The sequence below is a fragment of the Nonomuraea sp. MTCD27 genome (assembly GCF_041950495.1).
In the GTDB taxonomy this organism is placed as follows: Bacteria; Actinomycetota; Actinomycetes; order Streptosporangiales; family Streptosporangiaceae; genus Nonomuraea.
The window spans coordinates 1-56507 of record NZ_JBGNUW010000003.1; the positions used below are offsets into that span (position 1 = coordinate 1).

A 56507-nucleotide genomic window follows, 5' to 3' on the forward strand; every position below is an offset into this window, starting at 1 on the left:
ACCCGCCTCCCCCTGACCCCGCCCCGGACCCACCCGCCCCCGCCCCTGACCCCGCCGCGCTGACCCGCCGCGCGCTGACCCGCCGCGCGCTGAGCCGCCGCCCCTCGAGCCGCCGCCCTGGCCATGGCGTCTGATCCGCCCCGCCCTGGTGGCGAGGGTGGGGTGGGTCGTAGGGTGCGAAGGGTGGGAACGTATGACGTGGTGGTGGCCGGAGGCGGGCACAACGGGCTGGTCGCGGCGGCGTACCTGGCCGGGGCCGGACGGCGGGTGCTGGTGCTGGAGCGGTACGCCCACGTGGGCGGCCTGGCGATCTCCGCCCGGGCGTTCCCCGGCGTCGACGTGCGCCTTTCGCGCTACTCCTACCTCGTCAGCCTCCTCCCCACCAGGATCGTCCGCGACCTGGGCCTCGACCTGGAGCTGCGCCGCCGCCGCTACGCCTCCTACACCCCCAAGGGCGACACCGGCCTGCTCGTCGACAACGAGGACGACCTGCGTACGGCGGCCTCGTTCCGGAGCGTGACGGGCGGCGAGGCCGACCGCGAGGCGTGGCGGCGCTTCTACGCCATGACCGCCGAGGTGGCGCAGGCCCTGGCCCCCACCCTCCTCCAACCCCTTCCCACCCAGGCCGAGGTCGAGCGGCTGGTCGGTCCGCAGGCGTGGCGCGACCTGTTCGCGCAGCCGATCGGCGAGACGGTGGCCGAGCGGTTCCGCGACGACCTCGTGCGCGGGGTCGTGCTCACCGACGCGCTGATCGGCACGTTCGCCGACCCGGCCACCGACCTGCTGGCCAACCGGTGCTTCCTCTACCACGTGATCGGCGACGGCACCGGCGAGTGGAACGTCCCCGTTGGCGGCATGGGCGCGGTCTCGGGCGCGCTGGAGGCGGCGGCCAGGCGGGCGGGCGCCGAGATCAGGACCGGCGCCGAGATCGTCGGCATCGCGCCGTCCGGTGAGGTCACGTACGTGGCGGAGGACGGCGAGCACACGGTGAACGGCCGCCACGTGCTGGTCAACCTGCCGCCCGCCGTGCTCGACCGGCTGCTGGGCCGGCCCGTGGCGACGCCGGAGGGCGCGCAGCTCAAGGTCAACATGGTGCTCACGCGGCTGCCCCGGCTGAAGGACACGTCCGTGGACCCGAGGGCGGCCTTCAGCGGTACGTTCCACATCAACGAGGGGCGCGACCAGCTCGCCACCGCGTACGCGCAGGCAGACCGGGGGGAAATTCCGGAATTGCCGCCCGCCGAGGTCTATTGCCATTCACTGACCGACCCGTCCATTCTCGGCCCCGAGCTGAGGGGCCGGGCCGAGACGATGACGCTGTTCGGCCTGCACATGCCCGCCCGACTTTTCCGGAAAAACCAAGAGAAAGCCCGGAAAATGGCGCTGGACGCCACCTTCGCCTCCATCAACGCGGTCCTGGCCGAACCCATCGAGGAATGCCTCCTCGCCGCCCCCGACGGCACCCCGTGCGTCGAGGCCAAAACCCCGGTCGACCTCGAACGGGACGCCGGCCTCCCCGGCGGCCACATCTTCCACACCGACTTGAGCTGGCCGTACGCGGAAAAAGGCGGCTGGGGCGTGGAAACCGAGCACGAACGCATCCTCATGTGCGGCGCGGGCGCCCGCAGGGGCGGCGGCGTCAGCGGAATCGGCGGCCACAATGCCGCGATGGCCGTGCTCGGCCGTTAATCGTCCGCTATGAGCTTGGTGGCCACCTCCATCGCCACCTCGGCCCGCTCCGCGTCGCCCAGTTCCAGGTCGAAAAGGAGCGGCATGCTCCCGAGTATCACCGCGAGCACGGCCAGCCTGGCCTCGAACTGCTTGACCGCGTCCGCCCCCGGCACGCTCAGCAGCGACAACATGCTGAGCATCCCGCTCTGCAGCCGTTCGCCGGCCGGGTTCTCCCGCATGGCCCCCTGGTTCACCTGCGCGAACCTGAACAGCGGCCGCCACTGATCCGCCAGCAGCCCCGAGATCCGCCGCAGGATCTCGAGCCGGGCCTCCGCCGTCTTCGGCTGCTCCCTGGCCCACGCCACCAGCTCGTCGATCGACTCGCCCAGCCGCTCGACCACGCTGGCGAGGATCGCCTCCTTCGTCCGGAAGTGGTAGTAGAGCGCCGGCCTGGTGATCTCCAGCCGCTCCGCCACCTCCTGCAGCGTGGTCTTGTCGTATCCCCGCTCGGCGAACAGCTCCAGCGCCACCTGCTGGATCCGCTCTCGTGTGTCCGTCCGCCGCCCGGCCATTCCACTCCTTCACTTGACGACCGGCCTCTCCATTGCTTACTTTCACGTAAGTAAGCAATGCGATCCGGCTTGTAGGGAGCAGACTATGGCTCAGACCTTCCCTGTCCAGCGCACGTGCCCGTTCGCGCCGCCGCCCGAGTACGAGCGGATGCGCGAGCAGGCCCCGCTCGTACGGGCCTCGCTCCCCGGCGGCGACGTGTGGCTCGTCACCCGCCACGCCGAGGCCAAGCAGGTCCTGGCCGGCGCGGGCATCAGCACGAGCCCGGCCACCCCCGGCCATCCGAACGCCGCCTTCAGCCCCGACCCCCCGACGCCCGAGGAGGCCGCCGCGTACGAGCAGTTCGCGATCGGCCACTTCATCGACCTCGACCCGCCCGAGCACGGCAGGTTCCGCCGGCTGCTCATCCCCGAGTTCACGGTCAGGCGCGTCAGGGACCTGCGTCCGGGGATCCAGCGGCTCGCGGACCGGCTCATCGATGACATGCTGGCCCAGGGCCGGGAGGCGGACCTGGTGGCGGCGTACGGGCTGGCCCTGCCCTCGCTGGTCATCTGCCAGCTCCTCGGGGTCCCGTACGCCGACCGCGAGTTCTTCCAGTCGCGTACCCGTACGATGATCGACCCCGCGTCGGACCCGCAGGCGCGGCACGCCGCCATGTTCGAGATCAGGAGCTTCCTCGACGACCTGGTCACCACGGCCACGGCCGCCCCCGGCGACGACCTGCTGGGCCGCCTGATCGCCGGCGGGCAGCTCACCCGCGACGAGCTCGTCGGGGTGATGTTCCTGCTGCTCGTCGCCGGTCACGAGACGACCGCCAACATGATCCCGCTGGCCGCGCTCACCCTCCTGCGCCACCCGGACCAGCTCGCCGCCCTGCGCGCGAACCCCGGCGGCTGGCCGGCGGCGGTCGAGGAGCTGCTGCGCTACCACTCGGTGGTGGACTGGGTGGCGTTCGACCGCGTGGCCACCGAGGACCAGGAGATCGGCGGGCAGCTCGTCAGGAAGGGCGAGGGCATCTTCGTGCTCGGCGCCTCCGCCAACAGGGACGAGCGCGCGTTCGAGCGGCCCGACGCGTTCGACGTCGAGCGCGGCGCTCGCCACCACGTCGCCTTCGGGTACGGCGTCCACCAGTGCCTGGGCCAGAACCTGGCGCGGGCGGAGCTGGAGATCGCGCTGCGCACGCTGTTCGAGCGGGTCCCCGGCCTGCGGGTCACGATGGCCGACGAGGAGCTGCCGGCCAAGTACGATGGGGCCATCTTCGGGCTCAAAGCGATGCCCGTCATGTGGTGATCCTCACGAAACCCGAGTGAGGTCCCTCATCACGTTTTCATGATGAAGCCCTAGCGTTTGTAAGCATGAGTGAGCCCGCACGGTTGCTGGTGGTTGACGACGAGCCCGCGTTGCGCGAGGCGCTGCAGTCGAGCCTGGAGTTCGAGGGCTACAAGGTCGTCACGGCCGACGACGGGCAGGAGGCGCTGGCCGCCGTGGCGGCGGAGCCCTACGACGCCGTGCTGCTCGACGTCATGATGCCGCGGCTCGACGGGCTGACCGCCTGCCGCAGGCTGCGCGCGTCGGGCAACCACGTCCCCGTCCTCATGCTCACCGCCCGCGACGCGGTCGGGGACCGGGTGTCGGGGCTCGACGCCGGGGCCGACGACTACCTGGTCAAGCCGTTCGAGCTGGACGAGCTGCTGGCCAGGGTGCGGGCCCTGCTGCGGCGGGGCGCGCTCAGCGCGGGCACCCCCGAGGGCGACTCGCTCTCGTACGGTGACCTGCGCATGGACCCGGCCACCAGGGAGGTCACGCGCGGCGAGCGCCGGCTCGACCTGACCAGGACCGAATACCTGCTGATGGAGCTGTTCCTCGCGCACCCGCGCCAGGTCTTGACCAGGGACCAGATCCTGAGCGAGGTGTGGGGCTTCGACTTCGAGCCGACATCCAACTCGCTCGACGTCTACGTGATGTACCTGCGGCGCAAGACCGAGGCCGGGGGCGAGCCGCGAGTGATCCACACCGTGCGCGGGGTGGGTTATGTGCTCCGGGCCACGCAGTGAGCGGCGGCGCCTGGCGGGCTCGCCTCACGGCCCTGGCCAGACGCGGCAGCCTGCGGACGCGGCTGACGCTCCTGGTCACGGTGGCCGTGGCGGTGGCCATCGCGACGTGTGCCGGCGCGTCCTACTTCATCCTGCAGGACCGGCTCCGGGGCAACTTCGACCAGAGCATCCTGGAGTCCCTGAAGCAGGGCGACAAGGAGTTCCTGGAGCGCAACTGCACGCCGGAGGGCACGCGGGGCCCGTTCGCCGACGGCCTGGCGACGTTGTTGTTCGCCGACGGGACCACCTGCTCGCTCGGCCACTCTCCGATCGTGCCCGACTACCACCAGGACGCGCAGGCCTTCGAGCCCTGTGAACCGGTCTACCGCTACGGCACCACGCGTGACGGCAAGTACGTCCGCGTGGTGACGATCAACTTCAGACCCGGCGTCGCGGTCATGGAAGCCAGGCCCTTCGGGTACATCCAGCGCACGATGCGGATCGCCGGCCTCACGCTGGTGGGCATCACCGTGCTCGGTGTCCTCGGCGCGGCCATGGCCGGGCTCGCCATCTCCCGCTCCGCCCTGCGCCCCGTCGGCGACCTGACCAGGGCGGTCGAGCACATCGCGCAGACCGAGGACCTCGACACGCGCATCCCCGTCACGGGGACCGACGAGATCGCCCGCCTGTCCTCCTCCTTCAACGCCATGACCGCCGCCCTGGCCGGCTCGCGCGAGCGCCAGCAGCAGCTCGTCGCCGACGCCGGACACGAGCTGCGCACCCCGCTCACGACCCTGCGCACCAACATCGACCTGCTGCTGCGCAGCGAGCAGACCGGCCGCAGCCTCGACCCGGGCGCCAAGGAGCGCCTGCTGGTCAACGTGAAGGCCCAGTTCGCCGAGCTGTCCACGCTCGTCGCCGACCTGCTCCAGCTGGCCCGGGGCGACGCCGACCACGAGCCGCACGTCGAGCTGGCCTTCCACGAGGTGGTCACCGCCGCCGTCGAGCGGGCCAGGTTGCGCGGCGCCGAGGTCACCATCGACCTCACGCCCTGGTACGTCGTGGGCAGCGCCACCTCGCTCGAACGCGCCGTGCTCAACCTCATCGACAACGCCGCCAAGTTCAGCCCCGGCGGCCAGGTGGAGGTGCGGCTGAGCGACGGCCGCCTGACGGTCCGCGACCACGGTCCCGGGTTGCCCGAGGAGGAGCTGCCGCACGTCTTCGAGCGGTTCTGGCGCTCGCCGTCGGCCCGTGGCCTGCCGGGTTCCGGTCTGGGGCTGGCGATCGTGGCGCAGGCCGTCGCGGAGGCCGGCGGTACGGTGCGGCTGGCCAACGCCCCAGGTGGTGGCGCCATCGCGACCATGGAGCTGCCGGGAACTCTCATCCGTAGCTCAGAAACGGATAAGTCACCTTAAAGACCCAAAAAGTGTCCTTACTGCATGGAGACAACAGCAGTGCGGACACGCCTGGTCGAGGTGGTCGTCCCGGTCCACAACGAGCAGCGGGCGCTGAGGGCCGGCGTCACCCGGCTGCAGACGTACCTCACCGGGAACTTCCCCTACGGCTTCCGCATCACGATCGCCGACAACGCCAGCACCGACAACACCTGGCAGCTGGCCACCGAGCTGGCCAGGGAGCTGCCCCACGTACGGGCCGTGCGCCTCGACGAGAAGGGGCGCGGGCGGGCACTGCGCCGGGTCTGGTCGCGCAGCGAGGCCGACGTCGTCAGCTACATGGACGTGGACCTGTCGACCGACCTGGACGCGTTCCTGCCGCTGGTGGCGCCGCTGCTGTCGGGCCACAGCGATCTGGCCATCGGCACCCGGCTGGCCAGGGCGTCGCGGGTGGAGCGGGGCCCCAAGCGCGAGTTCATCTCCCGCTCGTACAACCTGCTGCTCCGCCTCGGCATGGGCGCCGGGTTCTCGGACGCGCAGTGCGGCTTCAAGGCCGTCCGTACGGAGATCGCCCAGGCCCTGCTGCCCGGTGTCGAGGACGAGCAGTGGTTCTTCGACACCGAGCTGCTGCTCCTGGCCGAGCGCCACGGGCTGCGCATCCACGAGGTGCCCGTCGACTGGGTGGACGATCCGGACAGCCGGGTGGACATCGTGCGGACCGCGCTGGACGACCTGCGCGGCCTGGCGAGGGTGGGGCGCAGGACGCTGGCCGGCGCGGCGCGCATCCCCGTCCCCGCCCGGGTCTCGCGGGCCGAGCTGCCGAAGGGGATGGCGCGGCAGCTGCCCCGGTTCGCGATCGTGGGGGTGATCAGCACGCTGGCGTACCTGCTGCTGTACTCCCTGCTGCGCCAGGTCGTCCCGGCGCTGGCGGCCAACGCGGTCGCGCTGCTGGTCACGGCCGTGGCCAACACCGCCGCGAACCGCCGCTTCACCTTCGGCGTCAGGGGCCCGGGCGGGGCGATGCGGCACCAGTTCGAGGGGCTGATCGCGTTCCTGGTCGGGCTCGTGCTGACCTCCGGGAGCCTGTCGCTGCTGCCCGCCGGGGTCTCGCACGGGGTGGAGCTGGTCGCGGTCATCGTCGCGAACGCGGCCGCCACGCTCGTACGGTTCCTGCTGCTGCGCGTCTGGGTCTTCAACCCCAAGAGGAAGGCCGTCGTCAACCCCAACAGGAAGGCCACCCGATGACCGTCACCGCGACGCGGGCCGGCCACCGAGCCACCGCCACGCGCGGCCTGGCCGCCCGCGTGTTCCTGGGCGCCGCGTCCGACCCGCGCTGGTCGCGCCCCGCCCTGTGGGGGGTGCTGGCGGCGGCGTTCGTCCTGTACGCGTGGGGGCTGAGCGGCGACGCCAACGAGTACTACGCGGCCGCCGTCCTGTCCGGGACGCAGAGCTGGAAGGCGTTCTTCTTCGGCGCCATCGACGCCGGGTCCTTCATCACCGTGGACAAGCCGCCGCTGGCGCTGTGGGTGATGGGGCTGTCGGCGCGGATCTTCGGGTACGGGACGTGGAGCATGCTGCTGCCGCAGGCCCTGGCGGGGGTGGCTGCGGTGGGGCTGGTCCACTCGGCGGTCCGCCGGTCCTTCTCCGCCGCACGTACGGCTGACCCCTCAGCCACCTCCACCACCTCCACCACCTCCACCACCGCCACTTCGGCCACCTTCGCCACTTCGGGCACCTTCGCCACTTCGGGCACCCCTGAAGGCCCGGTAGCGGCTGGAAGCCGGGTGGCGGCCGGAGGACACATGGCCCACATTGGAGCCCTCATCGCGGCCGTCGTCATGACCCTCACCCCGATCACCGTGGCCATCAACCGGGACAACAACCCCGACACCGTCCTCGTCCTCCTCCTGGCACTGGCGGCCTGGTTCTGCCTGGAGGCGCTGCGGACCGGGCGGCTGCGGTCGCTGCTGCTGGCGGCCTTCTTCGTGGGGCTGGGGTTCAACGCCAAGATGTTGCAGGCGTACCTGGTGGTGCCGGCGTTCGCGCTCGCGTACCTGGTGTGCGCCCGGGGGACGTGGCCGCGGCGGGTGGGGCGCCTGCTGGCGGCCGGGGTCGTGCTGGTGGTGTCGAGCGCCTGGTGGATGGTCATCGCCGACCTGTGGCCCGAGGACTCCCGGCCGTACATCGGCGGGTCCACCGACAACACCGTCCGGGACCTGGTGATCGGCTACAACGGGCTCGGTCGCATCTTCGGCCAGAGCCGGGGCAACGGCGGCTTCGGGGGAGGTGGAGGCGGCGGCTTCGGCGGCTTCGGCGGTGAGTCGGGGGCCGGGCGGCTGTTCAACGACATCCTGGCCGGGCAGATCTCGTGGCTGCTGCCGTTCTGCGTGGTGGCGCTGGCCTTCGCGGTCCTCGTCCGGCTGCGGCGGCTGCCCTTCAGCGGGCCCTCCGGGGCGGCCTGGCTGGTGTGGGGCGGCTGGCTGGTCGTCCACTACGCGGTATTCAGCTTCTCCAGCGGAACCTTCCACCCGTACTACACCACGGCCATGGCTCCGGCGGTGGCGGCGTTGTGCGGGATGGGGGCGGTGGTGATGTGGCGGGCGTACCGGGGGTCTCGGGCTTGGGGCTGGGTGCTGCCGCCGGCGGTGGCCGTGACGGGGGTGTGGTCGTTCGTGGTGCTGCGCCGTACGCCGGAGTGGGTGCCGTGGCTGGCCTGGGTCGTGCTCGGGGCGACCCTGGTGGCCGTGGTGGTGCTCGTACTGGCTCGGTTGCGGGCACAGGTGACGCTGCGGGTGGCGGCGATCGCACTGGCCGCCGCCGTGGTCGCCTGCCTCGCCGGGCCGGCGGCGTACGCGGTGACGCCGCTGCAGTCGCAGATCAACGGCTCCAACCCGACCGCCGGCCCCTCGACGGGCGGCGGAACGGGCTTCGGGCGCCCAGGGGGAATGCCCGGCGGCGCCCAGCTCCCTGGCGACCGGAGCCCCCAGCCGAACGACACCGCCCAGCCGAACGGCACGACACAGCCGAACGGCACGACACAGCCGAACGGCACGACACAGCCGAACGGCACCGCCCAGCCGAACGGCACGATCCAACCCGGCGACTCGGGCGCCGCGGAACAACGTGGCAACAGCCAGAACGGACAGCCGAGCACCGCGCAACAACCAGGCGGCGGCCGGTCCGGCTTCACGGGCCGCGGCGGCCCCGGCGGCGGCGTCAGCGACGCGACGGCCAAATATCTGGTGGCCAACCAGGGCAACGCCACGTGGCTGGTCGCGGTGAACAGCGCTCAGCAGGCGTCCGGGCTGATCCTGTCCACCCACGAGCCCGTCATCGCCATGGGCGGCTTCACCGGCAGCGACCCCGCCATGACCGTGGTCCGACTGCGGTCCCTGGTCTCCTCGGGCCAGCTGCGGTTCGTCATGTCGGACATCAGCGGCAGCGGCGGCGGCCCGGGGCGGGGCAATACCGAGGTGACGAGCTGGGTCCAGGAGAACTGCACGGCGGTGGACGGTCAGGATGGGCTCTACGACTGCGCAAAATAGGCGAGGACGGGGCGCCATGACGGTGCCCCGCCCATCGTTGTTGAAGAGTGGATACTGTCGGGTATAACAGCGAAAATTCTTCGCCTATTTATAGGGAGATTCGTCCGAATTTATGATCCTAAATAGCCCCTGACCAGGGGAATCTTTTTTCGATCAGGGTCGCCTGCCAATGTCTGGAGGCGTATTCTCTAGGCAAAGAAGCGGGACCGGAGATTCTCACCATCCCCGGTCCCTTACCCTCACGGTAAGGGAGATCATCTTGAGCTTCAAGGAAATCGGCCTCCAGGTTTGCACGGCGGTGGAAAACGAGTTCGTCCGGCTCCGCGCAGACCAGATCGCCATGGGCGAGCAGCTCAACGGACGGATCGACAGCGTGGCCACCCAGCTCAACGCGCGAATCGACGGGGTGGCCGCCCAGCTCAACGCGCGAATCGACGGGGTGGCCGCCCAGCTCAACGAGCGGATCGACGGGGTGGCCGCCCAGCTCAACGAGCGGATCGACGGGGTGGCCACCCAGCTCAACGAGCGGATCGACGGGGTGGCCGAGCAGGTCAAGCTCCTCGACGGCAGGGTCGGCGTTCTGGAGACCAAGGTCGACAACCTCGAGGTCAAAGTCGACAGGCTGGACGCCAAGGTCGATGGGCTGCAAGAGGGTCACACGGAGATGATGCACATCCTCATCGCCATCCAGCGCAAGCTCGACGTCAACTGACCAGACCCCTTCAGTTAGGGCGGGCCCGCACATCAGGCGGACCCGCCCTTCCGTTTCTCGCGGGACTTCCGGTCCGTGGTGCGAATCCGCGTGGCGCGAAGACAGTTGGTGGCCGGTTTGGGTTGACAACGATGTCAGGGCGTTTCTTGATGGTCGTATGGCCGGACCGTTGATCGACGCCCGCGGGATCGTGAAGAGCTACGGCCAGGTCGAGGCGCTCCGCGGGGCGGACTTCAGCCTGGGCGTGGGCGAGGTCGTCGCGTTGATCGGGGACAACGGGGCCGGCAAGTCGACGCTGGCGAAGATCCTGTCCGGGGTGGAGCGGCCGGATGGCGGGACGATCGAGTTCGATGGCGAGGCCGTGGTGTTCAGGGCGGTGGAGGATGCCCGGAGGATCGGGATCGAGACCGTTTATCAGGATCTGGCGTTGTGCGCTGATCTCAGTCCGGCGGCCAATTTCTTTCTGGGGAGGGAGCGGCTCAAGCCGGGGCTGCTCGGGTGGTTCGGGGTGCTGGACAACGCGGGGATGCGGCGGGAGACGCGGGAGGCGTGTGAGCGGCTCGGTGTGCGGTTGGCGTCTCAGGGGGCGCCGGTGTCCACCTTGTCGGGTGGGCAGCGGCAGGGGGTCGCCGTGGCGCGGGCCGTGACGTGGGCGCGGCGGGTGGTGTTCATGGACGAGCCGACGGCGGCGCTGGGCGTGGTGCAGACGCGGCGGGTGCTCGATCTCATCCGCGGTGTGCGGGACGCGGGTGTGTCGGTGGTGCTGATCAGTCACAACATGCCGGATGTGATGGCGGTGTCCGATCGGGTGGAGGTGCTGCGGCTGGGGCGGCGGGTGGCCCGGTTCGAGACCGCGCGGGTGTCGATGGAGGAACTGGTCGGGGCGATGACCGGGGCGGTCGAGCAGCAGGCCGGTGATGAGCGGCAGGAAGGGCTCGGCTCGACGCGGCAGGATGGGCCCGCCGTCCCGGGGCAGGGTGGGCTCGGCTCGACGGGGCAGGACGGGCTCGGCTCCACGGGGCTGGAGGGGCGGGCGTGAGGCGGGCGGTGGGGGTTCGGGGGCAGGTGGCCGGTGGGGCGGGCGTGCGGCGGTTGGGGGAGTTGCAGGTCGTGTGGATCGGGCTGGTGCTGGTCGCGCTGGTCGTCGCGTTCTCCGTGCTGGCGCCGCGGTCGTTCCCCACCTCGTTCAATCTGCTCAACCTGGCGAGTGACGCTGCCATCCTGCTGTTGCTGGCCACCGGGATGACGTTCGTGATCATTACGGCGGGGATCGATCTGTCGGTGGGCGGTGTGCTGGTGTTCTCCGCCGTGGTGGCGGTGAAGGTGGTCGAGGGGACGGGGTCGCTGCTGCTGGGGGCTCTGGGGGCGCTGGCGGCCGGGCTGGGGTGGGGGGTGGTGAACGGGGTGCTCGTCGCGCTGGGGCGGATTCCGGCGCTGATCGTGACGCTGGGGACTCTGGGGATGTCGCTGGGCGGGGCGCTGCTGCTGACCGGGGGAGTGGATCTGCGGGCGCCGGGTGAGCTCAATCTGGGGCTGGGGCTGGCGCGGTGGCTCGGGGTGCCGCTGATCGTGTGGATCTGCGCGGCGATCACCGCCGTCCTCGCCCTGGCGCTCGCGTACACCAGGTTCGGGCGCCACACGTACGCCATCGGCTCCAACGCCGAGGCCGCCCGGCGCGGCGGCGTGGCCGTGCGGCGGCATCTGATCAAGGTGTACGGCCTGGCCGGGCTGCTGGCCGGGCTGGCGGGGCACCTGTCGCTGGCCAAGTACGGCATCACCGGCGTGTCCGCGCACTCCACCGACAACCTCCAGGCCATCGCGGCGGTGGTGATCGGCGGCACCTCCCTGTTCGGCGGGGTCGGCACGGTGGCCGGTACGGTCATCGGCGTGTTCATCCCCGTCGTGCTCCAGAACGGCTTCCAGATCCTCGGTGTACGGCCGTTCTGGCAGCAGGTGGTGGTGGGCGCCGTGCTCGTCGCCGCCGTCTACGTGGACCAGTGGAGGCGCAGGGCCCGCGACCAGTAGGAATCAAGGAGGCACCACCATGCGCAAGGCCATGGCCGTTCTCGGAGGAGCGCTGTTGATGATCACCGCGTGCGGCGGTGACGGGGGCGGTGGTGGTTCCGGCCAGGTCAGGGTGGCGCTCGTGCAGGGGCTGGCGGGGGAGGAGTTCTACGAGACCATGGCGTGCGGGGCGCGGGCCAAGGCCAAGGAGCTGGGCGTGGCGCTGGACGTGCAGGGGCCGCAGAAGTTCGACCCCACGTTGCAGACGCCGATCGTGAACTCGGTCGTGGCGGGGCGCCCGGACGCCCTGCTCATCGCGCCGACCGACGTCAAGGCCATGATCGCGCCGCTGACCCAGGCCAAGCAGCAGAACATCAAGATCATCCTGGTGGACACGGTGGTCGAGGACCAGAGCATCGGCCTGTCGAGGATCAGCACCGACAACCTCAAGGGCGGCGCGGCGGCGGCCAAGGCGCTGTCGGAGCAGATCGGGGGCAAGGGAAAGGTGCTGGTGATCTCCACCGATCCGGGGGTCAGCACCGTGGACGCGCGGATCAAGGGGTTCGAGGACGAGATCAAGGCGAGCCATCCAGGCATGTCCTCCCTTGGCGTCCAGTACTCGCACAACGACGTCGGTGAGGCGTCCAGGATCGTGAACGCGGCCCTGGCCAAGGATCCCGACCTGGCCGGCATCTTCGCCGCGAACCTCAACTCGGCCACCGGGGCGGGCTCGGCGCTCCAGCAGGCCGGCAAGCTCGGGCAGGTCAAGATGGTGGGCTTCGACGCGGGGCCGGCGCAGGTCAAGCAGCTCAAGGACGGCGTCGTGCAGGCCCTGATCGCGCAGCTCCCCGGGGACATCGGGGCCAAGGGGGTCGAGCAGGCGGTCGCGGCGGTGCGGGGGCAGCAGGTGACGCCGTCGATCCCGACCGAGGCCACGATCGTCACCGCGGACAACGTGGATCAGCCCGAGGTGCAGAAGGTGCTCTACAAGGCGGGCTGCTAGCGACGGCGCCCGTGGCCACCGGGTGAGGGGGAACGCCGGTAATCTACGGCGGCATGGGGACGGGGCATGATCTCACTACGGACCAGGGTGCACCACTCAAGGGAGGAGCGGCGGCACCCGCCCCTCCCTGGCGGGCGCCCACCGAGATCGAACACCGTCTGTACGACGCCAAGACGCACGGCGACTGGGCCGCGTACTTCGACGTCCTCGCCACCGCGAACCTCTATCACGCGATGACGCGCGCCCAGGCCGACGCGAAGCCCGGCTGGATCCGTTTCAACGCCGCCCACTGGGGCCTCCGGCACGGCGCCAGGTGCCTCGCGTTCTTCACCGACGGGATGCTCCCGGCGCCCGTGCCCGACCCGGTCTTCTTCCTGACCGATCTGGCGCAACTCGTGCAGGATTGGCCGCAGGACGACGAGTGGCTGGCGATCAACCCCGGCACCCCCTGTGAGGCGTTCTTCCCCGCGACCGCCGCCCATCGGCAGGCCTGGCGCCGGCACGCCGAGCGGGCGACGTATCCCCGCCGCAACCAGCTGCGGACCCTCTGGTCCGGAGGCCCGCTCCACGGCCCGGTGGCTCACGGGCTCGCCTGCGGAGCGCTCCTGTGCGTCAGCAACGGCTCCCTCTGGAACGCGATGGGCTGGCACGGCACCGGCTACGTCCGGGAGCGGAGGCGTCTGCGGGAGTGGTGGGACATCACCGGCCGGGAAGGGTGGCAGAGCGCGCAGGAGGCCCTTCTCGGCGGCCGGATGAGCAGCCCGGTCTGGGAGTTCGTGCTGGGCGTCCGCCAGACCCTGGCCCGCGACTTCGGCGGCGTGGTCGAGGTGGACCACTGGCGGAACGTGACCTCCCGCGTCCTTAGGAGTCGCCTGAGCGAGGACGCTGCCGGGTTCGGCCCCCTCGGCGACGCCGAGGCGGAGGCCCAGGTCGCCGGGGCGCAACGGCTCATCGGACGCATCACCCGATATGAGGCGCGGTTCCGTGCGGACGGGCTGCTCGCCGAGGGCAGGTTCGTCCAGTCGGTGGAGGCGTGGGACTACGGGCGGGCCTCGAAGATGGCCCGCTGGGGACTCGGCGCCCGCTACTGCAGCCTGGAGGAGGCCGAGCGGGCCGTGCTGCACGCCGGACGGGTCAGCCGGATCAACTACCGGTCCTGGGAGGACTTCTCGGCCGCCTACATCCTGGGGCGCTGCCTCCACTTCGACGAGGAGGAGTTCGGTGACTGGTACGGCGAGATGCTCGACGCCCATCGGATCCTGACGACCGACCCGAACAGCCCCTGGCTCAACATCCCCTTCAGGACACCGTGACGCCACCCGCTCAGGCGGGCAGCGCGGCCAGGAGGAAGGCGAGGCGGGCGGCGGCGGACTCGACGTCCTCCGTGGTGCCCAGGCGGTAGCCCCACGACGTGATGAAGGCGCCCTCGTCGGAGCAGGTCACGGTCTCCGCGAGGGTGGCCGAGAAGCGATTGCGGACCGACACGTAGGCGGGGTCGCTCGACAGCGCGAGGCGATGGACCGACAGGTCGGCGTGCCGACCCGCGTGCCACGCGAACCGCTCGAGGCAGAGCGCGGTATCAAGCATCATGCGTCACCTCCGCAACGTCTCGCACAGAATTGCACGATCTTGCGGTGGGAGGCAAGCAATTGCTGCGGTTAATGTGGAGTTTGTTTCCGGTATTCGTGAAGAATGTCGATGATGACCTCCCGCCCGGTTTCCTCGAACTCGGCCACCTTGGCGTAATCGTCGAAGGCCCGCACGTAGAAGGCGATGTCATCGGGGTCGCGCAGGATCAGGTCCTTCGTCATCGTGGCGACGGCCACCATGGCCTCGTTGTAGATCCAGAACCCGTTGATCGGGTTGGCCGGCAGCTCGGTGCCGAACGGGATCACCCCGAACTCCACGTTCGGCAGCGTGCTCACCGCGAGCAGGCGGTCGAGCTGGCCGCGCATCACCTCGGGCGGAGCCAGGGACGTGCGCAACGCCGCCTCGGTCACCACGAACCTGAACGTCCGCGTCCGGTCGTACAGGATCTCCTGGCGCTGCATCCGCACCCGCACCGCCGCGTCGATCTGGTCGGCGGCGCTGTAGAGCCGCTTGACCTTGCGGAACACGTGCCGGGCGTATTCGGAGGTCTGCAGCAGGCCCACGATGATGCCCGGCTCGAAGACGCGGAAGAGCTTCGTGCGCGCCTCCAGGTCGCGCACGTCCTCCTGGATCGCCGCCAGGCCGCTGCGGTGGCGCTGTTTCCAGTCGTCGTGCCGCTCCAGCAGCGCGATCGACTGCCTGATCAGTTCGTCGGTCGTGTCGGGCGAGGCGCCGACGGCCTGCGCCCACACGACCACGTCATCCTCGGTAGCGGTCTGCCGGGCGTTCTCCAGGCGCGAGACCTTGGACGGCTGCCAGCGCAGCCGCTCGGCCAGCTCCTTGCCCGACAGATGGGCGGCCTCGCGCAGCTGACGTAGCTGGCTGCCGAGGTCGATGCGCGCCTGCTGAAAGGACGTCACGCCGCAAGAGGCTAGACCTGCGGGAGCCGATCATGCCAGGGCCCGCCGCAATTGTGATCAACTGGTAGCCGTCGGTGTTCCTCCGCCGGTCGGGTAAGCGTTTGCCGCGCCCTCGGGAAGGACGCGGCGGGCGATTTCGGTGATGAGCTCGCGGGGCACCTCGACCGCGGTCTCGCCGTCGAGCACGTCGCGCAGGTCCGCGAGGGCCTCCGCGTCGGTGACTTGCAGACCTTGGACGACGATGGTGCCGCGGTCGGTCTCGTACAAGGTGGGGCAGGCGCCCGCCTCCGAGGTGGAGCCGAGGAACCGCATACGCATGACGATCCTTCCCCGAGAACAGATGCAATTGCGCGCAATTGTACGTCCCGGGGATAACGGTGAGATCGTTTTTCCGGAAATCGTGATGGGAGGCGGTCAGCCGAGTGAACCGTCCATGAACTCCCGCGCCCGCTCGAACAATCCCAACGTCGTCGCGTGCAGAAGATCCCCGATGTCCCGCGGTGCCTTTCCGGCGAACGCCCGCGCGTGGGTGCCCTCGAGCACGATGCCGAGCTTGAAGCAGGCCATGACCGCGTACCAGTCGATCGCCGACAGGTCCCGCTCCGACAGCGCCGCGTAGTACGAGACGATCTCCTGCGGCGCCGGCAGCCCCGGCACGTGGGTGTTGTTGATGGTCCAGGTGGCCAGCAGCCAGCCGAGGTCGAGCAGCGGGTCGCCGACCGTGCACATCTCCCAGTCCACGATCGCGGCCACGCGCGGGCCGTCGCACGCGAACATGAGGTTGGAGAAGTGGTAGTCGCCGTGCATGACGCCCGGGGTGAACGTGCGGGGCAGGTGGCGGGCGAGCCAGTCGGCCGTCTCGGGCAGCCCGGGGATGTCGGGGCCGGGATAGCCGTCGAACTGCGCGTACGAGTCGAGCTCTTTCAGCCAGCGCGGCACCTGCCGCTCCAGGAACCCCTCGGGCCGGCCGAACCCCGGCAGCAGCCCCGGATCGACCCGCCCCAGCTCGGCCAGCGCCGCCGCGGCCTCCAGCCCCATCCGGTGCCTGATCGCCGGGTCGGAGGCGTGCGGCTCCGGCAGCCCCGTCGAGGGGTTGAACCCGGCCACCGGCTCCATCAGGTAGAACACCGGCTCCCGCGCGGTCTGCGCGGCCACCAGCCGGGGCGCGGCGACGGGCGTGTCGCGCAGCACCGCGAGCACCCGCGCCTCGCGGCGCAGCACCTCGTTGCTCTTCTGCCGGGTGTGCATGGGGGGCCGGCGCAGGATGTACGGGCGGCCGGCGCGCTCGAAGCGGACCATGACGTTCTGCGTGCCGCCCAGGACCGGCGCGGTGCCGCTGATCGGGCCCCCGGGCAGCCCCTGGTCGTCCATCCACGCGCCCAGCGCGTCGAAGTCGATGGCGCCGACGTCGATGTGGGTGGAGGTCATGTACCGCCCTTCGACAGAACGATATTCTGGTAGCCGACCCTACGAGAGCGCCGCGCGCACGGTCAACCCAGCGCCTGCATGTACGGCAGGAACTGGCAGGAGCGGTCGCCGGGCAGCTCGCCGCCGCGCACCATCATCGAGACCTCCCACGGGCTCCCGATGCCGTGCTCGCCCGCCCACCCGACCAGGCCGGCCTTGGCCAGGTCGAGATCCATGCGCACCTCGCCGCCCGCGTGCAGCGCCAGGTCGCCGATCAGGGCGCGGGCGGTCTCCTCGTCCCTGGCCACGACCGGGCCGATGACCGTGTTGTCGTCGTTGCGCCAGCACTGGCCGAAGCCGCCCTCGGCGATGCGCACCTGCTCCCCGAAGCCGAACATCCGCCGCAGCGCCGCCGACCGGTCCGTGCCGAACAGCTCGGCGTCGAGCTCCAGGATCCGGCCGAGGTCCGCCTCCGTCGCCGGGCGGGTCCGGCCCGACGGCTCGCCTTTGAAGACGCCGGTGTGCTTGGCCGCCCGGCCGACGACACGGAAGCCGAGCCGCTCGTACAGGGGGCGGCCGTGCTCGGTGGCGTACAGCGAGACCGTGCGCCCGCCCGCCTGCTCCAGCACGTGCTCCATGAGCCGCCGGGCCAGGCCCTGCCTGCCGAACCTGGAGGCGGTCAGGACCATGCTGATCACCGCGTGGTCGTCGCCGTAGCGGGTCAGGATGTTCGTGGCGGCCAGGCCGTCGCCGTCGGGGGCGTCCATTCCGTACACCTCGCCGATCTCGAACAGCAGGCGCCACTTGTGCCGCTCCGGCAGCCAGCCGCGGTCCTTGGCCAGGCGGGAGCAGTCGTCGAGGTCGTCGAGGGTGAGTCGGCGTACGGTCATGCGTGTCCTTCTGCGTGCCGAGGGCTCGTGCGGGTGGAGGATATCCGGATGGATTACGTGGCCGCGATTGATTTGGGCGGCACCACCATGAAAGGCGGATATATCGCCCGCGATGGGACAATCCTGGATTTTGACCGGCGGCCCACACCCCGGGCCGAAGGCCCGGATCGGGTGATCGCCGCGGTCTCCGCCTTCGTCGCCGACCTCGCCCGGCCGCGCGGCGGCGCCCGGCCGCTGGCCGTGGGGCTGGCGGTGCCGGGGCTGGTCACGCCGACGCACGCCGTCTTCTCCGCCGCGTTCGGGTGGCACGACGTGCCCGCCGCCGCGTTCACGGACGTGGACCTGCCGGTCGCGCTGGGACATGACGTGCGGTCCGCGGGAGAGGCTGAGCTGGCGTACGGGGCGGGCGGGAAGGACGTGCTGTACCTGCCCATCGGCACGGGGATCGCGGGCGCCGTGGTGCTGTCCGGGGCGCTGTACGGGGGTGCGGGCGGCTGGGCCGGGCAGATCGGGCACGTGCCGGTGCGGCCGGACGGGCTGCCCTGCGGGTGCGGGCAGCGGGGGTGCCTGGCGGCGTACGCGTCCGGCTCGGCCGTCGCGGCGCGCTGCGGGGTGGGCTCGGCCGAGGAGGTGGTGCGGCTGGCCGCCTCGGGGGATCCCCGGGCCGTGGAGGTGTGGGGGGAGGCGGTGGAGGCGCTCGCCCTGGCGCTGGCGACGTACACGCTGGTGCTGGACCCCGCCGCCATCGTGGTGGGCGGCGGGGTGTCGCTGGCGGGGGACGCGCTGGTCGGGCCGCTGCGGGAGCGGCTGGCGGCGCGGCTCGGGTTCCGGCCGGCGCCCGAGGTGCGGGTGTCGGAGCTGGGGGTGCTCGCCGGGCTGCGGGGGGCCGGGCTGCTGGGGTGGCGGGCCGTGTCAGGGGAGGAGGGCCGCCGGGAGGTCGACGGGCCGGGCGCGTAGCTCCTCGCCCAGGGCCTTCGCCTGGGGGTCCATGCGCGGGCTGGCCGCCACGCCCCTGCCCAGGAGGCCGTGCACGACGAAGTTGAGCGCCTTGAGGTTGGGCAGGTCGTGGCGGTCGATGTGGTGGTCCTTCAGGGCCGGGAGGAGCTGTTTGAGGGCGTCCGAGGTGAGGTGGGCGGCCAGCCAGTCGTAGCGGGCCCGGGTGTCGGTCCACACGCCGAGGTTGGCGGTGCCGCCCTTGTCGCCCGAGCGGGCCCCGGCGATGCGGCCCAGAGGGACGCGCACGACATCGCCCGCCGGGGAGGGAACAGCCTCCGGGGCGCCGGGGTCGGCCGCCCGGTCAGGGGGTGCGGGGGCGCCGGGTACGGGCGCGCCGGTGGTGGCGGGGCCGGTGCCGGGGAGCTCGCGGCCGTTCAGGAACACCCGGGGGCGGACCTCTGAGGCGGGCACCAGGACCGGCCAGTACACCCCGTACGGCGAGGCGTCGCCCGGCGGCGTGAGGCCGTAGAAGCCCGGGTAGCTGGCCAGGCCCGTCTCCACCACGGCCGAGGAGAAGGCGCGGCCGGCCCGGCGCGGGTCGGCGTCCATGACCGTGATCCGCAGCAGGCCCGACTCCGTGAGCGTCACGTCCACCTGGTCGAACGACTCGCGGGGGATCCGCGCCCAGATCGCCTCCTCCGCCACCCGCGCCTTCTCCGCCACGTCCAGGCCGGTCAGCACGAGCGTCATCGTGTTCCGGTAGCCGCCCAGGTAGTTGACGGCCACCTTGAGCGTGTCGGGCGGCGGCTCGCCCCGCACGCCCGAGATCAGCACCCGGTCGGGCCCGTCGTCCGACAGCGTGATCGTGTCGAACCTGGCCACCACGTCGGGGCCCAGGTAGCGCGGGCCGCCCAGCTCGTACACGAGCTGAGCCGTGACCGTGCCGACCGAGACCAGGCCGCCCGTGCCGGGATGCTTGGTGATCACCGCCGAGCCGTCCGCGCGCAGCTCGGCGAGGGGGAAGCCGCAGTGCGCGAGGTCCGGTACGTCCTGGAAGAACGCGTAGTTGCCGCCCGTGGCCTGGCAGCCGCACTCGATGACGTGGCCGGCCACCACCGAGCCCGCCAGCGGGTCGAGGTCGTCCGGCCCCCAGCCGTACCGCCAGATGCCGGGACCCGTCACCAGGGCCGCGTCCGTCACGCGGCCGGTCACCACCACGTCCGCGCCCGCCGACAGCGCGGCCGCGATCGGGCGGCCCCCGAGGTAGGCGTTCGCGGTCAGGGGCGTGGCCGTGAGGCGCTCGCCCGTGTCGGCGTTGACCAGGTCGAGCGGGCGGCCGGTGAGGTCGTCGCCGGTGACGTGGGCGACGGCGGGGGACAGGCCCAGGCGGGCGGCCAGCTCGTGCACGGCCTCCGCGCAGCCCTCCGGGTCCAGGCCGCCGGCATTGGTCACGATCTTGATGCCTTTGTCGAGGCAGGGGCCCAGGACGTCCTCCAGCTGGCGCAGGAACGTCGGGGCGTAGCCGGGGCGGCCCTTGAGGCGGTTCCCCGCCAGGATGAGCATCGTCAGCTCGGCCAGCCAGTCCCCGGTCAGCACGTCGATCGGCCCGCCCTCGACCATCTCCTTGGCGGCGGAGAGGCGGTCACCGTAGAAGCCGCTGCAGTTCGCGACGCGCAGGACCATGATCAGACCTGCGGCGGGACCCACTTGGGCGGCCGCTTCTCCATGTAGGCCGCGATGCCCTCCTGGCCCTCCTCCGAGGTGAAGCGCTCGGCCGACAGCTCGGTCATCCGCCGCAGCCCCTCCTGGAACGACACCCCGGGAACCTCCCTGACCAGCCGCTTCGTGATCGCCAGGGCCTCCGGCCCGCCCTTCATCAGCATCCCGGCGTAGCGGGCGACGGTAGCGTCCAGCTCGTCCTCCGGCACGGCCTTCGACAGCAGCCCGATCTCCGCCGCCCGCGCGGCGTCGAACACCTCGCCGGTCAGGAAGTATTCGGCCGCCGCGCGCGCGCCCAGCCTCCTGAGCACCGGCACGGAGATCATGGCGGGCGCGACCCCGAGGCGTACTTCCGTGAACGCGAACGACGCCGTCAGCGGCGCGATCGCGAAGTCGCACGCGGCCACCAGCCCCAGCCCGCCCGCCCGCGCGGTGCCGTTGAGGCGGCAGATGACCGGCTTCGGGCTCTCCCAGAGCAGCTCCAGGATCTCCGGGAACGACGCCGTCACCGGCGCCCCCGGCCGGCCCTCCGAGGCGCGCTGCTCCTTGATGTCGGCCCCGGAGCAGAACACCGTGCCCGTGGCGGTCAGCACGATCACCCTGGCCTCCGGCTCGGCCAGCGCCCAGCCGAGCCGGTCGGCCAGCTCGCCGAGCAGGCGTACGGACAGCGCGTTGCGGTTGGGCGGCGAGTCGAGCGTGATCGTCGCGACGCCTCCCGCGAGGTCCTGGTGCACCAGGCTTGTCATAGGTCCCCCTCCTGGATGATCGCCAGCACGGCTCCCGCGTCGACCTGCTGGCCCTTCTCCACGTGTACGCCGGACACCACGCCGTCGGCCGGGGCGGTGATCCGGTGCTCCATCTTCATCGCCTCGAGGACGAGGACCGCCTGGCCCTTGGTCACCCGGTCGCCGGGCTCCACCTCGACCCGCAGCACGCTACCCGGCATGGGGGCGAGGAGGGAGCCGGGGGCGAGGTGTTCGGCGGGTTCGGGCAGGCGGGGGAGCGGGGTGAGCTCCGCGCGGCCCTCGGCGTGGTCGACGTGGACCTTTCCGTCCGGGTAGGAGGCCACCTCGAACGTACGCCGGACGCCGCCGCGCTCCAGGACCACCGCGTACGGTTCCGCGCTGACGACCGAGACCCCCTCCGGGAGCGGGTCGTAGACCACCTCGGCCTCCACGAAGCGGGCGACGCGGGGCTGGGAGCGCACGTTGCGCCAGCCGGCGGGCAGGCCGGACAGGACCTGCGCGCGGCGGCGGTTGGCGGCGGCGGTGGCGAGCGCGGCCGCCAGCACGGCGAGCTCGTCGGGGGCTTCGGGGCCGGTTTCGTGGGCGTCGCGGACGGGGCCGCCGCGGACGGGGCCGCCGGGGTCGAGGAAGCCGGTGTGCGTGTCGCCCGCCATGAAATCCCGATTTGTCAGGATTTTTAGCAGTAAGTCGCGGTTTGTCGTGAGGCCGTGGAGCTTCGCCCGCCGCAGCGCCATGACCAGCTTCCGCACCGCCTCCGCCCGCGTCGAGCCGTGCGCCACGATCTTGGCCAGCATCGCGTCGTAGTGCGGCGACACGACCGACCCGGACTCCACCCCCGAATCCACGCGTACGTCACCCGGGATCTCGAACCGCCGCAACACCCCCGTCTGCGGCAGATGCTCCCCGTCCTCCGCGTACAGCCGCGCCTCGACCGCCCACCCGGCGGGCGCGGGCGGGTCCGGCGGCAGCGCCGCGCCGTCGGCCACCTCCAGCTGCAGGCGTACGAGGTCGACGCCGTGGACCAGCTCGGTGACCGGGTGCTCGACCTGGAGCCGGGTGTTCATCTCCAGGAACGCCACCCGGTCCCCCTTGACCAGGAACTCCACCGTCCCGGCCCCGACATAGCCGATCTTCCGGGCGGCCCTGACGGCGGCGTCGTACAGCACCGCCCGCGTACCGTCCGAGATCCCCGGCGAGGGGCACTCCTCGACCACCTTCTGGTGCCGCCGCTGCACGCTGCACTCGCGCTCGCCCAGCGCCCACACGGCGCCGTGCCGGTCGGCCAGCACCTGGACCTCCACGTGCCTGGCGCCCTCCAGCAGCGGCTCCGCGAACACCGTGCCGTCGCCGAAGGCCGCCTCCGCCTCCCGCCGCGCCGACTCCACCTCGCGCGCCAGCTCCCCGGGCCCGCGCACCACGCGCATCCCGCGCCCGCCCCCGCCCGCGGACGCCTTCACCAGCAGCGGGAACTCCCCGGGATCGGACAGGTCGAGCGAGGGCAGCACGGGCACCCCGGCCTCCGCCATCAGCCGCTTCGCCCCGACCTTGGCACCCATGGCGGCGATGGCCTCGGGCGGTGGCCCGACCCACACCAGGCCGGCCGCCAGCACGGCCCGGGCGAAGTCCGCGTTCTCGGACAGGAAGCCGTAGCCGGGATGCACGGCGTCCGCACCGCTCGCCCGGCAGGCCGCCAGGACGCGCTCGACGTCCAGGTAGGTGTCGGCGGGGCGGGCGCCGGGCAGGCGCACCGCCAGGTCGGCCTCGGCCACGTGCGGCGCGCCGGCGTCGGGCTCGGAGAACACGGCGACCGTCGAGATGCCGAGCGACCGGCACGTACGGAAGACACGGCGGGCGATCTCGCCCCGGTTCGCGACGAGCAGGCGGGTGATCATGGCCGGAACACCCCGAATCCCGCCGCCTCGGGAACCGGCGCGCTGTTGATCGCCGACAGGCACATGCCCAGCACCGTACGGGTGTCGCGGGGATCGATGACCCCGTCGTCGTACAGTCGGCCCGACAGGAAGAACGCCAGCGACTCGGCCTCGATCTGGGCCTCCACCATCGCCCGCATGGCCGCGTCCGCCTCCTCGTCGTACACCTGCCCCCTCGCCTGCGCCGACGCCCGCCCCACGATGGACAGCACCCCGGCGAGCTGCGCCGGCCCCATCACCGCCGACTTGGCGCTCGGCCAGCTGAACAGGAAGCGGGGGTCGTACGCGCGGCCGCACATGCCGTAGTTGCCCGCGCCGTACGAGGCCCCCATGACCACCGTCAGATGCGGCACGGTCGAGTTGGACACCGCGTTGATCATCATCGCGCCGTGCTTGATGATGCCGCCCTGCTCGTATTCCTTGCCGACCATGTAGCCGGTCGTGTTCTGCAGGAACACCAGCGGCGTGCGCGACTGGTTCGCGAGCTGGATGAACTGCGTGGCCTTCTGCGACTCCGCGCTGAACAGCACCCCGCGGGCGTTGGCCAGCACGCCCACCGGATGGCCGTGGATCCGCGCCCACCCCGTCACCAGCGAGGCCCCGTAGACCGGCTTGAACTCCTCGAACTCGCTCCCGTCCACCACCCGCGCGATCACCTCCCGCGGGTCGAACGGCACCTTGAGATCCTCCGGCACGATCCCGAGCAGCTCGTCGGCCGGATACGCCGGCTCCCGCACGTCCGGCTCCGGCGGCCGGCCCAGCTTGCGCCAGCCGAGCGAGGCGACGATCCGCCGCCCGATCCGCAGCGCGTCGTGCTCGTCCTCGGCCAGGTAGTCGGCCAGGCCGCTGACCCTGGCGTGCATCTCCGCGCCGCCCAGCGACTCGTCGTCCGACTCCTCCCCGGTCGCCATCCTGACCAGCGGCGGGCCGCCCAGGAACACCTTGGCCCGATCCCGCACCATCACCACGTAGTCGCTCATCCCGGGCACGTAGGCCCCGCCCGCCGTGGAGTTGCCGAACACCAGCGCCACCGTCGGGACCCCCGCCGCCGACAGCCTCGTCAGGTCCCGGAAGATCTGCCCGCCCGGGATGAAGATCTCCTTCTGCGTCGGCAGGTCCGCGCCGCCGCTCTCGACCAGGTTCACGTACGGGAGCCGGTTGCGCAGGGCGATGTCCGACGCCCGCAGGGACTTCCGCAACGACCACGGGTTGGAGGCGCCGCCGCGGACCGTGGGGTCGTTCGCCGTGATCACGCACTCGACGCCCTCGATCACCCCGATCCCGGACACCACGCTCGCCCCCACGGGGAAATCGCTGCCCCAGGCCGCCAGCGGCGACAGCTCCAGAAAGGGGGAGTCGGGGTCGACCAGCAGCTCGATCCGCTCCCTGGCCAGCAGCTTGCCGCGGGCGCGATGGCGCTCGACGTATTTCGCCCCGCCGCCGGCCACCGCCTTGGCGTGCTCGGCGTGCAGTTCGGCCAGCTTGGCCAGCATCGCCTCACGGCGCAGCCGGTAGTCGTCGCTCCCGGTGTCGAGCCTGCTCCTGATCACGTCAGCACGCTAGCGCAGCGCGGGGTTCCCGGCACAGAGCGAGCCGCCGCCCTTGTACGGGGCGGCGGCTCGCGTGTCCGAACGGAGCGGGGTCAGCTGCAGTGGCTCCAGCCGGACTTCCAGGTGTACGGGCCCCAGGTGCCACCCCAGATCACACATTTCTTGACGGCGGACAGGCGCACCGGGCCGGCGTACGCCGTGAAGTTGCCCAGGTTGCTTCCGCTGGAACCCCCCTTGACCTGGAGGATCGCGTTCATCTTCGCCTTGCTGGGATACACGTAGCGAGACATGGTCACCACGCAGTTCTTGCCCGCGCTGCCGTTCCACAGCAGGTAGATCGTGGCGTTGTTGCTGCCGAGCACACGCGAGTCGACGACCTTGTAACCGGAACCGCACACCCCTGTCGGCTTGTACGTGTTGAGCTTCAACGTCGGGGTCGGCTTGGACCTGCCGGTCGCGGCCACCGTCGACGTCGGGCCCTCGGACGGGCGCGACGTCGGCTCCATGTCCGGCTCGACCAGGGTGTTCGGCGTCTTCTTGGTCTTCGTCGGGGTGGGCGTGGGCTCGGGGTCGGGCCGCTTGGTGGTGGTCTGGGGCCTGGGAGCGTCCGTGGCCGGGTTGGGCACCTGGGCGACGGGCTCCTCGGTCGGCTTCTTGACCTTCTTGGTCTCTTCCGGCTCGATGTCCAGCGTCGGGACCGTGGGGGAATCCTCCGGCGTCGGCAGCACCGGGTCCGCGGTCTGTCCCGGGTCGGTGCTCACGGGGGGCTCGTCCGGCTGGTCGCCGCCCGAACCGCCGCCGTCCGTGTTGTTGGAGGAGTTGCCCACGGCGACCACCGGGACCTCCTGGCTGTTCGCCTGGACGACGACGGCACCGGCGACCACGAGCAGGGCCGCGGCGGCGGCTCCGGACAGGGCGAGCGTCAGGGTACGGCGCTGCTTGGCGGGGGCCCCGTCACCCGGTCGCGCCGCTCCGGCCGCGCCCGGCCTTCCGGGACCGCCCGGCCCGCCACCGGCCGCGCCGGGTCCTCCCTGCTGGAAGGGCCGGCCTGGAGCGCCGGAGCCCTGTGGGGGCATTCCGGACGCCGCGGCCTGGAGACCGCCGTTGGGGCCGGCCTGCATGGCGGGGCCGCCCTGGGCAGGGGAAGCCGGGCCATGGGCGGAGGGGCCGCCCTGAGCGCCTCCGGGCGGCATCTGGGCGGCCGCCTGAGGGCCGCCGGGCATCCCGGGCCCGGGCTGGGGCTGGGGCTGGGGCGCGCCGCCGGGCGGCTGGTGCGATCCAAACGGCATCCCGGCCTGCGGACCGCCATGAGGTGTACCGGCCTGAGGGCCGCCATGAGGGCTTCCGGGCTGTGGGCCGCCATGGGGCGGGGGTGTCTGCGGTGCGCCGACCTGACCGGGCCCGCTCTGACCGGGGGCGCCGTGGGGCGGGGGGCCGGCGGCGGGGGTCTGTGCGGCCGTGGCGGCGGCCGGGTGGCCGTAGTCGCCGGTCTGCGGCGGGGTGCCCACGGGGTGGGGGCCGGTCGGCTGGGTCCAGGGGCCGGGGTAGTTGTCCTGGCCCGCGGGTGTGGTCCCCGGGTTGCCGCCGGGGCCGTTCGCGGCAGCGCCGGCGGCGGCAGCCGCGGCGGCGCCCGCCTGGACGGCGTTCTGGCCCGTCACCGGCTCGACGGCCGCCTTCGGGGCCGGCTGGCCGGTGAGGTGGACGATGAGCTCGTTGGCGCTGGGCCGCTGCGCCGGGTCCTTCGACAGGCAGGCGGCCACCAGGTCGCCCAGCAGCCCCTCCATCTTCCCGAGCTCCGGCTCCTCGTTCAGGATCCGGTTCATCACCACGGGAATGGAGTCGGCGCCGAACGCGGGCTTCCCGGTCGCCGCGAACACCATCGTGACGCCCCACGCGAACACGTCGGCCGCCTCCGACACCGCGGCCCCGCTGAGCTGCTCGGGCGCCAGGTACGAGGGCGTCCCCATGGCCATCCCCGTGGCGGTCGCGCCGGGGGAGTCGAGGGCGCGGGCGATGCCGAAGTCGATCACGACGGGACCCTCGGGCCCCATCAGCACGTTGGCGGGCTTGAAGTCGCGGTGCAGGATCCCCGCCCGGTGGATGGCCGCGAGCGCGGTGGCCGTACTGATCGCCAGGCGTTCCAGGGCGGCGCCCCGCCGCGGCCCCTCGTTGATCACCATCTCGCGCAGCGAGGGGCCGGGGACGTACTCGCTGACGATGTACGGCCGGCTCCCCTCGAGGTCGGCGTGCAGCACGGGAGCGGTGCAGAACCGGGCCACCCGCTGCGCCACCGCCACCTCGCGCAGGAACCGCGTCCTGGCGTCGGCGTCCGCCACCAGGGCGTTGTGCAGCAGCTTGACCGCGACCTGTTCGCCGGAGTCGCTCTTGCCCAGATAAACAACGCCCTGGCCGCCCTCGCCGAGCCGGGCGACGATGTCATACGTCCCCAGCCGTCGCGGATCGTCCGCCGCCAACGGCTGGAACTGATTCACGTCGGACCCCCATCACAACCCAACAGATGTGGCAAAACGCTACCAGCGAGACCCTTGGGGCGTCTGCCGGACGTGTCAGAAGTTTCGCGTTTTGACGGATCAAGTCAGTGTTTCGTCGCAGGTCGTGTACATCTTGGAACCCAAGGTCACGGCTTGGTGACGGGAGATCGCCCCTTTCAGATCGCCTTGCCGGGGTTGAGGATGCCCAGGGGGTCGAAGACGGCCTTGATCCCGCGCTGGACCTCGGTCCCCACCGGCCCGGACTCCAGCGCCAGCCAGCGCTGCTTCAGCAGGCCCACGCCGTGCTCCCCGGTGAGCGTGCCGCCGAACTCCAGCGCCTTCGTGAACACCTCGTCCGCCGCGGCCCACACCTCCGGGGGCGGTTCCACGGTGCCGTGCTCGAAGATGAAGACCGGGTGCAGGTTGCCGTCCCCGGCGTGCGCCACCGTGGCGATCCGCACGCCGTGCCGCACCGCCGCCGCCTCGATCGCGGTGATCATGTCGGGCAGTACGGAACGCGGCACGCACACGTCTTCGACCAGGCACGCGCCCTGGCGCTCCTTGGCCCCGTACGCCAGCCGCCGCAGCCCGATCAGCTCCTCGGCCTCCTGCGGGCTGGAGGACACGGCCACGAAGGAGGAGCCGTTCTCGGTGCAGATCCGCTCCATGCGCTCGACCGCGGCCTGACTGTCGGCCGCGTCGGACTGCCCGATCAGCATGGCCTGCGTCGTGCTCTCCAGCCCGATGTTGCGCCAGTCGTCGATGGCCTCCAGCGTGGCCCGGTCGAGCAGCTCCATGAGCGACGGCTGGCAGCCGGCCGCCATGATCGCCGACACGGCCGCACCCGCGTCCCGCAGCGAGCCGAACTCGGCCGCGAACGTCGCCGGTGGCGCGGCCGGCGCGCGGCGCAGCCGCACCGTGGCGGCGGTGATCACGCCGAGCGTGCCCTCCGAGCCGACGAACAGGCCGGTCAGGTCGTAGCCCGTGACGCCCTTCATCGTGCGCCGGCCGGTGTTCAGGATCCGGCCGTCGGCCAGCACGACCTCCAGGCCGAGTGCCGAGTCCCGGGTCACGCCGTACTTCACGCAGCGGAGCCCGCCGGCGTTGGTGGCCAGGTTGCCGCCGATGGTGGAGATCTCGTACGAGGACGGGTCCGGCGCGTACATCAGCCCGTGCTCCCTGGCGGCCCGGTCCAGGTCGGCGGTGATGACGCCGGGCTCGACGACGGCGATCTCGTCGGCGGGGGAGAGCTCCCGGATCGCGGTCATCCGCGCCAGCGACAGGACGACCGAGCCGTCACCGGCGACGGAGGCGCCCGCCAGGCCGGTGCCGGCGCCGCGCGGCACCACCGGCACGCGGTGCTCGGTGGCCCACTTCATGGAGGTCACCACGTCGTCGCGGGAGGCCGCCAGCACCACGCCGAGCGGCTTGCCGGGTTCGAGGAACGTGCGGTCGCGGGCGTAGGAGTCGATCACGTCCGGGTCGGTCACGACCCGGGCTTCGGACAGAGAGTTCACCAAGGCATCAATCGGTCTCACGCTATGCAGATTAGGCGCTGAACTCCGCTGCCTGCGGTTTGCGCAGTGGGTTCCTTAAGGCCAGACTGCCCGGGTGGAAGTCAGGTGCCCGGTGTGTTCGGAGACCGACCAGGTTGTCGCGGTCCCCGGAGCGGTCGCCGCCGGGACCACGTACAAGATCGGGCGGGTCAGGTTACCGGGCACGCGTGAGGTCGCCGATCTGCCCACCGCGGCGTCGCTGGGCGCGTCGAAGCACGTCATGAGCCGCACGCAGCTCGCGGTCTGGCTGTCGTTCCCCAGCCGCCACTACACGGCGTGGACCAGGAACCAGGGCTACGTCCTGCTCCTGGTGGCGGCCCTGGTGCACCTGGTCGTGTCGCTGGTGATCGCGATGGGGCAGGAGCCGCAGTGGGGCGAGGTGCTGCTCGCCCCGTTCTGCCTGACGGGCCTGTTCTGGGGGCTCGGGCTGCTGAACGTGCTCGGCTCGTACGGCGCCCGCAAGCGTGACACGCAGGAGGCCCCGGCCAGGGAGAAGGCCCTGGCCGTCTGGGAGCGCCTCTATTACTGCGCCCGCGACAACGTGGCGTTCGAGCCGGGGGTCGGCGTCTCGTTCCACCCGAGCGAGACGCGCGAGTACATCTTCGGTTTCCGGAACGGCGGCGGCCCCCGCTGAGCGGGGGCCGGGTCACCTCAGGGGTCAGCCCCGCTCCTCCGCCACCAGCCGGACGCAGACGGCCAGGCCGTTGATGGCCTGCTCCAGCTCGTCCAGCTCGGGGAAGGTGGGCGCGATCCTGATCGTGCGGTCGTCCGGGTCCTGCCCGTACGGGTGCGTGGCGCCGGCCGGCGTCAGCGCGATGCCGGCCGCCTTGGCCCGGGCCACCACCTCGGCGGCGTGCGGCACCTCCAGGCTGATGAAGTAGCCGCCCTTGGGGCTGGTCCAGGTGGCCAGGTCGCCGAGCCGCTCGGTCAGCACCTTGTCCACCAGCTCGAACTTCGGGCCGATCAGCTCGGCGTGCCGCCGCATGTGCGCGGCCACGCCGTCGGCGTCGCGCAGGAACTCCACGTGGCGCAGCTGGTTGATCTTGTCGGGGCCGATGGACTGCTTCGAGGTGTTGTGCAGGAACCACTTGACGTTGGCGGGCGAGCCGCCGAAGAACGACACGCCGGAGCCGGCCAGCGTCACCTTGGAGGTGGAGGCGTAGACGAACACGCGGTCGGCGTTGCCCTGCTCGGCGCTGAGCGCCAGCAGGTCGGCCAGCTCGTCGGGGGTGTCGGTGAGGTGGTGCACCGCGTACGCGTTGTCCCAGAAGATCCGGAAGTCCGGCGCGGCCGTCGTCATGGCGGCGAGCCTGCGGACGGTCTCGTCGCTGTAGGTGACGCCGGACGGGTTGCTGTACTTCGGCACGCACCACATGCCCTTGACGCTCGCGTCGGCGGCGACCAGGCGCTCGACGACGTCCATGTCGGGGCCGCCGGCGTTCATCGGGACGGGGACCATCTTGATCCCGAACCGCTCACAGATGGTGAAATGCCGGTCATAGCCGGGGACCGGGCACAGGAACGTGATCTCCGGCTCCTCGATCCACCGGCGCGCGGCGCCCGGCACCGGGGTGAGCAGCGCGTGCACCACGGTGTCGTGCATGAGGGCCAGGCTGGCGTTGCCCCCGACGACGAGCTGCCCCGCCGGGACCTGCAGCAGCGGCGCGAACAACTCGCGCAGCTCGGCCAGGCCCTGCAGATTTCCGTAGTTGCGCCCGTCGGTGCCGTCGGCCGCCTTGTACGACGCGGGCAGCCTGAGCAGGTCGTCGGAGAGATCGAGCTGGCGCGGTGACGGCTTGCCCCTGGTCAGGTCGAGCGAGAGCCCTCGCTGGACGAGGTCGGCGTAGTCACTCTGTGCGGTCACGATCATCTCCTCCGAGTCGGTCCGGTAACGAAGGATAGAAGATGTCGCCAGGTGGGCCGGTAAGTATCCGCAATATGGACGGCCGCCGGAACGATCAGTCGCCAAAGCTTTCGGCGGCGAATAACAAAGAACGACTTCCCGAGCGGCGATCGTTGGCGTGGAATGGGTAGATCGGGGCAGGCAAAACTCCGCTCTGGAGGGAGCAGCCGTGACGACCGTTCGAGAGACCTCGATCGATCAGGTCAGGCGCCGTCGCACCGGGACCGTCATCGCCTCCTGGATGTCGACGACCGATCACAAGGTCATCGGGTACCTCTACCTGATCACCTCGTTCGGGTTCTTCCTGGCCGCGGGCATCATGGCCATGGTCATCAGGGCTGAGCTCGTCTCCCCGGGCATGCAGCTCGTCACCCAGCAGCAGTACAACCAGCTCTTCACCATCCACGGCACGGTGATGCTGCTGCTGTTCGCCACTCCGCTGTTCGCCGGGTTCGCGAACGTGGTCATGCCGCTCCAGATCGGCGCGCCCGACGTGGCGTTCCCGCGGCTGAACGCGGTGGCGTACTGGCTGTTCCTGTTCGGTGGGCTCATGGTGGTGGCCGGCTTCTTCACGCCGGGGGGCGCGGCAGACTTCGGCTGGTTCGCGTACACGCCGCTGTCGTCGGCGGTGTACTCGCCGCAGGTCGGCGCGGACCTGTGGATCATGGGCCTGGCGCTGTCCGGCCTCGGTACGATCCTCGGCGCCGTCAACTTCATCACCACGATCATCGGCATGCGGGCGCCGGGCATGACCATGTTCCGGATGCCGCTGTTCACCTGGAACGTGCTGCTGACCAGCATGCTCGTGCTGATGGCCTTCCCCGTGCTGGCCGCGGCGCTGCTGGTGCTGGAGTCGGACCGCAAGCTGGGCACGCAGGTCTTCCTCAGCGACAACGGCGGGCCGCTGCTCTGGCAGCACCTGTTCTGGTTCTTCGGCCATCCCGAGGTCTACATCATCGCGCTGCCGTTCTTCGGGATCATCACCGAGGTGATCCCGGTCTTCAGCCGCAAGCCGATCTTCGGCTACATGGGGCTGGTCGGCGCCACGATCGCGATCGCCGGCCTGTCGATGACCGTCTGGGCGCACCACATGTTCCCGACCGGCCAGGTGCTGCTGCCGTTCTTCTCGTTCATGACGTTCCTCATCGCCGTCCCGACGGGGGTGAAGTTCTTCAACTGGATCGGCACGATGTGGCGGGGCCATCTGAGCTTCGAGTCGCCGATGTTGTTCTCGGTGGGTTTCCTGGTGACGTTCCTGCTGGGCGGTCTGACGGGGGTCATCCTGGCCTCGCCGCCGCTCGACTTCCACATCAGCGACACCTACTTCGTCGTGGCCCACTTCCACTACGTGGTCTTCGGCACCGTCGTGTTCGCCATGTTCGCCGGGTTCTACTTCTGGTGGCCGAAGATGACCGGCCGGATGCTCGACGACCGGCTGGGCAAGGTGCACTTCTGGACGCTGTTCATCGGCTTCCACACCACCTTCCTCATCCAGCACGTGCTCGGGCAGTTGGGCATGCCGAGGCGCTATGCCGACTACGGCGTGGCCGACGGCTTCACCACGCTCAACCAGGTCTCCTCTGTCGGCGCGTTCCTGCTGGGCGCCTCGACGCTGCCCTTCCTCTACAACGTCTGGAAGACGGCCAGGCGCGCGCCCAAGGTCACGCTCGACGACCCGTGGGGCTACGGCAACTCCCTGGAGTGGGCCACGAGCTGCCCGCCGCCGCGCCACAACTTCACCAGCATGCCCCCCATCCGCTCCGAGCGCCCCGCCTTCGACCTGCACTACCCCCGGGAGGAGACGGACAAGTCTCCCGAGGTGGAGGAGGGCGAGACCCCCGAGGTGCCGCCGCGCCACGACGCACCCGGCTGACCCCCATGATGTTTCGCCCATCTAAGGAGATCGGCGATGACAGGCACGAAGATCCCCTTCGACCCCGAGACGGCCCCCTGCGGGAAGAGGTCCGGCGGTGAACGCCTCGTCGACGATGACGGCTATGGGCTGGTGATCCGCGACCAGTTCTTCGCGTGCGGCTGCCGCCGGATCCGCCACGAGTACCACGACGGAAGCATCCACCTGTCCGCCGTCCGCCACGACGGCAAGCGGGTGAAGGACCCGATAGAGCCGGACCATGGGAAGTGACGTAAATGATCGATGTGCTCATCGTCGGGGGCGGCGGGGCGGGACTGCGGGCGGCCATCGCGGTCGCCGAGACGGACCCGGCGCTCAAGGTGGCCGTGGTGTCGAAGGTCTATCCGATGCGCAGCCACACCGTCTCCGCCGAGGGCGGCGCCGCCGCCGTGATCGGCATCGGCGACACGCTCGACGAGCACTGCTACGACACGATCTCCGGCGGTGACTGGCTCTGCGACCAGGACGCGGTCGAGGCGTTCGTGGACGAGGCGCCCAGGGAGCTGATCCAGCTGGAGCACTGGGGCTGCCCCTGGAGCCGCGAGAGCGACGGCCGGGTGGCGGTCCGCCCGTTCGGCGGCATGAAGAAGATGCGCACCTGGTACGCCGCCGACAAGACCGGCTTCCACCTCCTGCACACGCTCTTCCAGACCACCCTGAAATATCAGGACATCATCAGGTACGACGAGTGGTTCGTCACCAAGCTCGTCGTCGACGACGGCCGCGTTCACGGCGTCGTGGCCGTCGAGATCAGGACCGGCCGGGTCGAGACCATCCCGGCCAGGACCGTCATCCTGGCCACCGGCGGCTGCGGCAAGGTCTTCCCCTTCACCACGAACGCCGCCATCAAGACCGGCGACGGCATGGCGCTGGCCTACCGCGAGGGGGCGCCGCTGAAGGACATGGAGTTCGTCCAGTACCACCCCACCGGCCTGCCGTTCACCGGCATCCTCATCACCGAGGCGGCCAGGGCGGAGGGCGGCTGGCTGATCAACAAGGACGGCTACCGCTACCTCCAGGACTACGACCTCGGCACCCCCACGCCGACCCCGAAGCTGCGCAGCATGGAGCTGGGGCCGCGCGACCGGCTCTCCCAGGCGTTCGTGCACGAGCAGCACAAGGGCCGCACGGTGGACACCCCGTACGGCCCGGTCGTCTACCTGGACCTGCGCCACCTCGGCGAGGGCAAGATCGACACCCGCATCCCGTTCGTGCGCGAGCTGTGCCGCAGCTACCAGAACCTCGACCCGGCCACCGACCTCATCCCGGTACGCCCGGTCGTGCACTACATGATGGGCGGCGTCCACACCGACATCGACGGCGCCACCCCGATCGCCGGGCTGTTCGCGGCCGGGGAGACGGCCTGCGTGAGCATCAACGGGGCCAACCGGCTCGGCTCCAACTCGCTGCCCGAGATCCTGGTGTTCGGGCGCCGGGCCGGGATCGCGGCCGCGGAGTTCGCCCGGTCGCACCGGCAGGCGGAGGCGGCGGCCGTACGCAGCCAGGGGGAGGACGAGCGGCGGCGGTTGGAGGGCGCGCGCGAGGGCAGCAGGAACGGTGAGCGGATCGCCGACCTGCGCGAGGAGATGCAGCACACGCTCGAAGGGGCGGCCGGCATCTACCGCACGGGGGACGTGCTGACCAAGGCCGTCGACACGCTCGCGGAGCTGCGCGAGCGCGCCGCGGAGGCCCGCGTCGAGGACACCAGCACCACCTTCAACACCGAACTGATCAACCTCCAGGAGCTGCACGCCATGCTGGAGATCGCGCAGACGATCGTGGCCTGCGCGCTGAACAGGCAGGAGTCGCGTGGCGCGCACCAGCGCACCGACTTCTCCGCCAGGGACGACGGCACGTACCTGGCGCACTCGCTGGTGCACCGCGCGCCCGACGGCACCCCGTCCGTCGGGCTGCTGCCCGTGACGATCACCCGCTGGCCTCCGGGAGAAAGGGTCTACGGCCGTGACTGAGCCCGACGCGGTGAGCGGAGTGGGGGGCGCCGCGAGGCGGGCCACCCGCGGAGCGAATGAGGAGGGTGAGGCAACCGATGGACACGGCTGACACCGAGGCGGCACGGCAGGGGGCGGGCACGCGCACCATCCGGATGGAGGTCTCCCGCTTCCGGCCGGGAGAGGACGCCGAGCCCGTCGTCCAGGGTTACGACGTGCCGCTCATGGCCGACTGGGCGGTGCTCGACGGGCTCAACTACATCAAGGACCAGCTCGACGGCAGCCTGTCCTACCGCTGGTCGTGCCGGATGGGCGTGTGCGGCTCGTGCGGCATGACGGTCAACGGCGAGCCCCGGCTGACCTGCGGCACCTTCCTCACCGAGTACGGCGACGGCCCGGTCAGGATCGAGCCGCTGAAGGGGTTCCCGGTCATCAGGGACCTGGTCGTGGACATCGACGACTTCCTGGCCAAGCTGTCGTCCGTGCGGCCCTGGCTGATCAGGGAGGGCGAGGAGCCGCCGCTGACCACCGAGTACGCCCAGACGCCCGAGCAGCTGGAGGCGTACAAGCAGTACAGCATGTGCATCAACTGCCTGCTGTGCTACTCGGCCTGCCCGGTGTACGTGCTCGACCCCGACTTCCTCGGCCCGGCCGCCATCGCGCTCGCCCAGCGCTACAACCTCGACTCGCGGGACATGGGCGACCGCTTCGACGTGCTCAACCTGGAGGATTCCGTGTGGGGGTGCACGTTCGTCGGGGAGTGCACGAGGGTGTGTCCCAAGCACGTGGACCCGGCCGAGGCCATCCAGCGTTACAAGCTGAGCGCCGCCCTGCGCTCGGTGCTGCCCTGGAGCAGGCGATGAAGGCGCGGCGCAGGGAGGAGGTCACCCCGAGCGCCGCCGTGCGCACGACCTCGGCCGCCTACCGGCCGCGGCGCGACAACCTGTGGTTCGCCCGGTCGCGCAACTACACCGTCTTCGTGCTGCGCGAGCTGACCAGCGTCTTCGTGGCCTGGTCGATCGTCTTCCTGCTGTTGCTCGTCGACGCGGTGCTCGGCGGGAGCCTGCCGGAGTTCGCGGCGCTGGCGGGCCGGCCCTGGATGATCGCGATCAACGTGGTGGCGCTGGCCGCGACGGCCTTCCACGCGCTCACGTTCCTGAACCTCGCCCCCAAGGCCACCGTGGTGCGCCTGGACGGCTACCGGCTGCCCGCGTGGATGATCCAGGGCGGCAATCACTCGTTGTGGCTGATGATCTCCGCGATCATCGCCTTCTTCGTCCTGCGGGGGTTCCGATGAGGCGCACGCCGGAGCCGTACCTGTGGCTGCTGTTCAGCGGCGGGGGAGTGGTGGCGGCGCTCGTGCTGCCGGTGCTCGTGCTGCTGTTCGGGGTGCTGATGCCGCTCGGGATCCTGGACTGGCCCACGGCCGAGCACCTGAGCGGGCTGCTGGACAACCTGCTCGTACGCCTGGCCCTGGTCGTGGTCGTCGTGCTGTGCCTCTTCCACGCCGCGCACCGGATCCGCTTCACCAGCGAGGAGCTGCTCGGCATCGGCAGATTCGACCTGCTCATAGCGCTGCTCTGTTACGGGGGAGCCATCGCGGGCGGAGTCTTCGCTGTGAGTTTGATGTTCTGATTGTCGTAGTTTGATCACATTTCAACAACGTACTTTACGATGGGTTGACCCACCCTCTAGCGTCCGGCATTGCACACCCTATGGCCATGCAGCCCGGCGATCCCGGGCAGAGAGGGTTCCTGGTGCCCAGCAGAAAGCGCCTGTTAGCAACGTTCCCGGCGGTCGCCCTCCTTGGCGCTGCCCTGTCCGTGCCCCCGGCTCAGGCGACCTCCGTCGCGAACTACGAGCCCGCGGCCTCGGACTTCTACATCAACTACGCTCCTCCGGCGGTCGAGAAGGACACGAAGGAGCCCACGCTCGCCGACCAGAAGTCGCGCTCGCTCACCCCCGCGCAGAAGTACGACCGGAAGTTCAGCAGTGGCAACCCGGCGGCCGGCCGCATTCTCGCCGCCCGCGAGGACCAGGCCATCAGGACCGGCCGCAACCCCGCTGAATGGATCTTCAAGAACTCCGAGCAGACCCGCACGGCCAAGCTCCTGACGGTCCTCGTCGAGTTCAACGAGCAGGCCAACGACGACTTCTCCGGCTTCAACCGGCTGCGCACGGTCAACAGCGCGTCCAACGACTGCGCGGTCGAGCCCCCGGGCACGCTCAAGAACGGCCCGCTGCACAACAACATCCCCGACCCGGCCACGCTGCCGCACAAGGACAACAACTCCTTCTGGGTCAAGGACTTCAGCACCGAGCACTTCAACAAGATGCTCTACACCGACAAGGGCATCACCGAGCGCGTGCGCCCGGACCTGAAGGACCCGCGCGACGGCAAGCCCGGCATCGACATCTCCGGCTTCACGATGAAGAAGATGTACGAGGAGATGTCGAAGGGCGCCTACTCGGTCACCGGCTCGGCGGTCGGCTGGATCAAGGTCCCGCACTCCGAGGCCTGGTACGGCGCGGCGGCCTGTGGCGGCGCGCCCCAGGACATGTCCGGCCACCCGGACAACCCGCTCGGCGCCCAGCAGCTGCCCATCGACACGGTCAACGCCCTGGCCCAGGCCCAGCCGGACTTCCCGTGGGCCGACTACGACGTCGAGGACACCTCCGACGCCGACGGTGACGGCAACCACGCCGAGCCCGACGGTGTGATCGACCACCTCGTGCTCGTGCACGCCGGCAAGGACAAGTCCTCCGACGGCGGCGCCGAGGGCACCTACGCCATCTGGGCGCACTCCAGCGCGGTCGCCGGCGGCTACAAGGTCCCCGGCACCGACAAGAAGATCTCCAACTACATCGTGCAGCCCGAGGACTCCGGCGTCGGCGTCTTCGCCCACGAGTACGGCCACGACCTCGGCCTGCCCGACCTGTACGACACCTCCGGCGCGGCCAGCTCCGCCGTCGACTTCTGGGACCTGATGTCCAGCGGCTCGCACTCGGGCCCGATCTTCCAGTCGATGCCGAGCCACATGGGCCTGTGGGACAAGTGGGTGCTCGGCTGGGCGAACCCGAAGACGTTCAACCCCGGCGACGCCTCCAGGCTCGTCACGGTCGGCCAGTCCTCGCGCACGCCCAAGCTCACCCAGGACGGCATCCGGGTGAACCTGGCATCCTCGCCGGTCCGGATGATCGACGTGCACAGCGGCGCCAACGCCTGGTGGAGCGGTCTCGACCAGGACTGGGCCAACCTCACGCTGACCCGCGACCTGCCCGTTCCCGCCGGGACCGATCTCAAGCTGTGGATGTGGAACAACTACGAGATCGAGCAGGACTGGGACTTCGGCTTCGTCGAGGTCTCGACCGACGGCGGCGAGACGTGGGCCCAGCAGAAGGTCTACGACGAGGCCGGCAACGAGGTCAGCACGCCTGACGACTACCCGGACCCGTACAAGAACCTCAAGACCTTCGGCAACAAGAAGTACGGCCTCACCGGTGACACCGGCGGCGCCTGGCGGCACGACTACGTGAACCTGACGCCGTTCGCCGGGCAGACGATCAAGCTGCGCCTGGCCTACAACACCGACGCGGCCTACCAGATGCGCGGCTGGCACGTGGACGACTTCGAGCTCACCAACGGCGGCGCCGCCGTGTGGAGCGACGACGTCGAGAGCGACACCGGGTGGAAGCCCGTCGGCGGCACGTTCACCAACACCAGCGGCCAGGGCTGGACCCGCAACAACGGCGAGCGCGAGATCTCCCGCTTCTACCTGGCCGAGTGGCGGAACTTCGACGGCTTCGACAAGGGCCTGCAGTACACCTATGACACCGACTACCTCCGTGAGGGAGCGTGGAAGGTGCAGAAGATGAAGTACAACGCGCCGGGCCTGCTGGTGTGGTACCGCGACTCGACGTACATCAACAACAACGTCGCCGACACCCTCAGGCAGCCGCCGAGCCTCGGCCCCAAGGGCAGCCTGCTGGTCGTGGACTCCCACTTCGAGCCGCTGCGCCGGACCGGCACCGCGGCCGAGAAGGACACGACGCTGCAGAAGAACCTGCCGGGGCGCGCGCAGACCTCCAACGCCGCGTTCGGGTTCGGCAAGACGTACCCGTTCAAGGAGTGCCTGGAGGCGGCGGACGAGCCGTACAGCGAGTACTGCACGGACTTCCCCGCGCAGAAGGGCGTGTCCACCTTCACGGACGCGAAGACCTGGTACCCGGGCATCGAGCAGATCGACGGCGGCCTCTACTTCCGGGACGGCGACGCCTCGGTGGTCGTGCCGTCCAAGGGCGACCAGACCTACTCGACCCGCGTGGTGCACCAGGACGGCACTCCGGCCACGGAGCTGTACGGCCAGGTGGCCGCCGGCTCGGTGCTCGGCACCGGCAACCCCGGTGACGAGGGCAAGGCGCTGGGCGTGCAGTTCAAGCTGGTGAGCCCGCTGCCGGGCAACCTGGGCGCCATCGTCCAGGTGGTTCCGCCGAAGAAGTGAATCAAGGGCCGCCGGGGCACCCCCCGGCGGCTCTACGATTGGTGACCATGAGCGAATTGCGCACCAAAGACGAGCACACCGAGGCGATCCGGAGGGATCGCCGGGTGGCGGTGGTGGTGAACACTCGCTCGCGCCGCGGTCGCCGCCACTATTTCGAGGTGATCGAGCAGATCCACAACCTCGGGTTCGAGCCGCTGGCCGAGCTGTCGGTCTACAACCCCAAGAGGCTGCGCGAACTGCTCGACACAGCCCTGGCCACCGATCCCGACCTGCTCATCGTCGGCGGTGGCGACGGCACGCTCTCCTCGGCCGTGCGCCACGTCGCCCACCGCGACGTGGCGCTCGGCGTGCTGCCGCTCGGCACCACCAACAACTTCGCCCGAAGCCTGGGCCTCCCGCTCGACCTGGCGGGCGCGATCAGGGTGTTCGCCACGGGCAAGGTGGCCGACATCGACCTCGGCATGGCCGACGACCGGCCGTTCGCCAACCTGGCCAGCTTCGGCGTCTCCGTCGAGGTGGCGGGCAAGGTCAAGCCCTGGCTCAAGCGGGTCGTGGGGCGCCCCGCCTACCCGCTGACGGCGCTGACGATCCTGCCCAACCACCGGCCGTTCCGTGCGTACATCACGGTGGAGGGGCAGCGTCACGAGCTGCTCACCCACCAGCTCAACATCGCCAACGGCCGCTTCCACGGCGGCTGGCAGGTGGCCAGGGACATCAGCATCGACAACGGCATGCTGGTGGCCTACCAGCTCGGCTCGGGCAAGAAGCTGCGCCTGCTCGGGGAGACCCTGATCAGGGCGACGACCGGCCGCTGGCGCAGCATGGCCGGCGGGCCGTTCGTGGTGGGCCGGGAGATGCTGCTGGAGACCGACCCGCCGATGGCCGCCGACGTGGACGGCGAGGTGCGGCTACGCACCCCGATCAGGCTCCGCGTGGTCCCGAACGGGGTGCGCGTCATGGTGCCCGCCGCCTTCGAGGACCGCTGAGCCGGCCCCCTCACGCCCAGGAGAATCCCATTGCTCCTGCCCCTTCTCTCGCTTGAACACGCACAGTAGTCACTCCGTCGCGAGGTGTTCAGGGGCGGGGAAAGTGCGGCGGGGGCGTGCGTCAGGCGTCCGCCAGCCCCCGGTACGCCGGGGTGAGCGGGTGTGCCAGGTCGCCGGGCGGCGGGAAGACCCGCAGGAGCAGGTCGGGCGCGACGGCCGAGGGCCGGCGTTCGGGGCGGTGCGCCGTGGCGCCGGGGGCGTAGAAGTCGGCCAGGCGGTCCGCGAACGGCACGTCCGCCACCGCCAGCGGATCGGCGGCCGGTTCGTCGGCGAGCGAGCCGAGCAGCTGCTCCCGGGTGCGCCCGCGCCAGGCCAGCACCAGGAACGGGTCGTCGTCGAACGACTCGGCCAGCAGGTAGAGCACGGCCGACAGGTGCTTGCAGGGGAACCCCCAGTCGGGGCACGAGCAGTCCATGTCCAGGTCGCGCGGGAACAGGTCGATGCCCATCGCGGCGAACAGCTCCTCGATCTCCGGCGGCATCTCGCCCGCCAGGAGCTTGGCCCGGTAGACCGCCTGCGCCGCGATCGACTCCTCGATGGCGGTCCAGCGGGCCTCGTCGTACGCCTCGATCCGGACCGCGATCGTGTACGGCCGCGGCCGCGAGCCCTGCACGGCGGCCCTGACCTCGCCGGCGGACAGGTCGATGGACAGGACCTGGCCCTGGCGGGCGTAGGCCCGGCCGCGCGCGAGGCGGCCCTTGTCGCAGACGCGCTCCAGGATGTCGATGAAGCGGCGTGACCACCAGGTGGAGCCGATGCTGCCGCGCCGCGTGCGGGCCTTGAGGCCGCCCTCGACCTTGATCGGCCTGCCGCCGTCGTACCAGCCGGGCATGCTCAGCCCACCCCCTCGGCCGTCAGTCTGAACACCTCGCGCAGCTCCTCGGTGGACAGGTCGGTCAGCCAGTCCTCGCCCGTGCCCACGACCCGCTCGGCCAGCGCCTTCTTGCGCTCGATCATCTGGTCCACGCGCTCTTCGAGGGTGCCGGCGCAGATGAGCTTGCGCACCTGCACGTTCTTGCGCTGGCCGATCCGGAACGCGCGGTCGGTGGCCTGGTCCTCGACGGCCGGGTTCCACCAGCGGTCCACGTGGATGACGTGGTTGGCGGCCGTCAGGTTGAGCCCGACGCCGGCGGCCTTGAGCGAGAGCACGAACAGCGTCGGCTCGGGATCGTTCTGGAACCGGTCGACCAGGCGGTCGCGGGTCTTCTTCGGCAGCCCGCCGTGCAGCCAGAGGACCGGGCGGTCGAGGCGCTGGGCGAGGTACGGCTGGAGCATCGTCCCGAACTCGGCGTATTGCGTGAAGAGCAGTGCCTTCTCGCCCTCCGCCAGGATCTCTTCGGACAGCTGCTCCAGCCGGGCGAGCTTGCCGGACCGGCCCGCCAGGCGGGAGCCGTCCTTGAGCAGGTGGGCGGGGTGGTTGCAGACCTGCTTGAGCCGGGCCATGGCCGACAGCACCAGGCCGCGCCGCTCGATGCCCTCACTGCTGTCGATCTTGGCCAGCATGTCGTCCACGACGGCCTGGTAGAGCGTGGCCTGCTCGGTCGTGAGCGGGCACCACTCCTTGACCTCCAGCTTCTCCGGCAGGTCCGAGATGATCGACTTGTCGGTCTTGAGGCGGCGCAGGATGAACGGGCCCGTCGCCCGCCTGAGCGCCTGGGCCGCCTGCTCGTCCTGGCGGGCCTCGATCGGCTCCTGGAAGCGGGTCCTGAACCGCGAACGCGGCCCCAGCATCCCCGGGTTGGCGAACTCCATGATCGACCAGAGCTCGGCCAGGTGGTTCTCCACCGGGGTGCCCGTCAGCGCGAGCCTGGTGCCCGTGGGGATCGATCGGACGGCCTGGGCCTGCAACGTGCCGCTGTTCTTGATCGCCTGGGCCTCGTCGCACACGACCCTGCGCCACTCGAAGCCCTTGAGCGTCTCCAGGTCGCGCTGGGCGGTGCCGTACGTGGTGATCACCAGGTCGGCGCGCTCGATCTCCGCGGGGTCGCGGCCGGCGCCGTGGTGCACGTACACCCGCAGCCCCGGCGCGAACCTGGCCGCCTCCCGCTGCCAGTTGCCGACCAGCGACATCGGGCACACCAGCAGCGTCGGGGCGCCGGCCCGCTCGTGGACGAGCAGCGCCAGCGTGGTGATCGTCTTGCCCAGCCCCATGTCGTCGGCGAGCACCCCGCCCAGGCCCAGCTCCGACAGGAAGCTCAGCCACGCCAGGCCGCGCTCCTGGTACGGCCTGAGCGTGGCGTCCAGGCCCGGCGGCGTGGCCAGCGGGGCCAGCCGCCGCTCGGCCTGCCCGGACAGCAGGTCGCCGAGCACGCCGTCGGCGTCGATCTCCAGCAGCGGCAGCTCGTCGTCGTCGCTCCGCACGACCTGGCGCAGGATGTCGGCGGCGCTCGCCTCGCCCGTACGGCCGCCCTCCACGGCCCTCAGCGCGGCCTTGAGCTGCCGGTCGTCCAGCTCCACCCACTGGCCGCGCACCCTGACCAGCGGCACCTTGAGCCGGGCCAGCTCGGCCAGCTCCGCCTCGCTGATCGTCTCCTCGCCCACCGCCAGGTCCACCCGGAAGTCGACCAGCTCCCGCATCCCGAAGCCCTGGCTCGCGGCCGCCGTCTGCGCCTTGGTCCTGGTGGTCAGCTTCAGCCCCAGCCGGGTGCGGCCCGCCCAGCGCGGCAGCTGCACCCCGAACCCGGCCGCCTGCAGCAGCGGCGCGGCCTGCCGCAGGAACCCGAACGCGCCCGCCGTGTCCAGCGCCAGCTCCCTCGGCTCGGGGACGCGCAGGGCGTGGTCCAGCTCGGGATACAGCCTGACCGCGCGCCCGAGCCCCGCCAGCAGCTCCCGCTCCGGCCGGCCCGGCAGCCCCGTCACCTGCCCGCCGCGCCAGATCGCCTCCGCCGGCACGTAGAGGCTGGGGTCGTCGGCGGCCTGCAGCGCCAGCTCGACCCGCCAGTCGTCGGTGTCGGTGGGCTCCAGCAGGCGGAAGCACACGCGCGTCGCGCCCTCGGACGCCGCCACCGCGTCGTGCCACTTCTCCAGCTCCTTGCGCAGCTCGGGCACGTCGGGGCAGGCCGGGGCGGGTCCGGTGAGCGCGGCCAGCCAGCGCTCCTGGAGGGTCCGGGGCGGCCGGGCGATCAGCGGCTCGGTGAGCGTCCGGCGGACGAGGGCGTCGGCGAACGCCTCCAGCGCCGCGCGCAGGACCTCGGCGGACGGGCGCTCGGTGCGGGAGGTGCGGCAGGCGGGCGGCATGGCCAGGGCCAGCTCGCGGAAGTACGCCGCGTCGGCCCCGGTGAGGACCGGCCGCCACAGGGCGCGGGCGTCGTCCTGGGGGACCGCCCACATCGCCATGGAGTCGGCGGGGGCGTCCCGGGGATCGGTGGCGATCAGTTGCGGGAGGACGCGGCCGCGGCGTACGAGATCGTGGGCGAAGGCGGCGACGGCGGCCCAGTGGCGCACGGTGGCGGTGGTAGTGGTGGCGGCGTGCTCGTCCAGCACCCGGAGCGCCTGCGCGGCGGGCGGGACGACGGCGGGCACCTGCCACGGGCGCAGCCGCGGGCGGGCCACCTCCGCCAGCCGGCCGGTCTCCGGCGACGGCAGCGGCTCCTTCGCCGAGCCGGGCAGCAGCAGCTCGAGCGAGGTGACCGACGAGGGGTCGAGGTCGAGCGCGGTGGCCAGGGCGGGCGCGGGGACGGCGAAGGGATGGGGGCGCGGCGCGGCGGCGCTTTGGCGCGGGCGCCCGCCGAGGTCCGGAACGGGGTCGGTGCCCTCCGCCCAGAAGGCGAGCCCGTCCGCCGCCCAAACCCCGTGTACCAGCACCCCGGCAGGCTACCTCCACCAGCGGAAGATCGGGTCCGGGCCGGATCCGGCGGGGCCGGATTAGGATCTTGGCATGAGGTTTTCGGGGGCCGAGGACAGGTGGCGGCAGGGGCTGGGCACGTTGCGGGACGTCGTACGCCAGACGCTCGTCACCCGGCAGCTCGCCGAGCACCTCCCCGCCACTCCCTGCCGTATCCTCGACGTGGGCTCCGGCCAGGGCACGCAGGCGCTCAGGATGGCCGCCAGGGGTCATCACGTCACCGCGCTCGACGCCTCCGGCGACCTGCTCGGCCTCCTGGAGACCGGGATCCAGCCGGGCATGCGGGTCAGGACCGTCCGGGCCGAGGCCGAGCGGCTGGGGGAGCTCTTCGAGCCGGGCGGGTTCGACGCGGTGCTGTGCCACGGCGTGCTGATGTACTTCGACGACCCCGATCCGTTCCTCGCCGACCTGGCCCGGATGCTCGCCCCCGGCGGCCTGCTGTCGTTGCTCGTGCGCAACGGCGACGCGCTGGCCATGCGGCCGGGGCTGCTGGGCGACTGGGAGGGGGCGCTGCGGGCGTTCGGCGGGACGGATTACGTCAACCGGCTCGGTGTGCCGGCCCGGGCCGACCGGCTCGGCGAGCTGGCGGGGCGGCTGGCCGTACACGGGCTGGAGGTGCGTCAGTGGTACGGCGTGCGCGTGTTCAGCGACACCTTCCCCGACGACGCGCCCATCCCGGAGAACCTCGACGACCTGCTGGCGGCCGAGGAGCGGGCCGGCCGGACCGATCCCTACCGCGGGGTCTCCGCCCTGATTCACCTCATCTGCTCGGCGTCTTGAAGGCAACGGAGTAGAATAAAAGTATGAATCCTCCCGGATCGTGGTGTGAGCGGCCCAAGCCGCAGGCTCCCTCGTGCGAGCTCCCGTCCCCGTGGAGCAAGCCGAAGAAGCCCGACAACTGGTGCGAGGTCCAGAAGGATCCCGTGCTGTCCGTCCTGGGATTCCTGTTCAAGGCCGCCAAGCGTTAGGTCCGCTACGCCCCATTACTTGGTGGTAGAAGGCCATTTGTTTGGGTAGTCGCCTTCCTCAGCGGAGGAGGCGAACGTTGTGAACGACACCCACAAGCTGGTCAACGATCTCTCCGAGCAGGTCTCCAGGCTCGTCAAGGACGAGTTCCGCCTGGCCAGGATGGAGCTCGCGGAGAAGGGCAAGCGCGCGGGACTCGGCGCGGGCCTGTTCGGCGCGGCGGGAACGGCCGCGTTCTTCGGCGGTGCGGCCCTCGTGGCCGCCGTCATCATGCTCCTTGCTCTGGTCCTGCCCGGATGGGCGGCCGCCGCGATCGTCGCGGGCGTGCTGTTCATCGCTGCCGCGCTCCTCGGCCTCATCGGAAAGAACGAGGTGAAACGAGCGGCGCCGATGGTCCCATCGGAGGCCATCGCGAGCGTCAAGGCCGATATCGACATGGTCAGGGAGAGGGCACGGCGATGAGCGAGACGGACCCCGGACACAGCGAGCAGCACGCCGGTGATGTCGGCGCCCGCAGAGCGACCGTGGGCACCCCGACGGAGCGCGAGTCCATCAACGTCCCCCCGACCAGACCAGGCGCGGCAGAGAACGCGCGCCGGGCCGAAGCGGCCCGGCAGGAACACGAGACGTTCATCCCCGAGACCCCCATTCCGGATGAACGGTCCGAGGCGGCCGAGAATCTGCGGACCGAAGAGGAATCACTGAGAGGGGCGCGCGGGACGGACGACGAGGAGGAAGAGGACGACGTGCGCAAAGATATCCAGGAGACCCGAAGAGAGATGGGCGAGACCGTCAGCGCGCTGGCCGAGAAGGCCGACGTGAAGGGCAGGGCCGAGCACGCGGCGGAGGTCGCCAAGGATCGGGCCGCCGACGCGGCGGAGGCCGTGCGGGACAAGGCCTCGGAGGTGGCGAGCAAGGTCCGCGAGGGCACGCCCGACCAGGTCAAGGACGCGGCGGCGGAGGCCAGGAAGCGTCCCGTCCTGCTGATCGCGGTCGTCGGCGCGGTGACGGCCTTCGTGGTGCGCCGCGTCCTGCGGCGCCGGCGCACCCACAAGTAGGCACGAACGCGACAGGACGTGTCCCCCCGAGACGTCCCCGACCGGCCCGCCCAGGACGACCCCCGTCCCGGGCGGGCCGGTCGCGCCGTGCCCGACCGGGACGTGCCCGACCGTGACGTGCCCGACCGTGACGTGCCTGGGGGGCCGGGGGAGTTGCCGCGGCGGGCGTGGTGGCGGGTGGTGCGGCGGACGGTCGCCGAGTTCCGCGACGACCGCGTGCAGGACCTGGCCGCGGCGCTGACCTACTACGCCGTGCTGTCCGTCTTCCCGGCGCTGATCGTGCTGGTGTCGCTGTTCCGCCTGCTGGGCAGGAACGACGCGGCCGCGGTGGTCGGCGAGCTCATGGAGGTGGCGCCCGCCGACGTGCGCACCGTCATCACGCAGGGCGTGCGGGCGGTCGAGGGCAGCGACGCCACGGCGGGTCTCGTGGCGGCGGCCGGGCTGCTGGTCGCCCTGTGGTCGGCCTCCGGCTACATCGCCGCCTTCATCAGGGCCGGCAACGCGATCTACGACATCGAGGAGGGCCGCCCGTTCTGGAAGGTGACTCCGCTCAGGATCGGCCTGACGCTGCTGACCACCGTGCTCCTCGCAGCCGGCGCGATCGCCGTGACGCTGACCGGCGATCTGGCCGGTGCCGTGGGCGGCGCGCTGGGCATGACCGACACGGCGGTGACGGCCTGGAACGTGCTCAAGTGGCCGGCCCTCGCCCTCGTCGCCGCCGGACTGATCATGGTCCTGTACTGGGCGGCGCCCAACGTACGCCAGCCCGGCATGCGCTGGATCACCCCCGGGAGCCTGCTCGCGGTGGCGCTCTGGGTGATCGTCTCCGGCGGTTTCGCCCTGTACGCCTCCCGCTTCGCCTCCTACGACAAGACCTACGGCACGCTGGCGGCCGTCGTGGTGTTCCTGATCTGGTTGTGGCTGTCGAACATGGCGCTGCTGTTCGGCGCCGAACTGGACGCCGAGCTGATCAGGGAGCGCAGGATCGCGGCCGCGGGGCAGCCGGCCGGGCGGGAGCCGTACGCGGTGCCACGGGACCCGCCGAAGGCCGATAACCTGCCGGAGTGATGCGTCGAACGGCCGCCGCGGCCCTGCTCGCCCTGCTGGTGGCCGGGTGCGGCGGTGGGTCGGCGGTGAGCGACTACGGCAAGGTGGTCAAGGGCGCCAAGGGCGCGACCGTGCCGGTGGAGGTGCGCCCGGGGCAGCGGTTCTCGCTGGCCGTCCCCGACAACCCGTCGGTGGGCGACAACTGGGACCTGGTGGAGGTGCCGGACGCGAAGGTGGCCTCGTTCATCAGCGAGGAGAGCGAGCGCGACGGCGACGCCCCCGGGTCCGGCGGCACCGCCTACTTCGTCTTCAACGGCAAGCGGCCGGGCACGACCGAGATCAGGCTGCGCAACTGCTGGCGCTGCGGCCAGGACAAGACGCCGTCCACCGAGGAGAGCAGGCAGCAGTCCGGCGAAGCGATCTTCACCGTCACCGTCGCCGGGCCGGCCCGTTAGGGTGCAGATCATGGACTTCATCCGGGTGCGCGCCGCGGCCGACGGCGCGGAGACGATCTCCTACTGGACCGGCGACGTCTACGGCTGGCAGGACGACGACGGGCCGCACCACCTGTTCGGGTTCGAGGGGCTCAACGTGGCCAGGGCGGTCGAGAGCGACGGCGGCTGGCAGTTGCTGACCCGCGAGGCTGCCCTCTACCTCGACCCCCGCGGCAGGCAGGTGCTCGACTCCTGGGACAACCCGTTCACCGGGCGCACGGTCGAGGTCCGCCACGTCTTCAACGATCCGGTCAACCAGCGGCTGGGGGCCTACCCGGTGCCGGAGACGCGGCTCGGCGGCCAGGTCGTCTACAACGTGGACGTCCGGCTGGCCTACCCGTCGCCGCTCAAGGTCGCCGACTATCCCGACAACTCGGCGAGCGACACCTACCGGGCGCTTGAGCTGTTCCAGTTCTTCGTCTCGGCGCGCGACCTGGAGTCGGGCGTGCCCGACGTGCCGTGCGCGTTCTCCTGGTGCCGGGTCTCGCCGTGGCTGCCGTGGATGGCGATGGCGCAGCGCGGGGGCGGGCTGGTCTACCACTGCCGGGGCGCCAAGGTGGCCGAGGTGCCCGAGCGGCTGCGGGAGCGGGTGGGCGAGCACTTCCTGCACGCGCCCGCCGAGTGGTCGGCGCCCAACATGACCAGCTGGACGGCGTTCGCGGGGCAGGTAGGGTCGGGCGGTGAGCACTGACCTGTTCTGCGAGATCATCGCCGGCGAGCGGCCCGCCCACGTGGTGAGCTCCGACGAGGTGGCGGTCTCCTTCCTCGACACCCGGCCGGTCTTCAAGGGCCACGTGCTGGTGGTGCCGCGCGCCCACGTCGAGACGCTCTCCGACCTCGGCGACGTCGGGCCGTTCTTCGAGCGCGTGCAGGCCATGGCGCGCGCGGTGGAGGCGGGGCTCGAGGCCGGCGGCACGTTCGTGGCCATGAACAACCGCGTCAGTCAGAGCGTGGCCCACCTGCACGTGCACGTGGTGCCGCGCAACAAGAAGGACGGGCTGCGCGGCTTCTTCTGGCCGCGCACCACGTACGACTCCGCCGAGGAGGCCGAGTCGTACGCCGGCCTCATCGCCAAGGCCCTCTGACCCGCCCCCGGCCTCCCTCCCCGAAGGACGGCACCGGAGTGCGGCGGGAGAGGGGTGGCGTGGCGGGGCGTGGGAGCGGCTAGGCTCTGGCCGCGTGGAATACCTGGTCGGCGTCGCCGTCGTCGCGGTGCTCGTCGGCGTGCCCTCGATCGTGCTGTGGCGGGTCATGCGGGGCCGGCGGGAGCTGGGCACGAGCCCGGCCGAGCGGGCCACGTTCGAGACCCTGCACACCGCCTCCCTGGCCGGGCCGCCGCTGCGGGCCGGGCTGACGGCCGACGGCGCCGAGCGCGCCTCGCGGCACCTGCGCGCCCTGCTCAACTCCGACGCCCTGGCCATCACCGACGGGGAGCGGCTGCTGGTCTACGACGGCGACGGCGACGACCACCACGCCGACCAGGCGTTCGAGCACGCGGCGGCCACCCTGAAGGACGGCCGCACGCAGGTCCTGACCATCGCGTGCGACCTGCTGGAGTGCCCGATCAGGCACGCCGTGGTCGTGCCGCTGACCACCGACGACCGCGTGGTCGGGACGCTGGCCGCCTACGGGCAGAACGCCTCCGCCGGCCTGGTCAGGGCCGCGCAGGAGGTGGCCGGGTGGGTGGACTCGCAGCTGGAGCTGGCCGAGCTGGACCGCTCGCGCACGCTGCTCATGGAGGCCGAGGTGCGCGCCCTGCGCGCGCAGATCTCCCCGCACTTCATCTACAACTCGCTCACCACGATCGCCTCGTTCGTCCGCACCGACCCGGAGCGGGCCAGGGAGCTGCTGCTGGAGTTCGCCGACTTCACCCGCTACTCCTTCCGCAGGCACGGCGAGTTCACCACGCTGGCCGAGGAGCTGCGCTCGATCGACCGCTACCTGATCCTGGAGCGGGCCAGGTTCGGCGACCAGTTGCAGGTGACGCTGCGCATCGCGCCGGAGGTGCTGCCGGTCGCCGTGCCGTTCCTGTGCCTGCAGCCGCTGGTCGAGAACGCCGTACGCCACGGCCTGGAGAGCAAGGACGGCGTCGGCCGCATCACGATCATCGCCGAGGACGCCGGTGCCGAGTGCCGCATCAGCGTCGAGGACGACGGGCTCGGCATGGACCCCGACCGGCTGCGCCGCATCCTCGCAGGTGAGATCACTCCTGCGGGCGGCGTCGGGCTGGCGAACGTGGACGAGCGGCTGCGCCAGGTGTACGGCGACGAGTACGGTCTCGTGGTCGAGACGGCCAGCGGAGCGGGCACCAAGGTCAACGTCAGATTGCCGAAATATCACCCAGGCGTCTCCGCCCGTTGACCTCGATCTTTGTTGTCGGTTTTATCACTGTCTATGGCACAACTCCGGGTCCTCGCGGTCGACGACGAGCTACCCGCCCTCGAAGACCTGTCGTACCTGCTGCGCGCCGACCCCCGCATCGGTGAGGTGGCCACCGCCAGGGACGGCGCCGCGGCGCTGCGCCTGCTCGACCGGGCCATCGCCGACGGCCGGCCGATCGACGCCGTGTTCCTGGACATCAGGATGCGCGGGCTCGACGGCGTGGTGCTCGGACGCCTCCTGTCGCAGTTCGCGAACCCGCCCAGGGTGGTGTTCGTGACCGCGTACGAGGAGCACGCGGTGGACGCGTTCGAGATCAAGGCGGAGGACTACCTGCTCAAACCCGTCCGGCCCGAGCGGCTGGCGGAGGCGATCAGGCGGGTGGCGGTCTCGGCCGACGTGCCGGTGGAGGGCGGGGAGAGCGACACGATCCCGGTCGAGCTGGGCGGCGTGACCCGGTTCGTGTCCAGCGCCGACGTCATCTACGTGGAGGCGCACGGCGACTACGCGCGGCTGCACACGGCCGCGGGCAGCCACCTCGTCCGGATCCCGCTGGCCACCCTGGAGGAGCGGTGGGCCTCGGCCGGGTTCCTCCGCGTGCACCGCAGCCACCTGGTGGCCGTCAAGCACATCGAGGAGCTGCACATCGACTCCGGCAAGTGCACCGTACGCGTCGGCGCCACCGAGCTCCCGGTCAGCCGCCGGCACACCCGCGAGCTGCGCGACCTGCTGGTGCGGCGGGCCAGGAAGGGCAGGCCCGAATGAGCTCCGAGCCGCGCCCGCCGCGCCGGACGCCCCCGCCGCGTACCGATCCGCCCCGCCGGACGCCGCCGCCCCCGGCCCGCCGGTCCTCCGACGGGCCCCGCCGCGTCGCCGTCACCAGCCCGCGCACGGCCGCCGCCCGGCGCCCCCGCTACCCCGCCACCCGCGAGATCGACGAGCAGACCCGGCTCGGCGAGGTCTACATGCACTCGCTGCTGCGCACCCAGTTCCGGCTGGCACTGTTCGTCTGCACGGTGCTGGCCTGCGTGGTCTGCGGGCTGCCGCTGCTGTTCCTGCTCATCCCGGAGCTGCGCGAGGTGCACCTGCTGGGCGTGCCGCTCCCGTGGGCGGTGCTGGCCGGGCTCATCTACCCGGCCTTCGTCATCGGCGCCTGGCTCTACGTCCGGCAGGCCGAGCGCAACGAGCGCCACTTCGCCGAGCTGGTCGAGCGCCGATGAGCCTGGCCGCCGTGCTGGTCGTCGTGGTGGCGGCCGTGCTCATCGGGGCGTTCGGGATCAGGGTCTCGCGGACCACCTCCGACTTCTACGTCGCCTCCCGCACGGTCAGCCCGCTGTGGAACGCCTCGGCGATCGGCGGCGAGTACCTGTCGGCGGCCTCGTTCCTCGGGATCGCCGGGCTCATCCTGTCCTTCGGCGTGGACATGCTCTGGCTGCCGGTCGGCTGGACCGGGGGATACCTGGTGCTGCTCGTGCTGGTGTCGGCGCCGCTGCGGCGGTCGGGGGCGTACACGCTGCCCGACTTCGCCGAGGCCAGGCTCGAGTCGATGACCGTGCGCCGCACCGCGAGCGTGCTCGTCGTGCTGATCGGCTGGCTCTACCTCATGCCGCAGTTCCAGAGCGCGGGGCTGGTGCTGCGCACGATCACCGGCGCGCCCGTGTGGGTGGGCGGGCTGCTGGTCGCGGTCGTCGTGGCGGTGAACGTGCTGTCGGGCGGCATGCGGTCGATCACGTTCGTGCAGGCGTTCCAGTACTGGCTCAAGCTGACCGCGCTGGCGGTGCCGCTGGTGTTCCTGCTGATGGCCTGGAAGGCCGACGGCGCGCCCGGCGTGAGCGCGGCGGACGCGGCCGTCTGGCAGGTGCCGCTGGCCGGGGCCAAGGAGTACGGGCTGTACTCGACGTACTCGCTGATCCTGGCCACGTTCCTGGGCACCATGGGGCTGCCGCACGTCCTGGTGCGGTTCTACACCAACCCGGACGGGCGGGCCGCGCGCCGTACGACGCTGGTGGTGCTGTCGCTGCTCGGGGCGTTCTACCTGCTGCCCGCCGTGTACGGCTGGCTCGGCCGCATGTACGCCCTCGACCTCGTACGCACGGACACGGTCGTGCTGACGCTGCCCTCCCGCATGATCGGCGGCACGCTGGGCGACGTGCTGACCGCGCTGGTCACCGCGGGCGCGTTCGCGGCGTTCCTGTCCACCTCCTCCGGGCTGACCGTGTCCGTGGCCGGGGTGATCGCGCAGGACCTGCTCAAGGGCGGGGTGAGCTCGTTCAGGATCGCCACGCTGATGGCGGTGGCGGTGCCGCTGGCCCTGGCGCTGTGGGCGCGGGCGCTGCCGGTGGCGGACGTGGTGGGGCTGGCCTTCGCGGTGGCGGCCTCGTCGTTCTGCCCGCTGCTCGTCCTGGGCATCTGGTGGCGGCGCCTGTCGACGACGGGGGCGCTGGCGGGGCTGTTCGTCGGGGGCGGCCTGGCCTGCGCCGCCGTCCTGGCGACGATCGTCGGGGGCCCGCAGGCGGGCCTGACCGGAGCCCTGCTCGCGCAGCCGGCGGCGTGGACGGTGCCGATCGCGTTCGTGGTGATGGTGGCCGTGTCGTTCCTGACCCCGCACCGGGTCCCCCCGGGGACGGCCAGGACCATGGTCCGGCTGCACACCCCGGAGGATCTCGACCTCGACCGCGGCGACTGGCGCCCCCGCTCGTCCTGACCCCGGAGATCCGGCGGTCGCGCTGACGTCGAGCGTCACGGAGGGTACCGTTATGGCGACCGTGGGGTTATCATAGAACGCGCATTCGATAAATCGAACGAGGGAGGTGCTGGTCGTGGCGCATGCGGTCCCTACACTGGACATCGTGCCGGTCTCTGCGTCTCTTCGCGGCCCTGCGGCCGCCGTCGCCTATCTGCTGGCGACCGCTCGAGCCAGCGGCATGCGCATCAACCGCACCAAGCTTGCCAAGCTCCTCTATCTCGCCGATCTGGATGCCGTTGCGAACGGGCTTTCTCCCGGCTCCGGCGTCGAATGGCGATGGCGTCACGACGGCCCGCACAGTCTTCGTCTGGCGGAGGTCGAAAGGGACCTGTCGGAGGCCGGCGTCGTCCAGGTCGAGGAGAGCGCCGATCCCTTCGCCGGACATCGCGAATGCGCAGTCCACTTGATCGACGCGCCGCAGGTGGTCATCGACCCGGAGTTCGCCGAGATCATCGACGTCGTTCTGGCCGAATACGGCCGATGGTCAGCGGGCCAGCTACGCGAGTTCACCTACCAGACGCCTCCCATGCAAGAGGCGATGAAGCAGGACCGGCATGAGGCACGGCTCGATCTGGCCGGCGGGCCCCCGCTGCCCGATCTCGGTTCCGGCCTGGCGCGCTTGCGTGTCTGGGCCGCACGCAATCCCTTGCCCGATGACGAGCCCGGCGGAGTCGACGATCTGGTCGAGGAGAGCCGGCAACTCGCCGAGCACCGGGCCGACGCGACCCGGCAGCTATTGGGGGAATAGATGCCGGGTCCTTATGTGTCCGGCGGCGTCTATCTCGTCGGTGACAAGGAAGTGCGCCTCATTCCGGAAGAAGAGCGCGTGGTCCACGACGAGCGCCGTCCGGTGGTCGTGGTCACGGGCGGGGGCACCAACAGCGATACCAGTTGGCCCTTCGTCCTCGCCTGCCCGATCTCCGGGTCCACGTCGCGACGCACCCGATTCGACGTTCACTTGGCCAGAGGGCAAGGTGGCGTCGTGAAGAAGTGCTGGATCCGGGTCCCTGCGGTTCAACCACTCCTGAAGACGGCGCTGGAGGACCGGACGGGCACTCTCGACGAGGACCTCCTCACCCAGGTGCAGGGGCGTCTCGCCCAATACCTCGGCCTGCTGGGCTGAGGGGGAGGGCGGCGGGGCCGGAACGTCCTAGGGCAGATAGGCCTTTTTGACCTTGGCCCGCTCCAGGGTGTGGACGTCGTCGCAGTCGTGGCAGTAGCCGGTGACCGTGCCGGGGCCGATCTCCAGGCCGTCCATGTAGTGCTCGCGCCGCTGCCACACCACCACGATCGGCTCGCCGGTAACGGTGGCCTCCAGCAGGGTCTCCTCGGCCGAGCCGGGTGCGGGCCGGCCCGCCGCGGCGCCGCTGAGCAGCGCTCTGGCCGCGGCCTCGGCGTCGAACTCCGGATCGTCGTGGCCCTCCACCGGCAGGCGCCGCCGCTGCTTGCGTTCCGCCTTGATCGTCCCGTCCGCCGCCAGGCCGACGGGGGCGTGGCCCGCCTGGCGCAGCAGGCGCAGCGTCTCGTCGGGAGGCAGCGTGCCGAGCGCGACCGTCGGCGCGATCTGGCGTAAGCCCGCCTTGCGCAGCGCCTTCGCGCCGCACAGCTCGGTGATGACCGCGGGGTCCGTGGCGATCACGACGGAGGGGGCGGAGCTGACCCGGATGGCGCCGTGCTTGCGGGCCGTGTCGGTGACGAGGTAGCGCAGCGGCTGGGGGAGCTTCTTGGCAGAGAAGCGGGTCAGGCCGTCGAGCAGCGTGTCGGCGCTCGTGCCCGCGTCCAGCGCCCTGCGCACGGTCCGCTCGGAGAAGCGCCACACGCTCGCCCGGTCGCGCGACTCCAGGTCGGCGCAGGCGTTCAGGAACGCCGCCAGGTCGGGGGACGGGAGACCGGGCACGATGGCGGTCAGGTCGTTCTGGAGGGTCACGGTCGTGGCGGGCGCGGGGAAGCGCTCGGTCACGTCGCCGGAGTCAAGGACGGCCCGGCCGAGTGCCGTGAGCGCCCCATCGGCGAGGATCCCGAGCCACTCGCCCTCGCGCAGGGCCGCCGCGACGAACTCGTCGGCCGCGCGGGCGGCCTCCGCGACCGCCCGCGTGCGCCAGACCACCGCCGCCTTCAGCCCGGCGGCGTCCGTGCCCGCGCCCGGGGGCAGGGTGCGCAGCGTCTCCAGGACCGCCCGCCGGATCCGCCCCGCCTCGCACTGGAACTCGTACGGCGGCGGCAACGGATCAAGATGCTCCTCGCAGCACCCCACGACCCGGTGCGTGGCCGCCTGCGGCAGCTCCAGCCAGGCCTTCGCCAGCACCCGCCACCTGTCACCGGTGGAGCGCGCCGTCCAGTCGTCCACGAGCGTGGTGCTGACCAGCCGCTCGCCCAGCTCCGAGGCGACCAGGTCGGCGCCGAAGGCGACGTCCAGGAACAGCACGGCCTGCTGCTCCGGCAGGCCGAGCGCCTTGGCCAGCCGTCTGACCTCGCGGACGCCCACGCCGCCCGCCTTCAGCTCGGCGATCGGCTCCGTCCCCGCCAGCTCCGCCAGGGCCTCGACGCGGTCCACCGCGACCAGCGCGGCGCTCACGCCGTCGGCCTCGGCGCGCCGCTCGCCCGGGACGTCGGGCTGCCCGGTCAGCTCCGGCTTCCAGCCGTCGCCGCGCAGGGCGAGCGCGATCTCGCTGGGCAGCTCGTACTGCCAGCCGTCGCGGATCACGAACCCGGCGTCGACCAGGCGTTGCACGGGATGCGCGCGGGATATGGAGCCGTAGTAGATCTGCTCGGCCTCCAGCACCGGCGCCCCGGACGCCATGGACTCCAGCAGCGTGGCGGCCTGGCGCGGCAGCCGGGCCGCCCGGGCCCGCACGGCGGCGCTGTCCCGCAGCAGCTCCTCGGCCTGCGTGACCAGATCGGCCTTGCGGCCCGCGGGCTGCCCGCCGAACGCCTTGACCATCGTCTTCAGCGTCTCGGCGGTGACCTTCTTCTCGAACGCCCGCAACGGCCTGCCCAGCCCGAACGGATGCGCCCACAGGCCGGGGCGGTGCCGGGAGCGCACGGTCGCGCCGTCGAGCTCGACCAGGCCGTGCCCGGCCAGCAGGTCCAGCACCTCACCGAGCCGGCCACGGGGGTCGCGCACCATGCCGGCCAGCCCGTCGCGGGTGACCTCGCCGCCGGCCGCCTGGATGGCCTGGCTGACGGTGTGGCAGTCGGAGTCGAGGTCGAGCAGGACGGGGATCGCCAGCTCGGGACGGGCCAGCAGGCGTTCGAGCATGTCGAGTGAGGGCGCTCCGGCCAGCTCGGGCCTGTTGCGAAGGAGATGGGTGAGGTCGGCGGCGGGAAGAGGCACGGATCGACTTTAGTGCGATGTCCGCCACTTCCGGGTACGGAAGGCTCTTACCGGAGCGTGACGCCTTGGTGCCGATGCGTACGCGTCGTCCTAGGCCATCACCCGCTCGTACGCCGCCACCAGCTCCGCCATCGCCAGCACCGCCCCCTCCGGATCCTTGGCGGCGTCGTCCCACCGCCGGAGGGCGACCGCGTCGGCCGACCACTCGTGGGCCTCGAAGGCGGCGGCCTCCTCCGCTGACATCGGCCCGCCCTGGACGCGCAGCGAGCGCACCGAGACCGGGCTCAGCGTGTCGTGGTAGGCCGGGTCCACGGCCACCAGGTAGCGCTTGGCGGCCACGTGCTGCTCGATCGCCCAGGCCGAGCGTTCCGTGAGGTGGTCGCGGGCGAAGGCGGCGCCGGCCTGCTCGTGCGGCAGGCCCCGGTGCCGCGCGGCCACCTGGCGGGCGCGGCCGACGTCGTGGAAGGCGGCGGCGAGGACCAGCTCGTCGTCGGCGCCGGCGGCCATCGCGTGGGCGGCCGCCTGGAGGGCGTGGGTGCGCTGGTCGACGGCCTCGCCACCGTACGGGAGGCCGGCGAGGCCCTCGAAGAGGTCGTGAAGTTCATCCCTGGAAAGCATGATTTGTCCTCTCTTAGGGGTACGCATCATGAGGCGCTGT

Annotated in this window: 52 protein-coding genes; 35 read left to right on the forward strand and 17 right to left on the reverse strand. The window is 71.4% G+C overall.

The window, feature by feature from the left end:
- Window positions 1-183: 183 nt before the first annotated feature.
- Window positions 184-1689, forward strand: coding sequence for a phytoene desaturase family protein (locus tag ACBJ59_RS08135; protein WP_375109536.1), 1506 nt, complete (start codon window positions 184-186; stop codon window positions 1687-1689).
- Here ACBJ59_RS08135 and ACBJ59_RS08140 read toward each other — a convergent pair.
- Window positions 1686-2243: a TetR/AcrR family transcriptional regulator gene (locus ACBJ59_RS08140; RefSeq protein WP_375109537.1), complete on the reverse strand. Its 558-nt coding sequence runs from the start codon at window positions 2241-2243 to the stop codon at window positions 1686-1688. The two genes, ACBJ59_RS08135 and ACBJ59_RS08140, sit on opposite strands and share 4 nt — an antisense overlap.
- 85 nt (window positions 2244-2328) lie before the next feature.
- On the opposite strand from ACBJ59_RS08140, the gene ACBJ59_RS08145 reads away from it, so the two are divergent.
- From ACBJ59_RS08145 to ACBJ59_RS08190, 10 genes are all read left to right on the forward strand, one after another.
- Entirely contained in the window at window positions 2329-3531 is a 1203-nt protein-coding gene (locus ACBJ59_RS08145) for a cytochrome P450 (protein ID WP_375109538.1), read from the forward strand.
- A gap of 65 nt (window positions 3532-3596) precedes the next feature.
- A complete protein-coding gene (locus tag ACBJ59_RS08150; RefSeq protein ID WP_375109539.1) occupies window positions 3597-4295 on the forward strand; it encodes a response regulator transcription factor in 699 nt (232 codons plus the stop codon).
- Entirely contained in the window at window positions 4292-5689 is a 1398-nt protein-coding gene (locus tag ACBJ59_RS08155; RefSeq protein ID WP_375109540.1) for an ATP-binding protein, read from the forward strand. Before ACBJ59_RS08150 ends, ACBJ59_RS08155 begins: the two co-directional genes overlap by 4 nt.
- A 24-nt stretch (window positions 5690-5713) precedes the next feature.
- Entirely contained in the window at window positions 5714-6913 is a 1200-nt protein-coding gene (locus ACBJ59_RS08160) for a glycosyltransferase (protein ID WP_375109541.1), read from the forward strand.
- Window positions 6910-9213 carry a glycosyltransferase family 39 protein gene (locus ACBJ59_RS08165; protein WP_375109542.1) on the forward strand — a complete coding sequence of 768 codons (2304 nt, stop codon included), beginning with the start codon at window positions 6910-6912 and terminating at the stop codon, window positions 9211-9213. The genes ACBJ59_RS08160 and ACBJ59_RS08165 overlap by 4 nt, the downstream gene beginning before the upstream one ends.
- Before the next feature lie 259 nt (window positions 9214-9472).
- On the forward strand, window positions 9473-9925 hold the full coding sequence (locus ACBJ59_RS08170; protein WP_375109543.1) for a hypothetical protein: 453 nt from the start codon (window positions 9473-9475) through the stop codon (window positions 9923-9925).
- Window positions 9926-10082: 157 nt separating this feature from the next.
- A complete protein-coding gene (locus ACBJ59_RS08175) occupies window positions 10083-10964 on the forward strand; it encodes an ATP-binding cassette domain-containing protein (protein WP_375109544.1) in 882 nt (293 codons plus the stop codon).
- The gene (locus ACBJ59_RS08180) at window positions 10961-11950 is read left to right on the forward strand and encodes an ABC transporter permease (protein ID WP_375109545.1); all 990 of its coding nucleotides are present in this window, start codon (window positions 10961-10963) and stop codon (window positions 11948-11950) included. Before ACBJ59_RS08175 ends, ACBJ59_RS08180 begins: the two co-directional genes overlap by 4 nt.
- A 19-nt stretch (window positions 11951-11969) precedes the next feature.
- Window positions 11970-12932, forward strand: a complete 963-nt coding sequence (locus tag ACBJ59_RS08185) for an ABC transporter substrate-binding protein (protein ID WP_375109546.1) — start codon at window positions 11970-11972, stop codon at window positions 12930-12932.
- 53 nt (window positions 12933-12985) lie between these two features.
- Window positions 12986-14245 carry a DUF1266 domain-containing protein gene (locus tag ACBJ59_RS08190; RefSeq protein ID WP_375109547.1) on the forward strand — a complete coding sequence of 420 codons (1260 nt, stop codon included), beginning with the start codon at window positions 12986-12988 and terminating at the stop codon, window positions 14243-14245.
- A gap of 10 nt (window positions 14246-14255) precedes the next feature.
- On the opposite strand, the gene ACBJ59_RS08195 is transcribed toward ACBJ59_RS08190, so the two are convergent.
- From ACBJ59_RS08195 to ACBJ59_RS08215, 5 genes are all read right to left on the reverse strand, one after another.
- On the reverse strand, window positions 14256-14522 hold the full coding sequence (locus ACBJ59_RS08195; RefSeq protein WP_364117601.1) for a hypothetical protein: 267 nt from the start codon (window positions 14520-14522) through the stop codon (window positions 14256-14258).
- 68 nt (window positions 14523-14590) lie between these two features.
- Complete coding sequence (locus ACBJ59_RS08200; protein ID WP_375109548.1) at window positions 14591-15442, reverse strand: helix-turn-helix domain-containing protein; 852 nt, start codon at window positions 15440-15442, stop codon at window positions 14591-14593.
- Between the two features lie 57 nt (window positions 15443-15499).
- On the reverse strand, window positions 15500-15760 hold the full coding sequence (locus ACBJ59_RS08205) for a hypothetical protein (protein ID WP_375109549.1): 261 nt from the start codon (window positions 15758-15760) through the stop codon (window positions 15500-15502).
- Between the two features lie 96 nt (window positions 15761-15856).
- Complete coding sequence (locus tag ACBJ59_RS08210; RefSeq protein ID WP_375109550.1) at window positions 15857-16870, reverse strand: phosphotransferase family protein; 1014 nt, start codon at window positions 16868-16870, stop codon at window positions 15857-15859.
- Window positions 16871-16932: 62 nt separating this feature from the next.
- Window positions 16933-17739, reverse strand: coding sequence for a GNAT family N-acetyltransferase (locus ACBJ59_RS08215; protein ID WP_375109551.1), 807 nt, complete (start codon window positions 17737-17739; stop codon window positions 16933-16935).
- Window positions 17740-17787: 48 nt separating this feature from the next.
- Here ACBJ59_RS08215 and ACBJ59_RS08220 point away from each other — a divergent pair, with 48 nt between their 5' ends.
- Window positions 17788-18696 (forward strand): ROK family protein, encoded by a 909-nt coding sequence (locus ACBJ59_RS08220; protein ID WP_375109552.1) that lies wholly within the window; start codon window positions 17788-17790, stop codon window positions 18694-18696.
- On the opposite strand, the gene ACBJ59_RS08225 is transcribed toward ACBJ59_RS08220, so the two are convergent.
- The 6 genes from ACBJ59_RS08225 to ACBJ59_RS08250 form a co-directional block, all read right to left on the reverse strand.
- Complete coding sequence (locus tag ACBJ59_RS08225) at window positions 18652-20358, reverse strand: acyclic terpene utilization AtuA family protein (RefSeq protein WP_375109553.1); 1707 nt, start codon at window positions 20356-20358, stop codon at window positions 18652-18654. The genes ACBJ59_RS08220 and ACBJ59_RS08225 overlap by 45 nt on opposite strands.
- Before the next feature lie 2 nt (window positions 20359-20360).
- Window positions 20361-21140, reverse strand: coding sequence for an enoyl-CoA hydratase-related protein (locus ACBJ59_RS08230; protein WP_375109554.1), 780 nt, complete (start codon window positions 21138-21140; stop codon window positions 20361-20363).
- Entirely contained in the window at window positions 21137-23032 is a 1896-nt protein-coding gene (locus ACBJ59_RS08235; protein ID WP_375109555.1) for a biotin carboxylase N-terminal domain-containing protein, read from the reverse strand. The genes ACBJ59_RS08230 and ACBJ59_RS08235 overlap by 4 nt, the downstream gene beginning before the upstream one ends.
- Window positions 23029-24564, reverse strand: coding sequence for an acyl-CoA carboxylase subunit beta (locus ACBJ59_RS08240; protein WP_375110208.1), 1536 nt, complete (start codon window positions 24562-24564; stop codon window positions 23029-23031). Before ACBJ59_RS08240 ends, ACBJ59_RS08235 begins: the two co-directional genes overlap by 4 nt.
- A gap of 149 nt (window positions 24565-24713) precedes the next feature.
- Complete coding sequence (locus ACBJ59_RS08245) at window positions 24714-27113, reverse strand: protein kinase (RefSeq protein WP_375109556.1); 2400 nt, start codon at window positions 27111-27113, stop codon at window positions 24714-24716.
- 176 nt (window positions 27114-27289) lie between these two features.
- Entirely contained in the window at window positions 27290-28651 is a 1362-nt protein-coding gene (locus ACBJ59_RS08250) for an FAD-binding oxidoreductase (protein ID WP_375109557.1), read from the reverse strand.
- A gap of 91 nt (window positions 28652-28742) precedes the next feature.
- Between ACBJ59_RS08250 and ACBJ59_RS08255 the strand changes: the two genes are divergently transcribed.
- On the forward strand, window positions 28743-29303 hold the full coding sequence (locus ACBJ59_RS08255; RefSeq protein WP_364117623.1) for a hypothetical protein: 561 nt from the start codon (window positions 28743-28745) through the stop codon (window positions 29301-29303).
- A 24-nt stretch (window positions 29304-29327) separates the two neighbouring features.
- Here ACBJ59_RS08255 and ACBJ59_RS08260 read toward each other — a convergent pair whose 3' ends face one another.
- Window positions 29328-30539, reverse strand: coding sequence for an aminotransferase class I/II-fold pyridoxal phosphate-dependent enzyme (locus ACBJ59_RS08260; RefSeq protein WP_375109558.1), 1212 nt, complete (start codon window positions 30537-30539; stop codon window positions 29328-29330).
- A gap of 202 nt (window positions 30540-30741) precedes the next feature.
- Here ACBJ59_RS08260 and ctaD point away from each other — a divergent pair, with 202 nt between their 5' ends.
- From ctaD to ACBJ59_RS08300, 8 genes are all read left to right on the forward strand, one after another.
- Entirely contained in the window at window positions 30742-32445 is a 1704-nt protein-coding gene (gene ctaD / locus ACBJ59_RS08265) for a cytochrome c oxidase subunit I (RefSeq protein ID WP_375109559.1), read from the forward strand.
- Window positions 32446-32481: 36 nt separating this feature from the next.
- Window positions 32482-32715: a hypothetical protein gene (locus tag ACBJ59_RS08270; protein ID WP_364117628.1), complete on the forward strand. Its 234-nt coding sequence runs from the start codon at window positions 32482-32484 to the stop codon at window positions 32713-32715.
- Between the two features lie 5 nt (window positions 32716-32720).
- The gene (gene frdA / locus ACBJ59_RS08275; RefSeq protein WP_375109560.1) at window positions 32721-34454 is read left to right on the forward strand and encodes a fumarate reductase (quinol) flavoprotein subunit; all 1734 of its coding nucleotides are present in this window, start codon (window positions 32721-32723) and stop codon (window positions 34452-34454) included.
- Between the two features lie 77 nt (window positions 34455-34531).
- Entirely contained in the window at window positions 34532-35296 is a 765-nt protein-coding gene (gene sdhB / locus ACBJ59_RS08280) for a succinate dehydrogenase iron-sulfur subunit (protein WP_375109561.1), read from the forward strand.
- Entirely contained in the window at window positions 35293-35730 is a 438-nt protein-coding gene (locus ACBJ59_RS08285) for a hypothetical protein (RefSeq protein WP_375109562.1), read from the forward strand. Before sdhB ends, ACBJ59_RS08285 begins: the two co-directional genes overlap by 4 nt.
- Window positions 35727-36068 carry a fumarate reductase subunit FrdD gene (gene frdD, locus ACBJ59_RS08290; protein WP_375109563.1) on the forward strand — a complete coding sequence of 114 codons (342 nt, stop codon included), beginning with the start codon at window positions 35727-35729 and terminating at the stop codon, window positions 36066-36068. The genes ACBJ59_RS08285 and frdD overlap by 4 nt, the downstream gene beginning before the upstream one ends.
- Before the next feature lie 122 nt (window positions 36069-36190).
- Window positions 36191-38935 (forward strand): immune inhibitor A domain-containing protein, encoded by a 2745-nt coding sequence (locus ACBJ59_RS08295; RefSeq protein WP_375109564.1) that lies wholly within the window; start codon window positions 36191-36193, stop codon window positions 38933-38935.
- A gap of 47 nt (window positions 38936-38982) precedes the next feature.
- Window positions 38983-39921, forward strand: a complete 939-nt coding sequence (locus ACBJ59_RS08300) for a diacylglycerol kinase family protein (RefSeq protein ID WP_364117640.1) — start codon at window positions 38983-38985, stop codon at window positions 39919-39921.
- Between the two features lie 121 nt (window positions 39922-40042).
- Here the strand turns inward: ACBJ59_RS08300 and ACBJ59_RS08305 are convergent, their stop codons facing one another.
- Window positions 40043-40813, reverse strand: a complete 771-nt coding sequence (locus ACBJ59_RS08305) for an SWIM zinc finger family protein (protein ID WP_375109565.1) — start codon at window positions 40811-40813, stop codon at window positions 40043-40045.
- A gap of 2 nt (window positions 40814-40815) precedes the next feature.
- On the reverse strand, window positions 40816-43785 hold the full coding sequence (locus ACBJ59_RS08310) for an SNF2-related protein (RefSeq protein WP_375109566.1): 2970 nt from the start codon (window positions 43783-43785) through the stop codon (window positions 40816-40818).
- Window positions 43786-43858: 73 nt separating this feature from the next.
- Here ACBJ59_RS08310 and ACBJ59_RS08315 point away from each other — a divergent pair, with 73 nt between their 5' ends.
- From ACBJ59_RS08315 to ACBJ59_RS08380, 14 genes are all read left to right on the forward strand, one after another.
- Entirely contained in the window at window positions 43859-44605 is a 747-nt protein-coding gene (locus ACBJ59_RS08315) for a methyltransferase domain-containing protein (protein WP_375109567.1), read from the forward strand.
- A 23-nt stretch (window positions 44606-44628) separates the two neighbouring features.
- A complete protein-coding gene (locus ACBJ59_RS08320; protein WP_364117648.1) occupies window positions 44629-44793 on the forward strand; it encodes a hypothetical protein in 165 nt (54 codons plus the stop codon).
- A gap of 79 nt (window positions 44794-44872) precedes the next feature.
- A complete protein-coding gene (locus ACBJ59_RS08325) occupies window positions 44873-45253 on the forward strand; it encodes a phage holin family protein (protein ID WP_375109568.1) in 381 nt (126 codons plus the stop codon).
- Window positions 45250-45849 (forward strand): DUF3618 domain-containing protein, encoded by a 600-nt coding sequence (locus tag ACBJ59_RS08330; RefSeq protein ID WP_375109569.1) that lies wholly within the window; start codon window positions 45250-45252, stop codon window positions 45847-45849. Before ACBJ59_RS08325 ends, ACBJ59_RS08330 begins: the two co-directional genes overlap by 4 nt.
- 18 nt (window positions 45850-45867) lie before the next feature.
- Entirely contained in the window at window positions 45868-46917 is a 1050-nt protein-coding gene (locus ACBJ59_RS08335; protein ID WP_375109570.1) for a YihY/virulence factor BrkB family protein, read from the forward strand.
- On the forward strand, window positions 46917-47351 hold the full coding sequence (locus ACBJ59_RS08340; RefSeq protein ID WP_375110209.1) for a protease inhibitor I42 family protein: 435 nt from the start codon (window positions 46917-46919) through the stop codon (window positions 47349-47351). Before ACBJ59_RS08335 ends, ACBJ59_RS08340 begins: the two co-directional genes overlap by 1 nt.
- 10 nt (window positions 47352-47361) lie before the next feature.
- The gene (locus ACBJ59_RS08345) at window positions 47362-48081 is read left to right on the forward strand and encodes a DUF1838 family protein (protein WP_375109571.1); all 720 of its coding nucleotides are present in this window, start codon (window positions 47362-47364) and stop codon (window positions 48079-48081) included.
- A complete protein-coding gene (locus ACBJ59_RS08350) occupies window positions 48071-48475 on the forward strand; it encodes an HIT family protein (RefSeq protein WP_364117658.1) in 405 nt (134 codons plus the stop codon). The genes ACBJ59_RS08345 and ACBJ59_RS08350 overlap by 11 nt, the downstream gene beginning before the upstream one ends.
- A 94-nt stretch (window positions 48476-48569) precedes the next feature.
- Window positions 48570-49751 (forward strand): sensor histidine kinase, encoded by a 1182-nt coding sequence (locus ACBJ59_RS08355; protein WP_375109572.1) that lies wholly within the window; start codon window positions 48570-48572, stop codon window positions 49749-49751.
- A 33-nt stretch (window positions 49752-49784) separates the two neighbouring features.
- On the forward strand, window positions 49785-50534 hold the full coding sequence (locus ACBJ59_RS08360) for a LytR/AlgR family response regulator transcription factor (RefSeq protein WP_375109573.1): 750 nt from the start codon (window positions 49785-49787) through the stop codon (window positions 50532-50534).
- Complete coding sequence (locus ACBJ59_RS08365) at window positions 50531-50989, forward strand: hypothetical protein (protein WP_375109574.1); 459 nt, start codon at window positions 50531-50533, stop codon at window positions 50987-50989. Before ACBJ59_RS08360 ends, ACBJ59_RS08365 begins: the two co-directional genes overlap by 4 nt.
- The gene (locus ACBJ59_RS08370) at window positions 50986-52473 is read left to right on the forward strand and encodes a cation acetate symporter (RefSeq protein ID WP_375109575.1); all 1488 of its coding nucleotides are present in this window, start codon (window positions 50986-50988) and stop codon (window positions 52471-52473) included. Before ACBJ59_RS08365 ends, ACBJ59_RS08370 begins: the two co-directional genes overlap by 4 nt.
- Window positions 52474-52618: 145 nt before the next feature.
- The gene (locus ACBJ59_RS08375) at window positions 52619-53263 is read left to right on the forward strand and encodes a type II toxin-antitoxin system antitoxin SocA domain-containing protein (RefSeq protein ID WP_375109576.1); all 645 of its coding nucleotides are present in this window, start codon (window positions 52619-52621) and stop codon (window positions 53261-53263) included.
- A 15-nt stretch (window positions 53264-53278) separates the two neighbouring features.
- On the forward strand, window positions 53279-53638 hold the full coding sequence (locus ACBJ59_RS08380; protein WP_375109577.1) for a type II toxin-antitoxin system PemK/MazF family toxin: 360 nt from the start codon (window positions 53279-53281) through the stop codon (window positions 53636-53638).
- A 27-nt stretch (window positions 53639-53665) separates the two neighbouring features.
- Here ACBJ59_RS08380 and ACBJ59_RS08385 read toward each other — a convergent pair whose 3' ends face one another.
- Together ACBJ59_RS08385 and ACBJ59_RS08390 are read right to left on the reverse strand one after the other, a co-directional pair.
- Window positions 53666-55849 (reverse strand): helicase-associated domain-containing protein, encoded by a 2184-nt coding sequence (locus tag ACBJ59_RS08385; RefSeq protein WP_375109578.1) that lies wholly within the window; start codon window positions 55847-55849, stop codon window positions 53666-53668.
- 90 nt (window positions 55850-55939) lie between these two features.
- A complete protein-coding gene (locus ACBJ59_RS08390) occupies window positions 55940-56467 on the reverse strand; it encodes a hypothetical protein (RefSeq protein ID WP_375109579.1) in 528 nt (175 codons plus the stop codon).
- Window positions 56468-56507: the final 40 nt, after the last annotated feature.

Excerpts from the sequence above, each read along its gene's own strand:
- ACBJ59_RS08190 (WP_375109547.1), top strand. The coding sequence starts at position 12,986 with ATGGGGACGGGGCATGATCTCACTACGGACCAGGGTGCACCACTCAAG.
- ACBJ59_RS08225 (WP_375109553.1), bottom strand. The coding sequence starts at position 20,358 with ATGGTCCTGCGCGTCGCGAACTGCAGCGGCTTCTACGGTGACCGCCTC.
- ACBJ59_RS08330 (WP_375109569.1), top strand. The coding sequence starts at position 45,250 with ATGAGCGAGACGGACCCCGGACACAGCGAGCAGCACGCCGGTGATGTC.
- ACBJ59_RS08235 (WP_375109555.1), bottom strand. The coding sequence starts at position 23,032 with ATGATCACCCGCCTGCTCGTCGCGAACCGGGGCGAGATCGCCCGCCGT.
- ACBJ59_RS08315 (WP_375109567.1), top strand. The coding sequence starts at position 43,859 with ATGAGGTTTTCGGGGGCCGAGGACAGGTGGCGGCAGGGGCTGGGCACG.
- ACBJ59_RS08165 (WP_375109542.1), top strand. The coding sequence starts at position 6,910 with ATGACCGTCACCGCGACGCGGGCCGGCCACCGAGCCACCGCCACGCGC.
- frdD (WP_375109563.1), top strand. The coding sequence starts at position 35,727 with ATGAGGCGCACGCCGGAGCCGTACCTGTGGCTGCTGTTCAGCGGCGGG.
- ACBJ59_RS08370 (WP_375109575.1), top strand. The coding sequence starts at position 50,986 with ATGAGCCTGGCCGCCGTGCTGGTCGTCGTGGTGGCGGCCGTGCTCATC.
- ACBJ59_RS08305 (WP_375109565.1), bottom strand. The coding sequence starts at position 40,813 with ATGCCCGGCTGGTACGACGGCGGCAGGCCGATCAAGGTCGAGGGCGGC.
- ACBJ59_RS08260 (WP_375109558.1), bottom strand. The coding sequence starts at position 30,539 with ATGATCGTGACCGCACAGAGTGACTACGCCGACCTCGTCCAGCGAGGG.
- ACBJ59_RS08390 (WP_375109579.1), bottom strand. The coding sequence starts at position 56,467 with ATGCTTTCCAGGGATGAACTTCACGACCTCTTCGAGGGCCTCGCCGGC.
- ACBJ59_RS08215 (WP_375109551.1), bottom strand. The coding sequence starts at position 17,739 with ATGACCGTACGCCGACTCACCCTCGACGACCTCGACGACTGCTCCCGC.
- ACBJ59_RS08300 (WP_364117640.1), top strand. The coding sequence starts at position 38,983 with ATGAGCGAATTGCGCACCAAAGACGAGCACACCGAGGCGATCCGGAGG.
- frdA (WP_375109560.1), top strand. The coding sequence starts at position 32,721 with ATGATCGATGTGCTCATCGTCGGGGGCGGCGGGGCGGGACTGCGGGCG.
- ACBJ59_RS08240 (WP_375110208.1), bottom strand. The coding sequence starts at position 24,564 with ATGCTGGCCAAGCTGGCCGAACTGCACGCCGAGCACGCCAAGGCGGTG.
- ACBJ59_RS08195 (WP_364117601.1), bottom strand. The coding sequence starts at position 14,522 with ATGATGCTTGATACCGCGCTCTGCCTCGAGCGGTTCGCGTGGCACGCG.
- sdhB (WP_375109561.1), top strand. The coding sequence starts at position 34,532 with ATGGACACGGCTGACACCGAGGCGGCACGGCAGGGGGCGGGCACGCGC.
- ACBJ59_RS08145 (WP_375109538.1), top strand. The coding sequence starts at position 2,329 with ATGGCTCAGACCTTCCCTGTCCAGCGCACGTGCCCGTTCGCGCCGCCG.
- ACBJ59_RS08205 (WP_375109549.1), bottom strand. The coding sequence starts at position 15,760 with ATGCGTATGCGGTTCCTCGGCTCCACCTCGGAGGCGGGCGCCTGCCCC.
- ACBJ59_RS08365 (WP_375109574.1), top strand. The coding sequence starts at position 50,531 with ATGAGCTCCGAGCCGCGCCCGCCGCGCCGGACGCCCCCGCCGCGTACC.
- ACBJ59_RS08175 (WP_375109544.1), top strand. The coding sequence starts at position 10,083 with ATGGCCGGACCGTTGATCGACGCCCGCGGGATCGTGAAGAGCTACGGC.
- ACBJ59_RS08185 (WP_375109546.1), top strand. The coding sequence starts at position 11,970 with ATGCGCAAGGCCATGGCCGTTCTCGGAGGAGCGCTGTTGATGATCACC.
- ACBJ59_RS08230 (WP_375109554.1), bottom strand. The coding sequence starts at position 21,140 with ATGACAAGCCTGGTGCACCAGGACCTCGCGGGAGGCGTCGCGACGATC.
- ACBJ59_RS08160 (WP_375109541.1), top strand. The coding sequence starts at position 5,714 with ATGGAGACAACAGCAGTGCGGACACGCCTGGTCGAGGTGGTCGTCCCG.
- ACBJ59_RS08270 (WP_364117628.1), top strand. The coding sequence starts at position 32,482 with ATGACAGGCACGAAGATCCCCTTCGACCCCGAGACGGCCCCCTGCGGG.
- ACBJ59_RS08340 (WP_375110209.1), top strand. The coding sequence starts at position 46,917 with ATGCGTCGAACGGCCGCCGCGGCCCTGCTCGCCCTGCTGGTGGCCGGG.
- ACBJ59_RS08210 (WP_375109550.1), bottom strand. The coding sequence starts at position 16,870 with ATGACCTCCACCCACATCGACGTCGGCGCCATCGACTTCGACGCGCTG.
- ACBJ59_RS08140 (WP_375109537.1), bottom strand. The coding sequence starts at position 2,243 with ATGGCCGGGCGGCGGACGGACACACGAGAGCGGATCCAGCAGGTGGCG.
- ACBJ59_RS08320 (WP_364117648.1), top strand. The coding sequence starts at position 44,629 with ATGAATCCTCCCGGATCGTGGTGTGAGCGGCCCAAGCCGCAGGCTCCC.
- ACBJ59_RS08150 (WP_375109539.1), top strand. The coding sequence starts at position 3,597 with ATGAGTGAGCCCGCACGGTTGCTGGTGGTTGACGACGAGCCCGCGTTG.
- ACBJ59_RS08220 (WP_375109552.1), top strand. The coding sequence starts at position 17,788 with ATGGATTACGTGGCCGCGATTGATTTGGGCGGCACCACCATGAAAGGC.
- ACBJ59_RS08345 (WP_375109571.1), top strand. The coding sequence starts at position 47,362 with ATGGACTTCATCCGGGTGCGCGCCGCGGCCGACGGCGCGGAGACGATC.
- ACBJ59_RS08285 (WP_375109562.1), top strand. The coding sequence starts at position 35,293 with ATGAAGGCGCGGCGCAGGGAGGAGGTCACCCCGAGCGCCGCCGTGCGC.
- ACBJ59_RS08360 (WP_375109573.1), top strand. The coding sequence starts at position 49,785 with ATGGCACAACTCCGGGTCCTCGCGGTCGACGACGAGCTACCCGCCCTC.